We start from the raw sequence: 55,448 nt of genomic DNA on the forward strand, positions 1-55,448 counted from the left end.
CCGTTAATTTTTTCAGCTTTAGCTATATCATGATCAAAAAAATCTCTTTGACTAATGATACCGTGCTCAGCCGAATTGGTAAATGTCTCTGTGATATAATTTTGCACATTCTTCTCATTTACCTTATCGGCAATTTGAGCGAGCTCAATCGTTGACCACTTTTCATCAAATCCTTTAAAACGAATCTCCGGCACAGCTGCGCCATCTTTCGGAAACATTTTTTCCAGCATCGAAGTTTTGAGCGTCTGAAGTTTTTTCAGTCTGGATTCACATTGTAAGACAATATTCTTAATATGCGTAAAAGAGTCCGAAATAGCTTTTTGTTCAGCATAGTCTGGAAAGACAACCATTCCTAAAAGCGCATTATCAGACGATACCTTCATGTCATTTTTCGCCCCCTTGTTTACCAGAGGGTTTAGATAGTGATTCAGCCTATCGTTATTTTCAAAATACCATTGTACAAACTCGGGATAGGTGACTTCTCTTGGATGATATACTGCATATAATGTTGAAACAACACCAGCTTTCCCAGTGTTTGTCTTTATAATTCCATAAGGATTTTCCTTCAACGGAGATTTGGTATATACTACATCACCGGTGTGTACAACACCATAATTTAAAACAGAAGCCCCCGCAAAACTCCGGCCTTGAAATTCTATTTGATTAACAATTCCATAATCACCAGAAACGGACAAAACGTCTTCCCTTTGATATAGTCCATCAAAATTTTTTTCTTGGGAAGTTTCAAGATAATAATTAAGCAAGTGCTTAGTCCATTCTTGTGTGAAACCTTTGACTCGGATTTGAGGAATTTGGGGCAGTTTCTTCATCTCATTCACCCTTTAGCAGCGATTGGAACTCGCTAAGCCCTTTCATATCAAATTCGCTGCCGGTGAGCTCATCCAGCATATCAGCAAGCGTCGTTTCTGATGTCTTGATCTGCTCGTCTAGCTCCACATAGGTCACGGCATACTTATCCGTAAGCACCTGCACGGCTTTTTCCAGCCCGTCAATGATAATTTCCGGCATAGCCCGCAGAGAAACACATAGGGGCGCAATCCATTTCAGACGCAACAAATCCAGGACTTGCTCATCGCTCAATCCTTCAATGGTCTCTTTGGTTTTCAGGTGCAGGGCTTCCTCGTTTTTCTTTCCCTCGCTCTTAACCGTTTTTTCCTCTACCATTAGCTTGTCAGCCTGTACCATTTTCGCCTCAAAGGAATCCTCCGGGAAGATATACGCCGCCCGCAGTGCCTTGACATACGCCGAAACTTTCACCTTAGTATAGGGAGAATTTCCCTCCACATCGGCCCAGCTGACTTCCGGATGGGTATTGATATAGTGAAGTTTTTCCGCTTTTCCGGCCTTCGCATCCAACAACTCCAGATACCCCTGCAAGCCGTCCAGCTCCGGGGACGAAACATCCCCATAAATCTCTGCCAGCTTTGCTACAAACTCCTTGGAAACAAAGGCGGTGTTGTCCTCGTTGAGGAAGTCGCCGCGGTCGCCCTCGTCAATGGAGTCGATAATCTCAGTTAGTTCTGCCGCAATTTCATCCAGTCGAGCTTCCTTGGTTTTGAGTGCGTCGTAATCTTCTCTCAGTAGTGTAGTCTGCACCAATTCAAAGGGGATCACATGACCCACCCAGCCGTTCTGCACCTCTTCTTCCTTGTCACCTTTCTTTTTGATGACCATGTTGGGGTCAACTTGCTTCGCAGCTGCAAATCCTTCGGTTTGGACAATTTCGAGATCGGTGGCGATACCTGCCCATTGATTGTCCAGCAGCTGATACGCCTGGTATTTGTCCAGCAGGGGCAGCGGCGTGATGCGGCCAAAAATATTTTGTGTGATGGCGTCCTCTGTCTGAGAGATATTCAGCTCCATCATTTTTTCAATCAGTTCTCCGTTCAGATATGCGTCAAAATCAGCGAACGCAGCCTGGTGAGCGGCAACAAATGCCTGCACATCATTGTTTCCTTCGATCGCCTCCTTGACATTTTGGACAGCTAATTGAGAATAGGGCGTTTCATCCGATGTGAACAGGCTTTCCCGCAACTGAGGAAACGCGGACCAATAGGAAGCTAGAAAGTCAATTTCGTGGTTGGGGATACCGCCGAACATGGTGGCGTAGATATCCCATGTTTCTGGGGCTTCAGAGGAATCAATATAGCGGGGAATATTTAAGTTATAGCCATTGCGCCGGATCTCCTCTTTGGAAACCAGCCGGGCAAACTTTTCGATCTTCTCGGGACGAGCTGCAACAGCATCCACAATTCGCTTGATATCGGACGCCATCAGCTTATTGGTCTTGCCAACCTTGGTAAAACCCTTGGAAGCGTCAATAAACAGAACATCAGATTCTTCGCGCTTCTGGCGCAGCACCATAATGATAGTAGGAATACCTGTGCCAAAGAAAATGTTGGCAGGCAGGCCAATAATCGCCTCAATGTTGTTGTTCTCAATCAGATTTCGGCGAATCTTTCCTTCGCCTTCGCCCTGGCCATCCGGCCCCCCCAGTGCATCACCACGGAACAGAACACCATGAGGCAGAACAATGGTCATAATTCCCTCTGGCTTCAGGTGGTATAGGTCATGGAGCAGAAACGCATAGTCCGCCTTGCCTTTAGGCGCAATGCCATAACGATAACGGGGATCTGTGTCTTTATGCTTCGGGTCCCAGCGCTGGGAGTAGGGCGGATTGGAGACAACCGCATCCAGATACAGGGGATTATATTCCCGGGTCACATCGTCATACATGGGCCAGTCCTGTTCCAGGGTATCACCGCAGCGGGTGAAGATGTTATCCGGCTTGATGCCACGCATGACAAGGTTCATACGTGTTAGATTATAGGTGTTTTCCTTCAACTCCTGCGCATAGTACATGATATCATCTTTGCTCTTAGTGTACTTTGCAACGCTTTTACCGATGGTAATAAGCAGGGAACCGGAACCGCTGGTAGGATCGTAGATTTCAATTTTCTCCCGGTCTCTTAGATGGTGAGCAACGATTTCAGACATAAGCTGAGATACTTCGTGAGGGGTATAAAACTCACCGGCCTTTTTGCCAGCATTGGCCGCAAAGTTACTGATCAGGTATTCATAAATAAATCCCAGGACATCATAGTCCTGTTTGCCATCGGTAGGGATATCTTTGATCAGCTGAATCAGTTCGCTGATTGACTTGGTCTGGCTGCTGGTGCTGTCGCCCAGTTTGCTCAGGCCGGTTTCCAGCGTGTTAAAGATTTTGCTGAATACTTTCTTTTGTGTTTCGCTGATCAGGCGATTAAAGGCAGAAAGCGCGGTTCTCACATTGTCCACGGTGAAACTGCCGCCCTTTGCCAGCCAGGTAGAAAAGAGGTTATCGTAGGCGATAAAATACCCGAGATGCTGCTGACAATAGTCCACAAGAGGCTCATTATTTTCATGGGCATTCTCTTTGATATCATCATCTTCATAACCGTCTTTTTTCAGAAATTCAACTTCTTTGTCGGACAGGAATTTATAAAAGATAAATCCCAAAATATAGTCCTTATATTCATTTGCTTCAATCTTGGAACGCATTCTGTTGGCGGATTCCCAGATTTTATTTGCCAGCTGTTGTTTATTCATAAAGGTGTTCTCCGATCTATTGTTATTAGTGCCCTATCCGGTGTTTCAGTATATCATTACTGCCTATCTTTTGCTTTCTGTACATGTGTTTGATAGAGCTGTTTCGGCAATTCACGCAGATAGGTATTCAAGATGCCTATAGCGTTTTCCATGTGGACCTGTGAAATCAGATCATACTCCACTGAACAATAACCGCACGCATCCAAAACCTTCTGAGCTTCTTCCATCTTTTGAATGCTTTCTTTCCGTATTTGTGCAGAGATGCCGTCCTGGGACAACTGGTACATGTAATATGCAAAAAGGCTTTGCTTAATTTTTTCCATCACACGCCTAAATTCTGCGCTAATTAGAAAATCATTAAGAATGGCCGTATCTTGAGAAACATATAGTTGTTGCCCTTCCTCACTGCTGGAGTTTTCTTTACACTGAATAAGCTCGTCAATCGCCTCATCGCACAGACCTAACTGTTCAGAAATATCGTGGTATTCCTTTTTGCGGGAGTTAGACAGCCCCAGTAGATACTCCACCGACACATCGTAAAAATCCGCAAAAGCAGTCAGATACTCAATGCTCATACTACGGGTGCGGCCATACAGAGGATGGACTGGATCGTTGATTTCATAATTTTTGAGATTTGTATGGCTGATGTTGACACCACGCTCCGCAAGCTGCTTGGAAAGCTGTTCAAAGGACAGCTTTTTTTCTTTGCGCAGATCTTCCAGCCGCTCTTTGGTCAACGCCATCCTTGCTTCGTCATACAGCATGAGTTGATCCTCCCGTCCATTTATAAACTACAATTTATAAGTAAATCGTTTTTGAAACTGAAATAATTTATGGTTGATATACCGATTCAAGCACTTTCCTACGGTATAATTCAATTAGAGTTTACGGTTTACATTTATTATAAACCATAAATCTCACAAAATCAATTCTCTACATGAAATGGAGGAAAGCGCATGGAAAAATATCTGCACAAGCTGCAACCACAAAGCTGAGAGGAAAAACAATTTGTCGATTCAAATGACACCCAAGCAAAAGAGAAAAGCCAATGCGCTGATTCGAAAATCTTGCTGCAATTATGACGGCGGCAATTGTATTGCGCTGGATGATGGCGAGCCTTGTGTCTGTGTACAGAGCATCTCTTATTCTCTGTGCTGCACCTGGTTCCGGGATTGGGTTCTGCCGGGCGCTCCAGCCTTACAAGCTGAAATCACCAAACCCAAGGGAGTGAAGCGATGCGCAGAATGTGGTGCGCCGTTTCTGGCAAAGTCTAACCGAGCCAAGTATTGTCCCGATTGTGCCCGCAAGGTGCACCGCCGTCAGAAAACAGCAAGTGACAGGAAACGGAGGTCGAATACGGACAAATAGAGCTTCCAAAAGCCGGATATATGCTCACTTTCCAGCCTGGCAATCGTGGAGGTGAATAGCAATACCCCTTATCGCTCAGAAATCACGTTCTAATTGTCCGCATGGAGGTACCTGTCATGGCTACTAAACCCTTTTACATTCATCAGAAGCCACCGGCCCAAAGTTTTATACGACTGCCCAATTTTCTGTTTGAGGCACCAAGTTTTTGCTCCTTGTCAAGCGAAGCCAAACTGTTGTATGCGATGATACTGCGTCGAACAGATTTGTCCCGCAAAAACGGATGGGCCGACGATTATGGCAAAATTTATCTGTACTACCCCATCAACGAGGTGTGCGAGCTGCTGCACTGTGGCCGTCAAAAAGCGGTGGACACACTGCGGGAACTGCAATATGCAGATCTTGTATCCATCAAAAAGCAGGGTTGTGGAAAACCCAACCGTATCTACCCAAAATACTATGAAGCGGTTTCGAACACCGACTTCAAGAAATCCGGTTGCGGAACGCCGGAAGTCTGAATAATGGATTCGACAAGTACGGTAATCCGCTTTCTTGAAGTGCGAAAACCAGACGGTAGATAAAAAGAAAAAGATAAATATACCCAGTTTAATTCGATTCATTCCCTTCCGATCCAAGCTATTTTATGCGGGATTTTCCGGTGAAAACCCCGGATGGGAAGAGATAGGAAAGGAGCTCTATGAGAATTTTCTCAGGTTTTGAAATTATCTGTTTCCCCTCTGTGTATGGGAACAATCTTTGGCAGCTGTGTATCGCCGGGAAGGAGTGTGAGATGGACTGAGTTGAGCCGGAAAGGTTTTGCTGTTGGGGCAATACACTATGGCCAGCCAGGAAAAACGTCAAAATCTATACGAGATCGAACTGCCACAGTCCATCATTGATTCCTTTGCCCGATTTCTTGTGCCTGAAATTCAGAAATTCTATGCCAGTGACCAGGGGCAAAAAGAGCTTGAGGCATGGGAAAAGAAGTATTCTGATCAAAGTAAGGAGTGACGTAAAATTCAAAGATGATATAAGAAAGGATGACTCATTTCGGAGTGTCCACTTATGGATTATTGAACACAACAATAACTTTTAAGTGATGTTCTCGCAGTTCTAAACATAAAGGCCACACAACAGGTTTCTATGTCTGCTGTGTGGCCTTTTTTGTTAGTATTGTAAGCATTAGTTATCCAGCGACTTGGAATGCACAGATGAAAATCTATATTAAAAGTTCAGACAACAAGGCATGAATAGATACAATACCAATATCAAAAACCCGATAAGATGTTAGAAACAATTAAACAACTCCAAGACTTTTGCAAATTCAGGATCACTCTCACCTATTACTTTATCCGTGCCTTTAAGGATTTCTCTTTTAACCATAGCTGCCAAACGAACTTTCCATCCTTTTCCAAGGTCAATTCCTTGGGCTTTAGCAAACTCCTCAATCTGATTACAAATCGGCTTGTCTACTACAACGACATCATCAAATTCTTCGTCAGCCTCTTCTGGTCTGGGTAGGAATCGTGCAACAATCTTAGCCAGTTTGCTTTTCGGGAAAAGATCCTCCACTTCAGCTTCCACTACAGTCGAAAAATCGGCAATAGAAATCAGCTTCTCGGTTTCTGCTGCATAAAAATCCGCTTTGAGCTCATTAGCCATTTTAGTACCGGGCTTGTCCCCATCAATAACAACTAACGGTTTAATATCATTTACCCCAGAGAGGATTGCTGAAGTAGCTTTAATTCCTTTGACGCCCCCAGTAGGGATAAAAACAATCTCTTTCAAAGGTGCAATTTTGCCTTTGGAAATTAAAAGATTTTTCAATGCGGATAAGTATAGTTGATCCGATTCCCCTTCAACGAGTACAGGGTTGCAGTTTATCAATAATGTATCAGAGACAGAAAGCCCCAAGGCAGCATGAGCTGGATATATAGATTGTGGTTGGTTTTTTCCTTTAAGCCGCTCGGCTGCACGCAAATCGGCACTGACAGTTGTTTTTCCTAGAGTATCAATATAAACAGAGCGGACTCGTTCCAAATGGTTTGAATCGACCATAAATGGTGAATGAGTCGTATATATTATTTGATTGTTTAAAGATAGGTTTTCAAAGAACGTGAATAAGTCCTTTTGTGCCAAAGGGTGCAGAGTCACTCCTGGTTCATCCAATAAAAGAATTGCATTACGGTGATGTAATTCGCTTTCAACCAAAAAGACCAGATAGAAGCTAAAGAACCATTGCAATCCAGTGCTGCGGGCCTCCAGCTCGATTGGTTCAGGCCGAATAGAGTCAGATACCCAAATTCTAAAATAGTTGCCGTCTGCTTTAAACTCAAATATATAGTTTCCTTGTTTCCACCACTCATTAAATGACTTGGTAAATCCAGCAGCCGCAGAGGATAACAAAATCTCCCTTTCTTTTTTCTTGTTCGCAGTGGCTTCAATTTGTGTAGCGTTGGGAGTTCCGCTGCTCTCTGCCCCCATATCAGTTATTTCCTTAGGGTCAAGGTTGACATATTTGAACAACGTACTTAGTGTGCGAGCCTTTGCAGCTTCTTTTATGCCGAGGTCAGTTCGGTTCATATTTTGTAGCACAGCGGGAAGATAAATCTGCGAATCTAAATTTCCATAATTGGAGTAATATACGTACTTCGGCATATGTGAAGCTATATATTCAGTTACACCATCAATATCGACAAAGGAATCTTCTTCATTTTTGTGTTCCGGTTCATTTGGGAAAATATATGAATAATTTCCATCAAAGTCCCTTTCAACGATTACAGCAGAAAGTACCGTTGGATCACACCGAATAATCTTAGCCAATTCCGCTTGTTCATCACCATTCAAAGAATACTGTGCCCTTATAAAAATCGGCTTCTGCTCCGCGTTGCGATATACATGGTATTTATCACGAGGTAAGTCATCCTGTAAGTTGATTTCTCCATCCGCAGCAGGATTAAGTTTCCAAAGTGGAAGCATAACATTGGTTTTACCCGATTCGTTTGTGCCGATCAATGCGGTTATCTGTTCAGCATCAATCCAGCCACTATCTTGGACAGAGCGAAATTCCGTTACACGAAATCTACTCAACAACATTGTTCATCTCTCCTTTATTTGTAACTGTTGGATATTTACTTTTCTTGAAAACGCATTGCCAACTGCATAAAACTCGAGTTCGACAGCATCTGCTTAGATGGAATAAACATGTACTTCCAACGCTTTCAGCGCTAACAGGTTGTCACCGTGAATCAGCATGATCTCAGTGTCTGGGTCGGCAGCAGTGTTAGATGAAGTGGCATTTTCAATCAGCAGCCGTGGTTCTATACGGATTGGCTCATCCTTCCCGTACTAAGTCAGTTCCAGCTTATTTGCCATAACCTTGTTCCTCCATTTCTTTCCCCGCTAAGAATGCCAGCTGACATTGCAGGATATACCGATTATCTACTTCCGTGACTTGACTTTGCGGTTTAGCGATGGTAGTTGGAAGGGCATTCACCTTTACCGCTATGTCCGGATGGCTGATTTTATTAGAGAGAATTTGCTTGTTTGCAGAATCCATATCAAACGGATTTTTCTGCAACTCATTCCATGTATCTAAAATATCTTTCTCTAAGGAAGTAATTTCATGTTTTAATCTTAAAAAATCGATTAAGAAGCTATAATCCATTAGTTTTCCTCCTTGTCTGGTATAAATTCGAGAATGTCATCTACGCTACAGTTCATCGTGCGGCAAATACATTCAATGGTATCCAAAGAAACGGCTCCATTCCGCTTGAGACGGGCAATGATATTCGCAGAGAAGCCCGCTTGTTTTTGGAGTTGAGAAGTTGTCATGTCACGCTCTATTAATAGGTGAAACAGTCTTTTATAACTAACAGCCATAATACCCCTCCATATGTGATAACCATCATCTTAAAAGTAATTATATCATGTACGCGTGAATTTTCCAATCTTTTGGATAATAATTTTTGACCCAACCGCATCAAAGATGGGGTGGTATTTTGCCACCCCATCTTCCAGGTGCTGCCTTGTTTCACAGTAGCACCAAAAGTCATAGAGATACACGCTTTGAAAGGGAACGTCATTTTGGCATCCCCTTTCAAAGCGTTCGCAGTACGGGTAGGCACAGAATGAAATTCTGTGTTCCGTGTGGGTGGGGCATAATCCCCAACAAGCAGAAAGGGGGAGTGTGTACTAACACTCGCATTGCTTGCGGTGATCTGCCTATTATGATTGGACACCGAATCCAAATAAGGCACAAGCATATAAAAAACGAGGTTCAGGGCACATCGTGCCTTAAACCTCGTTTTGTGTTTTATGACATCACAGCCACACCCTTACGGCAAAGCCGCCTTTGAAAAAGTAGGTGTTCGTGTAATGTCCATCTGGTGGAGGCGGGGGGAGTCGAACCCCCGTCCGAAAACGCTTCAACGGGAACTTCTCCGGGCGCAGACGGTCATTTACATTCCCGCACCCTGACGTAGGCCGTCAAACTTCAGGGCTTGGTAGCTTCATTGTTCATGGTGCGCTCAAAGCTTTGCGCACACACGTGCACCACTAAACGACGCCCCGTTCCGGCTCGTGGTCCTTCCGGACGGGACGGTCACGGCTTAAGCCGCGACAAGCTCAACGTTATCGTTGTTCTTTAATTTATAAGTTGCCCGTTTTAAGGATGTCAGGCACATCCGCCCGCTATTCCCGCCTCTACGTCCCCGTCGAAACCAGTACGCCCCCATGGAGCGGCGCGGTCAAGCCGCGCCGCGACAGGTAACACTTTACTGGCAGCCGGTCAGACTTAGCACTTCTCCGGCGCGGGATAGTCCACACCGAAGGTCTCCACGGTGACGGACTTCATCCGCTGATCCTCGTAGGGGCGGTCCATCCGGTCCCGCTTCACATTGACAATGGCATCGGCCACGTCCATGCCCTCGATCACCTTGCCGAAGGCGGCGTACTCGCCGTCCAGGTGGGGAGCCTTCTCCACCATAATGAAGAACTGGCTGCCGGCGGAATTGGGATGCATGGCACGGGCCATGGACAGCACACCCCGGTCATGCTTCAGGTCGTTCTTCACGCCGTTGTGGGCAAACTCACCCTTAATGGAGTAGCCGGGGCCACCCATACCGGTGCCCTGGGGGCAGCCGCCCTGGATCATGAAGCCGGGGATCACACGGTGGAAGATCAGGCCGTTATAGAAGCCGGACTTCACCAGGCTGATAAAGTTGTTGACGGAGTTGGGAGCCACATCGGGGTAGAGCTCGGCCACCATCTTGCCGCCGTTTTCCATTTCAAAGGTCACAATGGGATTCTGAGCCATTTGGTTTTCCTTCCTTTCTTCGGGGGCTGTGCCCCCCTTGTCAATAACCGCCGCGGCGGTGTGATTTCATGGTGCGGTCCATCTCCCGCTTGGCGTCCCTGGCAGCGGCGGAATCCCGCTTGTCATAGAGCTTTTTGCCCTTGGCCAGGCCCACTTCCAGCTTGACCCGGGGGCCTCGGAAATAGATGGACAGGGGAACCAGCGCGTATCCGTCCTGCTTGACCTTGGCAAAGAGCCGCAAGATCTCCCGCTTGTGCATCAGCAGACGGCGGGGCCGCAACGGGTCCTTGTTGAAGATGTTGCCCTTCTCATAGGGACTGATGTGCATCCCATGGACGTGCATCTCGCCATCCTTGACAATGCAGAAGGAGTCCTTCAGGTTGACGTGGCCCTGGCGGATGGACTTGACTTCGGTGCCCGCCAGCTCAATGCCGGCCTCGTACTTATCCTCGATAAAATAGTCGTGGTAGGCCTTGCTGTTCTTGGCCACGATTTTGACGCCCTTGCTCTCCATTCCGCCACCTCCCGTCCAGGCAAATTCTCTGGAAATTTATTATACCACAGCTGTCAATAGCTCAGACGGGAAAGTAGGTCAGCACCCCGGCCAGAGCATCGGCAGGAAAGACCATACGCCCGTGCTCTGCCAGACTGGCTTCCAGATGGGGCCGCCCGGCCTCGCTGCGGCCGAACTCAGAAAGCCGTACGGCAGTCTGCTCCGCCCCGGCGGGCAGAGAAAGCCACCACCGCCCCTCCCACCACAGCAGGGCGGCATCCGGCCTGGGCTGATCCAGGACCCGGGCGGCGGCAGCCAAGTCCTCCAGGCAGGCAAAGGAGAACCACCGCTGTTCCGGCGGACGCACGTGGGCAAACACCAGCACGCCGCAGGACTCCGGGTAGGCCTCGATCTCAATGGAGCCCTCCAGATCCATACCCGCCTGCCGGAAGGCGGTACGGGTCAGCTCCAGGGCCTGCTCCAGAGTGAGCCCCGCCGGTGTCAGGCCGTGCTCCTTCAGGTCGGCGGGGGTGATGTACAGGGCAACGCTGGCGCTGCCGATGGGCTGGATGGTCATAGTCTGCCTCCTCTCAAATGCAGGAACGATTATACCCGTTCCGGCCCCTTCCGTACAGCTGTAATGATTGGCTTGATTGGAAAAGCTGAGGGTGGCACGGAACCTGGAAGTATGATATAATGCATCTAACCGATGTAAGAAAAGGGGATATGCCGGATGGAACTGTGGGAAAAGACTGTAGAGAGCGAAACGCTCTTTGAAGGTAAAATTGTCACCCTGAAGCTGGACAAGGCCCAGCTGGTCAATGGCCGGATCACCCGGCGGGAGGTGGTGGAGCACCCCGGCGGGGTGGCTGTGCTGCCCCTGTTTGACGACGGTACCGTCAGCATTGTACGGCAGTTCCGCTATCCCTTCCAGGCCGTGGTCACCGAGCTGCCCGCCGGCAAGCTGGAGAAGGGAGAGGACCACCGCCCCGCCGCTCTGCGTGAGCTGGAGGAAGAAGTGGGCGTCACCTGCGGCAAGCTGACCTATCTGGGCTGCCTGTACCTCTCCCCCGGCTTCTCCTCCGAGGTACTCCATATGTATCTGGCTCAGGATCTGAAGCAGGGCGCCTGCCACCCGGATGACGACGAATTTCTGGAGGTGGAGCGGGTGCCCTTTGCCCAGCTGGCCCAGCAGGTCATGGACGGGGAGATCGTGGACGCCAAGACGGTGGCCCTGGTGCTGAAGGTCAAGCAGCTGCTGGGTCTGTAAAGACAGGAGGTTGGCATGAGCAAGCGCATTCTGATCGTGGAGGATGAGAAGAATATTGTGGACATCCTCAGCTTCAACCTGACCAAGGAAGGCTATGAGACCCTGGAGGCCTACGATGGTCAGGCGGGACTCCAGCTGGCGCTGGAACAGAATCCCGACCTGATCCTGCTGGACCTGATGCTGCCCAAAATGGACGGCTTCGACGTGTGCCGCAATCTCCGCAAGGAGAACCGCTCCACCCCGGTCATCATGCTCACCGCCCGGGAGGAGGAGACCGATAAGGTGCTGGGCCTGGAGCTGGGCGCCGACGACTATATCACCAAACCCTTCTCCATGCGGGAACTGCTGGCCCGGGTAAAGGCCAACATCCGCCGCAATGAGATGGTGGCCGGAGCTCCCGCAGCCGCACCCTCCGGCAGCCGGATGGAGCTGGGCCGTATTTCCATCGATCCCGATCAGATGGTGGTCTGTAAGGATGGGCGGCCCCTGGATCTGACCCAGCGGGAGTACGAGCTGATCAAATTCCTGGCCTCCCAGCCAGGCAAGGTGTTCTCCCGGGAGGCCCTCATGGAGCACGTCTGGAACTACGAGGGCTATGTGGGTGACGTGCGGGCTGTGGACGTGGCCGTCCGCCGCCTCCGTGAAAAAGTGGAGGACGATCCGGCTTCTCCTCAGTTTGTAGTGACCCGGAGAGGCCTGGGATACTATTTTAATGCGTAACCCTGCGCCAACTGTCCGGATCGTCCTCCACGGGCCCCCGCACAGCGGGGCGGCGCCTGCGCCGTACAAGCGATTTGCCCAGCGGGCAAATCCTTGATGGCCGGGAAAATTCACTTTTCCGGCCAGATGCAATGATCTCCAGGGCTCCCGGCGGCTCTGCCGCCGGGAATCGGACGATCCGACTTCTCCCCAGTTCGTAGTGACCCGGAGAGGTCTGGGCTATTATTTTAACGCCTGATAGAAGCAATCTTGGCGGGCCGGGGCGGCCGTCCCTGCCCGCCCTGTCTTTATTTTTTGCAAGAGAGGAGTGGTCCACAGTATGTTCCGCAGCCTGCACATGAAGCTCATGCTCATCATGACGCTGCTCATCATTCTGCTGATGACCGTTGTGGGCGCGTTCCTCATCAACTCTGTGGCCAATTACTACACCCAGGACTTCTATACCCAGATGTCGGAGGCCTTTGCCGACGAGGTGTTCTGGGCCGACCTGAACACCCCAACCCCCGGCGAGCAGGACGGTGCTGCCAGCATTGCCGAGATCCTCAACGCCTACAACGGCACCCTGGGCGTGGACAACCGCAGCCGGAAATACTATGTGCTGGACGGTAAGGACGGCCACTGGCTGGCGGGCTCTGACGAGCAGGACGCCGACCAGCCTCTGGACATGGACTCCCGCAATCTGATGCGGGTGCTGGCCGGAGAGGAAAAGAGCGACGACAGCACCCCCTCCGCATCTTACATGGATGTGGCGGTGGCCGTTCAGCGGGGGGACCAGCGCTATATCATTTATGTCCGGGACGACGGCACCAATGCCGCCGCCCTGAACAGCGAACTGATCACCCTCATCGTGGAGGCCCTGGTCTTTGGTCTGGTGATCTCAGTGCTCCTCTCCTTCCTGCTGTCCAAAACCCTTATCACCCCCATTGAGCGGCTTACCGAGGGTGCGGAACGGGTGGCCAACGGTGACTTTTCTCAGAAGCTGGAGGTAGCCTCCCGGGATGAGATCGGCATCCTCACCGGCACCTTCAACGACATGGCCCGCCAGCTCCACCACACCCTGGAGGAGGTGGAGAACGAGCGCAACAAGCTGGGCACCCTGTTCCTCCACATGACCGACGGCGTGGTGGCCTTTGCCCGGGACGGCGCTGTGATCCAGTCCAACCCTGCCGCCGAGGAACTGCTGGGGACGGCCATTCCCATTGGCGGCAGCGTCAACTATGATACCCTGTTCTCCGACATTGCACCCCTCCAGGGGGTGCTGGCGGTCCAATCCCCCGGCTACCTGGACGGGACCCGTACCGTGGGCGGCAAGAGCCTGGAGCTGCTGCTCACCCCCTTTGACCAGGAGCGGCTGGGCGGCGTGCTGGTGATGATCCATGACGTCACGGAGCAGCACAAGACCGAGGAGATGCGCCGGGAGTTTGTGGCCAACGTGTCCCACGAGCTGCGCACCCCCCTGACCAACATCCGCTCCTACGCAGAAACTCTGGTAGACAACGCCGGAGATCTGCCCCCTGACACAGAAAAGAATTTCCTGGGGGTCATTCTCAATGAGTCCGACCGGATGACCCACATCGTGCAGGACCTGCTCACCCTCTCCCGGTTCGACTCCGGTCGGTCGGAGCTGAAGCTGGCCCCCTTCTCCTTCGGACAGGCGGTGCAGGATGTATACAACGCCATTCTGATGGAGGCCCAGCGCCACGGCCATCAGGTGGAACTGAGGCTCCCCCCTACCCTGCCCGAAATCGTGGGCGACCGGGAACGTATTTTGCAGGTGATGATGAACGTCGTCTCCAACTCCATCAAGTACACCCCCGATGGCGGCCACATCCGCATCTCCGCCGGCCAGTGGCCGGGCAAGGTGTGGATGGAGGTGGCCGATAACGGCATCGGCATTCCCGAAGCCGACCGGGGCCGCATCTTTGAGCGGTTCTACCGGGTGGACAAGGCCCGCTCCCGGGAGTCCGGCGGCACCGGACTTGGCCTCTCCATCGCCAAGGAGATCATCGACCGGCACGAGGGCACCATCGAACTGCTGGACCGGCCCGGTCCCGGCCTGACGGTGCGCATCACCCTGCTGACGGAGGGGCCTCGCCATGGAAAGGAGTAAACCGAGACGCCGCCGGAACCGGGGACTGGAGCGACTCAAGACCCTGCTCATCGTACTGCTCTCCCTGTCCGCCATCTATCTGACCGGCCTTGCCCTGGTACAAAACCGGGTCTCCGGCTCCCAGGGACTGCTGAGCGGGCTGATCTCCCTCTTCCGCCCTCAGAGCACTGTGGAGACCTCCGACCTCGGCAACACCGTGCAGCTCACCGCCGCCGCCCGCCCGGTCCGTATCGCGGTATGCGACGGGGTGAACCGCTATGCGGTCCAGTACAACACCACCCAGACCGACAAACTGTATGACAGCGTGGGCATTCTGTTGGGCGAAGCCCTGTCCAGCGCGGACTCCCCCACGGTGGTCACCGAATCGGTATGGCAGGCCGCTTTGAGTGCACCCGGTGTCTGGTTTGATTTTCTGGGCAAAATCCCTCTGGAGACCCTCAGCGCCTGGACCGGCGAGGGGGGCATCAATACCGCCCTCACCGGCTCCGCCCGGCGGATCGCCGTGGCTCTGGCGGACGACGGGGTGCGGCTGTACTATCATAATGAGAGTGACGGCCTGTATTATACCTGTAAAACGGCAGTGACCTATCAGGGGCACATGGACGAGCTGATTGCCGGCTACGGCGGCAACGGCGTTCCCTTTGCCTTTGAGCTGGGCACGGACAGCGGCTACGCCGGGCTGGACCCCTATGTGCTCATCTCCGCTTCCGCACCCACCCCCAACATTTACCGCGCCTCCAATCCCCTGGCCAACCTGGACGACACGCTGATCAGCAGTCTGCAGCAGGCTCTCTCCTTCCAGACCTCCTACTATGCCATTCCCAACGGTATCCGTATCCGGGAAGGCCAGGAGACCCTGGAGATCAGCAACACCGGCACCATCTCCTATACCACGGCAGAGGGCACCAGTTCCCGCTACCCCGTGGGGAGTGAGTATGGCTACGACATCACCGAGGTGGTGGAGACCACCCGGCGGATGGCCGCCGATACGGTGAGCCGCTACTGCGGCGCCGCCCGCATCTATCTGATGGATGTAACCGAAACCGACACCGGTCTGTCCGTCCGCTACGGCTATAGCCTGAACGGCGCGGAGGTCAGCCTCTCCGGCGGCGACAGCGCCGCCCTCTTCACCATCCAGGATGGACAGATTACCGCCTTTACCCTCCGGTTCCGGCGGTACGAGGATGCTGGCCAAACCAGTCTGGTGCTAAACGAGCGGATGGCCGCCGCAGCTCTGGAGGCCCTGGACCCGGAGGGCCGGGAGCTGGTCCTGTGCTACAGCGACAGCGGCGGCGACACCGTCCAGGCCGGATGGGTGGCCAAATGACGAGATCGCGAGGTTCCTATGGAATGGTCTAAACTGAAAAATGTGATCCTGCTGATGCTGCTGTGCGTCAACATCATCCTGCTCCTGCTTGTGGGCAGTCAGGCCAGCCAGGACAAGCGCTACCAGGCGGAAACCAGGCAGGCCGCCCAGGCCGTGCTGGAACAGGGCGGCATCGACTTTACCCTGGATGAATTCCCCGACGATCTGGCGCTGTCGGTGACCACCGTCACCCGTGACCGGACCGGCGAAGCCGGCATCGCCGCCGCCCTGCTGGGAGAGGTCACCCTGGAGGGGGAGAGCGAGGTACGTCCCCGCTACTCCGGCCCCGGCGGCGTGGCGGAATTTTCCATGAACGGCAGCTTTACCATTACCCTTACCCCCGGAACCTGGAGACTTGAAAGCGACCAGGACTATGAGTCCTCCAGCCAGGCCTGCCTGGAGGCCATAGGCTTTACCGGCACTCTGTCCGGCACGGACCGGACCGGCACGGAGACTGTGCTGACCTATTGCCAAAGCTGGGAGGGTTCCCCTCTCTTTTCCTGCACCATCCGTCTCCACTGGCAGGAAAATGACCTGGTCCAGGTGGAGGGACAGCGGCTGGACGGCGGCATTTCCGCCTCGGTCACCAAGTCTCTCCTCTCCACCCCCACTATTCTGGTCCGCTTTCTGGCCGGGATCAACGAGGGGGGCTATGTGTGCAGCCGCATCGATACCATGGACGGGGGCTACCTGCTCTCCAGCAACACCACCCGACAGGTCCAGCTGACACCGGTATGGCGGTTTGTCACCGACACCGGCACCTACTACGTCAACGCGGTCACCGGTGAGTTTTCACCTCTGGAATAATCAAAAAAAGGAGCGGCTTACGCCGCTCCCTTTTTTACGTCTGAATGATCAGTCCTCGTCCACGATGAGGCCGTAGCCGCCGTCATTGCGCTTATAGACCACGGCAAAGCGCCCGTCCTGATCCACATCCTTGAAGGCAAAGAAGGTGTGGTCCACCAGATTCATCTGGAGCACCGCCTCGTCCACCGTCATGGGCTTGATGGGGAAGCGCTTGGTACGGACGATCTTGAACTCCTCCTCGTCCACCTCGGGGGCAAAGGAGGAAATCTCCTCGGCGTCCACACTTCGGGAGAAGGCATCCTGACGCAGGCGCTTCTCCAGGCGGCTCTTATTCTTACGCAGCTGGCGCTCCACGGAGGAGACCGCCGCGTCGATGGTGGCAAACATATCGGAGGTACTCTCCGCCACGCGGATGATGGTACCGCCGGAGCGGATAGTCAGTTCCACATTGTTGCGGTCCTTTTCCACGCTGAAGACGATGGCGGCCTCCGCATCCGCCTTAAAATAACGGTCTAACTTGCCCACCTTTTTCTCAGCGTAGGCGTGGACCTTGTTGGGCAGGTTGATCTTCTTGTCTGTGAACACGAACTTCATCGTTTTCAACTCCTTCCGCCCTCCGAAGAGGGATTGGTTCGCCGGCCGGGGCCGGTTCCCTGATTTGATTATACCACGTCGTACGCAGATTGTCACAACTTATTTCAAAAGTTTTTGTGAATTTTGCCCATCACACTCCGGACCCTCCGGGTGGGAACACACCCCGCAGCCGCAGCGGCCTCCGCCGCAGTCCCGCCGCGCACAGTTCCGGCCCGGACATACTTCCCCCTGTGGACACAGGGCATAGTCGCCGCCGGTGATGGTCAGTCGCCGCCCCTCCACCAGGGCCAAAGCCAGCTTCTTGCGGGCGGTATCGTACACTTGCTGCACCGTGGAGCGGGCCACCCCCATCTGGGCGGCGCACTCCTCCTGGGTACAGCCCAGCAGATCCATCAGGCGGATGGCCTCGTATTCCTCCACCGCCATCTCCACCGTCCCGTCCCCGCCCCCGGTCAGCGGTCCAAAGGCGTTGTGCCGGGGCAGGGCACAGATGCGGCGGCATTTCTTCGGTCTTGCCATGGGCGCTCCCTCCTGTTCCTGCTCTCAGTGTAGCAGATTTCCGGTATATGTCAAGAACACGCAAAAACAAAGCCGCTGCCAAAGGCAGCGGCTTTGTAATTACAGTCCGGCGAATACCGCTTCCGCGGCGGCCAGAGTGGCCTGAAGTTCCTCCTCCCCATGGGCAGCGGAGACAAACATGGCCTCGAACTGGGCGGGGGCCAGAGCCACGCCCCGCTCCAGCATCCCCTGGAAGTACTGGGCGTACTTGCCCACGTCGCTGCCCTTGGCGTCCACGAAGGTGGACACGGCGGTGGGGGTGAAGAAGGGGGCCAGCAAAGAGCCGATCTGATTGACCACCACCGGCGCGCCGGCCTTGGCAATGGTTGCCCGCAGACCTGCCGCCAGCTTCTCGCCCTTGGAGGCGATGTGGGTATAGACCTCCGGGTGGTCCTTCAGGTAGTTCAGCTGGGCCAGACCGGCGGCCATGGCCACCGGATTGCCGCTGAGGGTACCCGCCTGGTACACCGGGCCGCAGGGGGCCACCTGCTCCATGAGGGCACGGCTGCCGCAGTAGGCGCCCACCGGCATACCGCCGCCGATGATCTTGCCGAAGGTCACCAGGTCGGCCTTCACGCCAAAGTATTCCTGGGCGCCGCCCAGGGCCAGCCGGAAGCCGGTGATAACCTCATCAAAGATCAAGAGGGCTCCGCTCTTGTCGCACAGGGCCCGCAGCCCCTCCAGGAATCCGGGAGCAGGATTGACCACGCCCATGTTGGCGGCCACCGGCTCCACAATGATGCAGGCGATCTGGCCGGGGTAAGCGTCCAGCAGGGCCTCCACGGAGGCCAGATCGTTGAACTGGGCGGTAAGGGTGTGCTTCACGATGTCCTCGGGCACACCGGCGGAGGAGGGATGTCCTCCCGCCAGGGCGGAGGAGCCGGCGTTCACCAGCAGGCAGTCGGAGTGGCCGTGGTAGCAGCCCTCAAACTTGATGATCTTGTCCCGGCCGGTGGCCCCCCGGGCCAGACGGACGGCGGACATCACCGCCTCGGTACCCGAGTTGACCATGCGCACCATCTCGATGTTGGGCACCAGGTCGATCATCAGCTGGGCGATCTCCACCTCCCGGCGGGTGGGAGCGCCGAAGGACAGGCCGTCCTTGACGGCCTTCTCCACCGCCTCCCGGATCACCGGGTGGTTGTGACCCAGGATCATGGGACCCCAGGAGCACACATAGTCGATATACTTCCGGCCGTCCTCGTCCCAGATGAAGGGGCCGTCGGCCCGGGTGATGAAGCGGGGAGCCATACCCACCGCCCGGTAGGCCCGCACCGGGGAGTTGACCCCGCCGGGCAGGACCTTCACGGCCTGCTCAAACAGTTCTTCCGAGCGTCCCATCAGCCGATGTCCCCTTTCTGAATGGCCTGAGCCAGTTCTTTGGCGTAGTAGGTAATGAGCATATTGGCACCCGCCCGGAACACGGACAGGGCGGACTCGCACATGATGCGGTACTCGTCAATGAGACCCGCGGCGGCAGCGGCCTTGATCATGGCGTACTCGCCGGACACGGAGTAGGCGCACATGGGCAGATCATAGGCGTCGGAGCACTCCCGGATCACGTCCAGATAGCTGAGGGCAGGCTTGACCATGATGATGTCGGCCCCCTCCTCAATGTCCAGGGCGCACTCCTTCAGGGCCTCCTTGCGGTTGTGGGGGTCCATCTGGTAGCCCTTCCGGTCCCCAAAGGAGGGGGCGGAGCCTGCCGCAGACCGGAAGGGTCCGTAGAAGGCGGAGGCATACTTGGCGGAGTAGGCCATGATGGGGGTGGTCTGATACCCGTGCTCATCCAGAATGGCCCGGATGGCGGCCACCCGGCCGTCCATCATGTCGGAGGGAGCCACCATGTCGGCCCCGGCCTGGACGTGGGACAGGGCGGTTTTGGCCAGCACCTCCAGGGTCTTGTCGTTGTCCACCTCATGGCCGCAGAGGATGCCGCAGTGGCCGTGGTCGGTGTACTCGCACATACATACGTCGGTGATGATATAAAAGTCGGGGTACTTGGCCTTGATGGCCCGAATGGCCTCCTGGACCACGCCGTGCTCATCCCAGGCGGAGGAGCCGATGGCGTCCTTGCGGGCGGGCAGGCCGAAGAGGATGCAGTGATTTACCCGGTTGGCCTGGCACTCCTCCACCGCCTGGCACACGCTGTCGATGCCATAGTGATTCTGGCCGGGCAGGGCCTCAATGGGCCGTACCCCCTGGAGGGTCTCGTCCACAAAGATGGGGTAGATCAGGCTGTCGGGGGACATCCGGGTCTCCCGGCACAGGCGGCGCACCGCGTCATTGCCCCGCAGGCGGCGGGGCCGTTGGATCAGTTCCATATCAAACACCTTCCAAAATGGTTTCCACCAGCGCGTCCATGGTGGCCTCACGGGCCACCCGCACAGGAATTCCGAATTTCTTTGCCTCCGCGGCAGTCTGCTGCCCGATGCACATCCCCACCATGCGCGAGAAATTGACATCCTCACCCACGGAGGAGACGAAGCCCTTCACGGTGGAAGCGGAGGTGAAGGTCACCAGCAGACCATCCGTCCCTTCCACCGCCGCCCGCAGCTCCTGAGAGCGGGGATTTTCATACACCGTGCGGTAGCTGGCCACATCGTCACAGGCAATGTTACGCCTTGCCAGCCCCTCTGTCAAGGCGGGGGAGCCCTCCTCCGCCCGAAGGGCTAGCACCTTGCCCGTAGCGGGCAGACCCTCTCCCAGATGGGCGGCGTCGTACACCTCCGGCACATAGTCGGCCTTTAAACCATGTTTTTTCAGCTCGCGGTCGGTACCGGGGCCGATAGCGGCCAGCTTCACGGCTCCAAGGGCGCGGGCATCCTTGCCGTGACTGTCCAGCCAGGCCCACAGGGCCTCCACCCCGGCGGGACTGGTGAGGGCCAGCCACTCATAGCCGTGAAGCTTCTCCATGGCCTTATCCACAGCGGGACAGGGGTCCAGAGGCACGGTGGCGATGCAGGGGTACTCCCACACGTCAGCCCCAAGAGCCCGCAGCCGGGCGGACAGGGTGCCCGAGCGCTCGCGAGGCCTTGTGACCACCACCCGTCTGCCCTTCAGGGGCAGCTTGTCAAACCAGTCAAAGTCCTCCGCCAGGGCGCACACCTTGCCCACCACGATGACGGCAGGGCTCTCCACCTTGGCCTCCTCCGCCGCCTGGGGCAGGGTGCCCAGGGTGGCGGAAATGCGCCGCTGGGCGGGGGTGGTGCCCCGCTCCACCACGGCGGCGGGCATGGCAGGCTCCATGCCCGCATCCAGCAGCCCCCGGCAAATCTGGGGCAGAGCGGACACGCCCATCAGAAAGACCAGGGTGCCCTTTGTGCGCACCAGAGCCTCAAAATCAATGTCCAGCTCCTTCCCCGCCCGCTGATGGCCGGTGACGATGTGGAGGGAGGAGCAGCAGTCCCGGTGGGTCACCGGGATACCCCCGTAGGCGGGGGCGGAAATGGCGGAGGTGATGCCGGGCACCTCCTCAAAGGAGACGCCGTGCTGGGCCAGCAGCTCCAGCTCCTCGCCGCCCCGGCCAAAGAGGAAGGGGTCGCCGCCCTTGAGGCGCACCACATTCTTGCCCTCCAGGGCCTTGTCCAGCAGGATCTGGTTGATCTGATCCTGGGGCACCGGGTGGCGGAAGGCCTGCTTACCCACGTCGATGTGCTCGGCTTTCTCGGGCATCATGGCCAGGATGGCGGGGCTCACCAGCCGGTCATACACCACCACCTCCGCCTTCTGGAGGACCTCCAGCCCCTTCCGGGTCAACAGGCCGGGATCGCCCGGCCCCGCCCCCACCAATGTTACTTTACCAGGCATGGATTTCCCTCCTTCATGGAATTGGCCAGCTGTTCCGCCAGCGCGGTTCCCTGTTCCTTGGGTCCGGAGATCTTGTCCCGGAACACCTGCCCGGCCTCATCCACATAGAGGCCGGTGAGGGTGATGGTTTCCCCCTCCAGCACAGCGTGGGCGGCAATGGGAGAGGAGCAGCCCCCGTCCAGCTTGCGGACAAAGGCCCGCTCGGCCCGGGCACACAGGGTGCCCGCTTCATCCACCACGCCGCTGAGATAGCTCAGGTCCTCTCCGGCCCGGGTCTGGAGGGCCATAATGCCCTGCCCCGCCGCCGGGATCATCTCCTCCACGGTGAAATACCGGGTGATGCGCCCCTCCAGCCCCAGCCGTTTCAGACCGGCGGCAGCCAGCACCAGGGCGGAGAACTGCCCCTCGTCCAGCTTGCGCAGCCGGGTGAGCACGTTGCCCCGCACCGGAGCCACCTCCATGTGGGGGAACAGGGCCTTCAGCTGCACCGCCCGCCGGGCGGAGGCACAGCCGATGGGCTTGGCGGGGTCCAGCTCGGTCACGCCCTCAGGGAGTACCAGCACATCCCGGGGGTCCTCCCGCTTGGAGAAGCCCGCCAGGGGAATGGCCGGGTCCTCCTCCATGGGCAGGTCCTTGCAGCTGTGTACCGTCAGATCCACCCGGCCGTCCAGCAGGGCGGCGTCCAGCTCCTTCACAAAAAGGCCCTTGCCGCCGATCTTGTCCAGGGTGCGGTCCAGGATCTTGTCGCCGGTGGTCTTCATGGTCACCAGCTCCAGGGTGATCTCCGAATGATGGGCGCGGATGGCCTCCATCACCAGCTCCGACTGAATGACAGCCAGCTTGCTCTCCCGGCTGCCCACCCGTATGGTCTTCATTCCAATCCCTCCAGTACGGCCCGGATGGCCTTGGCGGCTCGGGCGGTGCGGGCGTGGTCGTCTCCCCGCCCAGCCACTCCGGCCACAATGTTATCCCCAGTGCAGATGGCGGGGAAAAAGAAGGTGCATTCCTCCGGGGCGTCGGCCACGCTCACCGGGATACCCAGGGCGCGGGCCTCCTCCCCCACAGCGCGGTTGACGGAGCGATCGTCGGTGGCGGCCACCGCAATGGCGGCTCCCGCCAGATCGCCGGGGGTGTAGGGCCGTCCCTCCCACTGTATGCGCCCGTCCAGGGGTTTACACCTGGGGGCAATGACGGTAACTTCGGCGCCGAAGCGGGCCAATACCTCCGCCCGGCGGCAGGCCACCACGCCGCCGCCGATGACCACGGCAGTTTTCCCCACCAGGTCAATAAAAAGTGGAAAACGGAAGTGTTTTTCCTGAGGCAAGGTCCACCGGGGCTTGGCGGCAGTATGCACTTCAATCTTGGCAGCACACCGCTCCAGATCCTCCGGGGTCAGGTTGTCCTTCAGCCCGCCAGACAGCAGATCCACCGCCCGGCTCACCGCCAGCTCCACCAGCTCCCGGGCCTCCGGGCCCTCCAGGTCGGTGGACAGCACCCGGGCGGCCACCGCCTGCTTCACCCGCTCCAGGCCGGGCAGGCAGTTCTTATAGTTCTCCCACTGGTTCAGCCGGTCCAGATACTTTTCCACAATGGCCGCCGCCTCCGGTGGAAGTTCCCGGCTGGCATCCACCCCCAGGTCGTCCACATTGTAGAGGGTGAAGCCGGGCAGAGTGGCTACCTGGGGCTCGATATCCCGGGGGATAGCCAGGTCGGCCAGCACCCTGGGCGGGTGGGACAGCTCCGCCAGCTCCCAGGCCGTCACAGTGTAGTGGGGGCTGGTGGTGGCGGAGAGTACCAGATCCATGCCCTCCATGGCCTGATACCGCTCCTCATAGGGTGTGACGGCGCACCCGGCGGGCACCACGGTCTCTCCGTGGTGGTAGCTGCGCAGGGTGATGGTGACGGCGCACCCCGCCTCGTGGAGCAGGGAGGCGGCCAGCCGGCCCATCTCCCCGTTGCCGATGACCAGGGCCTTCCGGCCCTTCAGCCCCCCCAGGTGAGCGGACAGACGGTCCACAGCGGACCGGGCCGCCGACCGGGGCACCCCAATGAAACGAACCTTCGTCTTAATCTCCTTACCGGCGGCGGCGGCGTTGCGGAACAGGGTCTCCAGCACCCCGTCCGCCGTGCCCGCCTCACGGGCGGTCTGAACGGCGCCCTTCACCTGGGTGACGATCTGATCTTCCCCCCAGATCTGGGAGCGCAGGCCGCCAGCCACCTCCATCAGGTGGCGGGCCGCCTCCTCCCCCGTCCGGGTGACAAAAGCGGCCTCAAAGGGGCCGTACTCCACCCCCGCCTCGGCGCACAGCAGCCTTCCCGGGTCGGGCATGGGCCCCTCCCCGCAGGATAGGTAGAGCTCGGTGCGGTTGCAGGTGGACAGCAGCACGCAGCCCTCCACCCCTTCCCGGCGGTACAGACGGCGGTCCAGCTCCAGCACCTGGTTGCGGGTGAAAGACAACCCCTCCCGCAGGTCGATGGGGGCTTTATGCCAGTCCAGGCCGGTCATAATGAGCTTCACGCCTCTTCCCCCTTTTTCACCAGCACCACCGAGAAGTAGCCGCTGCCCTCCTCCAGGTCGGCAAAGCGGGGACACACCAGTTCCCCCTCCATGCCGCAGTTGGCCACCAGGGAGGCCCGGCCCAGCAAGCCGTGCTCCTCCAGGGTGTTTTTCAGGGCGCCAATCTCCTTGCCCGCCTTCATAAACACCAGGTTGGCGTCCAGGTCCAGGCAGTCGGACACATCCTTGTGGGAGGCGGGGACGATGAGCAGCCGCTCGCTCTTCTCGCACAGGGCCATGTTCAGCTTGGCGGCTACCGCGCAGAAGGAGGGCACGCCGGGGATGATCTGGGCGTCATACCCCCGGGCCGCCACTTTTTTGTGGAGGTAGAGGTAGGTGGAGTACACCGTGGGGTCCCCCAGGGTGATAAAGGCCACGTCCTTACCCCCGTCCAGGGCGGCGCACACCAAGTCGGCGTTGCGCTCATAGGCCCCGTCCAGGGCGGCATGGTCCCGCACCATAGGGGCCTCGCAGGTCAGCAGTTCCTTGCCGTCGGCCAGCTCCCCCACGATATTGAGGGCGGTCTTTTCCCCCCGGCCCGCGTCGGGCACGGCCAGCACCGCCGCCTGGCGGATAATGCGCTCAGCCTTTTTAGTGATGAGTTCGGGATCGCCGGGGCCAACCCCCACGCCGTACAACATTCCTCTCATTGGTTTTCCTCCTTGAGCATTCGCAGGATCTCCCGCCGGGCCGCCCCAATGGTGGCGGCGGACCGGTCGGCGTCCAGACCATCCACCTCCCGCAGCACCTCCATCAGGTGGGCGATGCGGGGCAAACGGAGATGATTGGCACGCAGGGCCGCCGGGTCGGCAAAGAGCTGCTCCGGCGTGCCCTCCAGCAGTACCTTGCCCCCTCCCAGCAGGTAGGCGTAGTCGCAGTACAGGGGCACGATGTCCATATCATGGGTGGCGATGAGTACCGTCATGCCCAGCTCGTCCCGCAGCCGGGCGAGCAGCTTCATGATGTCGCTGACCCCCTGGGGGTCCAGCCCGGCGGTAGGTTCATCCAGAATGAGCACCTCCGGCTCCATCACCAACACACCGGCGATGGCCACCCGCTTCTTCTGTCCGTAGGACAGGGCGTGGGTGGGTTTGTCCCGCAGATGGGACACTCCGGTGCGGTCCAGAGCCGCCTCCACCCGGCGGCGGACCTCCTCGGGCGGCAGGCCCAGATTCACCCCGCCGAAGGACACGTCCCGGTACACGTCGGCGGAGAAGAGCTGGTCGTCCGGGTCCTGGAACACGATACCCACCCGGCGGCGCAGCTCCAGCAGGCCCTTTTTATCGTAGCGCACCGGCTGGCCCCCCAGCACCACCTTGCCGCTCTTGGGGGTGAGCACCCCGTTGAGGCTGAGGAATAGGGTGGACTTGCCCGCCCCGTTGGCCCCCAGGATACCGGTGACCTTCCCTTTTTCTGCGGCAAAGGTGATATGGTCCAGGGCCACAGTGCCATCTTCATAGGTATAACACAGATCTTCTGCCTGGATGGCCTTCACGGCAGCAGCCTCCCTTCTACAAACCAAATGGCAATCTGCCCCGCCGCCGCAAATACGGTGAGGGGGAGCAGCCCCCACCCCGGACGATAGGCATCGTTCAGGGTGGTAAGGCTGCCGGTATAGCCCCGGGACTCCAGGGCGGTATAGATACGGTCGGCCTTCCGCCATGCCCGCAGGAACACCATGGATGCCAGCATCCCCAGGGAGGACACCGACCGGCGGAACCCCCGGTAGCCCAGCCGGGAATCCTGGGCGGTGCGGATGTGGTCAGCCGTCTCCGCCAGCACAAAGATGAAGCGGTAGATCAGCTCCATCAGCTCCACCAGCAGCTTGGGCACATGGAGCCGTCCCAGGGCCATGGTCAGGTCGGTAACGGGGGTATTGAGGGAGAGAAAATACATACACCCCACCGCCCCCAGGGCCTTACAGAAGATACGTCCGCCCAGCCACAGGCCATCCAGGGTAAAGCCCCACAAACTGCCTCCCACCGGGATGGCGGCCACCATCTCCGTCCCGGCGGGATAGGCTCCCCCCACGATGGTGAGGCAGCCGATGACCAGGAAGATCAAAGGCACCTTCAGAAAATGGAGGTACGCCCTGAGGGGCAGGCCCCCCAGGGCAGTAATCAGCACCCCCATCAGAAGCAGGGTAAACAGGCCCACCGCCACGCTGTCGCAGCACAGGCAGATCACCAGAGCGACTACCGTCAGCAGCAGCTTGGGCATGGGAGACACCCGCCGCAGGCGGGACTGATAGGCGTAGCGGTCGGTGCCCATGGTCAGTTCGTTCCTTTCTCTTTCCCGTCCGGCTTCTTGGTGATACGGCCCAGAATGAAGCCCACCACACCGGCGCCGATGGCGGCCTGGAGGGCGAAGAGCATGGACTCCACCTCGCCGCTGGCGGGCTCCAGAATGGGCTCAAACCAGGGCTCATAGTCGGGGTTAAGCTCCATAATGGCCTCCTCAGCCTGGCCGTCGGCTCCGCCGAACTCGGCATTGGGCAGCAGCCACAGGGGCACGGCGGCAATGACCACCACCAACAGGATTAAAATCAAATTTTTCTGCCAAACTTTCATATCCGTCCCCTCCTTACAGCACCTGCAGCTCATGCAGCTCGGTCTTGCTGTACTTCTCCAGCACGTTGAAGATCACCACGGTAAGCAGGCCCTCGGCAATGGCCAGAGGGATCTGGGTCACGGCAAAGATGGTGAGGAACTTCACCATGCCGCCGTTGATGACCCCCAGCTGCACCGAAGTGACCACATAAGTGAAGAGGTCACCCAGGGCTGCGGCGGCAAATACCGCCACAGCGGCAGGAGCCTTGGCCTTCCGCAGCAGCTTATAGACCAGCCAGGACACAATGGGCCCGGCAATGGCCATGGAGAATACGTTGGCGCCCAGGGTGGTGAGGCCGCCGTGGGCCAGCAGCAGGGCCTGGAAGAGGAGCACGATCAGTCCCAGCACCGTCATGACCAGGGGCCCGAACAGGATGGCGCCCAGGCCAACGCCGGTGGGGTGAGAGCAGGAGCCGGACACCGAGGGGATCTTCAGGGCGGACAACACGAAGGCGAAGGCGCCGCACATGGCCAGCAGGATCTTGGCCCGGGGGGCCTGGTCGATCTTCTTCTTGATGGAGAAGAAACCAGCCACCAGGAAGGGCACGCACACCGCGCCCCAGCCGATGGCCCAGTTCACCGGCAGCATACCCTCGGCGATGTGCATGGCGGAGGCGCTCATGGTCATCAGACCCAGCAGCCCCACCAGCACCGCCGCGGCGCGGACGGTTTTGTCGGCAGTCAGAGTTTTCATGGTTGTTTCATCCTTTCCTATCACTCGTAGGTGGGTGGTTTCCGGGCCGGGCAAGGTTTTCCGGCTTGAGCCTCTCTGCCGCCGCGCGTCTTCCCAGGTTTTCCCAGTGACATGGTGCCCGGCGGCTCTTCTCTTACGGCAGCGGGACTGCGCGGGAATTGCACCCGGCTTCCCTTTTCCCGGCCCTCTATGCAAACAGGCTTACGCCTGGAGTTGTTTGGCCTCTCCGGCGTGCTTGACGAAGAGGGCCTGGATACTGGGAAACTCTCCCAGGCCCTGGAGCACGCAGTTGACGGCGTAGCCCTCTTGTTCCAGCAGGGACTTCCAGGAGTCCTCCTCCTCCCCCGCCAGATCGTTTTTGGCATGGTCGCCCGCCACGATCATCAGGGGCCGCAGCTCCACTCGACTGGCTCCCAGTTCTTTAATACGGCGCACCGCCTCCCCAAAGCCGGGGTAGCCCTCCACCGTGCCGATGACCACATCCTTCCGGCCCATATCCCGGAACACATACTCCAGCAAGGCGTAGCAGGAGTTGGCAAAGTGCTCGGTGCCGTGGCCCATGTAGAGAATGGCCTTGCCCTCCTCCGCCTGGGGCAGGTCTTGGAGCAGGGCCCCCACCGCGTCCAGGTAGTCCCCCGTCTCGGTGAGCAGGGGACGCCCGAAGGTCAGTTTCTCAAACCGGCCCTCGAAGGGGACGGCCAGAGCCATCATCTTGTCGTACTCGTCGCCGTTCATGATGTGAGTGGGCTGGACCAGCACGTCGGTGTACCCCTCCGCCGCCAGCCTCTCCAGGGCGGCGGGCACGTCGTCGATGTGGGTGCCCTCCCGCTCCAGCTTTCTCAAAATCATACCGCTGGTGAAGGCCCGGCGCAGGGTGCGCTCCGGAAAGGCGGAAGCCAGAGCCTTCTCGATGGCGGCGATGGTCTTTTCCAGGGTGTCCCGGTGGCTGGTGCCGAAGGACACCGCCAGAAGGGCTTGTGTATTCATATCCTTCACTCCCGTGCGTTGTTGCTGGCCTGGTAGAGCAGGGCGTTGCAGATGGCAGCGGCTACGTTGCTGCCGCCCTTGCGGCCCCGGGCCACGATGTGGGGGGTGTCCATGGTGAGCAGCAGCTCCTTGCTCTCCACCACGTTGACAAAGCCCACCGGCACGCCGATCACCAGAGCGGGGGCCATCTTCCCCTCCTCGATGAGCTCACAGGCCCGCACCAGGGCGGTGGGGGCGTTGCCGATGGCCAGCACCAGGGGGCCCTCCAGCTGAGCGGCCCGCTCCATGGACACGGTGGCCCGGGTCTCCCCCCGCTCCTTGGCCTCAGCGGCCACGTCCGGGTCGGACATGAAGCACACCGCCTTGCCGCCGAACTTCTCCAGCACTCGCTTATTGATGCCGGAGAAGGCCATCTGGGTGTCGGTGACGATGGTGCAGCCCCCCTTGATGGCGGCAATGCCCGCCGCCACCGCATCCGGGGAGAACACCAGGTTGTCGGCATAGTCGAAGTCGGCGCTGGTGTGGATGGCCCGCTTGATGACGGGCAGCTGGTCGGCGGGAAATACCCGGTCCCCCAGCTCCTGGCCGATGATCTCCATGCTTCTGGCCTCAATGTCGGCGGGAGCCACCCGCTGCAGCTCGATTTTTTTCATGGGTCATTCCTCCCCGTTCAGGATGCGGTAGATCCGCTCCATATCCAGACTGGCCCGCAGGCCGTCCGCCAGCTTGTCATACTGCCGCTGGGCGTACTCCTGCCAGTCCACGCTGGCGGCCTGGCCCTCCAGGCCCTTGGCCTTCAGCAGGCAGTTCACCAGAGCGGAGGCCGCTCCAGCCTTGTCAAAAATACCGTGGACGTAGCAGCCCCACACGTTGCCCTTGCTGAGGCCGTCGGTGTGTTCCTCCCCGGTCTGGGTGGCAAACTGCACCAGCGGGGCGGCGGCACTCTCCGTCTTGCCCATATGAATCTCATAGCCCTCAAAGGCCACACCGGCCAGAGGAGCAAAGATGCCCTGGGCCTGGGCAAAGGTACCGGTCACCCGGGTGCGGGTCTTCTCCCCCTGGAACACAGTCTCAGAGGGCAGCAGGCCCAGCCCCGCCAGGGTGCCGCCGCCCTCCACCCCGTCGGGGTCGGAGACGGTGTTGCCCAGCATCTGATAGCCGCCGCAAATGCCAATGACCGCGCCGCCCCTGGCGGTATGCTTCAGAATGGCGCCCTCCAGGCCGCTCTGCCGCAGCCACCGCAGGTCGTCCATGGTGTTCTTGGTGCCGGGCAAAATGATGAGGTCGGGATGGCCCAGCTCCCCCACGCTCCCCACATAGCGGAGGGAAACCTCCTCCATCCGCTCCAGGGGGTTGAAGTCGGTGAAGTTGGAAAGCCGGGGCAGGCGGATCACCGCCACGTCCACCAGGCCCACTTTACCGGATTTGGACAGACGGGCGGACAGGGAGTCCTCATCGTCCACATCCACCTCCAGCATGGGCACCACGCCCAGCACCGGCTTGCCCGCCAGCTCCTCCAGCTGGGTGAGGCCGGGGCGGAGAATCTCCACATCCCCCCGAAACTTGTTGATAATCAAGCCCTTGATCATCTCCTGCTCGTCCGGGTCCAGCAGCTTTACCGTGCCGTAGAGGGAGGCGAACACGCCCCCCCGGTCGATGTCGCCGCACAGCAACACGGGGGCGTGGGCCATACGGGCCATGCCCATGTTGACCAGATCATCCTCTTTCAGGTTGATCTCCGCCGGGCTGCCCGCCCCCTCGATGACGATGATATCATACTCCGACCCCAGAGTGGAATAGGCCTCCATCACGTCGGGAATCAGGTTTTTCTTATACTTGAAGTAATCTCCCGCCTTCATAGTACCCTGGGGAATGCCGTTGACGATAACCTGAGAGCCCGCATCGCTGGTGGGCTTCAGGAGAATGGGGTTCATCCGCACGTCGGGGGCCACTCCCGCCGCCTCGGCCTGCATGACCTGGGCACGGCCCATCTCCAACCCGTCGGGGGTGATGGCGGAGTTGAGGGCCATGTTCTGGGACTTGAAGGGGGCCACCTTGTAGCCGTCCTGCTTGAAGATGCGGCACAGCCCTGCCGCCAGCAGAGACTTGCCGGCGTTGGAGGCGGTACCCTGGATCATAATTGCCTTTGCCATCACTGCACCTCGCTGAGGGCGGCCAGCAGCCGCCGGTTTTCTTCTTCGCCCCGGACGCACACCCGGTACCAGTCGGGGCCCAGGCCGTAGTAGTTGGCGCAGGAGCGGATGAGCACACCACGCTCCAGCAGTTTTTCTTTCAGATCGGCTACGCCGGGCAGCCGGAACAGGAGATAGTTGGCCTGCCCCGGTATCACGGTACACCCCGCCGCCGTCAGACCGGCGGCCAGACCGGGCCGGGCTTCCTCCACAAAGCGCCTGCCCTCCGCCGGCCAGTGGGGACAGCAGGTCAGGGCCGCCACGCCTGCCGCCTGAGCGGGGGTGGACACGCTCCAGGGCTGGGCGAATTTGCCCAGCTGCTCCCGCAGTCCCTCGTTGGCCGTCAGGCAGTAGCCCAGCCGCAGACCCGCCATGGCGTAGCTTTTGGTGAAGGCCCGCAGCAGCACCAGATTGGGGTGGTGGGCCAGCCAGGGGGCCAGCCCCGGCCCGCCGGTGGCCAGAGGCAGGAAGCACTCGTCCACCACCAGCACCGCGCCCACAGCACCACACCTTGTCACTACTGCTTTCAGCAGATCTTGATCGATCAGCCGCCCGGTGGGGTTGTTGGGGGTACACAGGAACACCAGGTCGGTGTCCGATTCGATGGCGTCCACGAAGCCAGCGTCCAGGTCGAAGTTTTTGTCCTGATCCAGAGTGTACCGGACCACCTGGCAGCCCACGCAGGTCACGGCCTCCTCATACTCGGAGAAGGCGGGGGCAGTGACCAGGGCCTTTTTTGGTTTCAGCGCAAACACCAATCGGAAGATCAGGTCGGCGGCACCGTTGCCGCACACCACCTGCTTCTCCCCCACTCCGTCATGGGCGGCAATGGCCCGCCGCAGGTCCCGGCACAGAGGGTCCGGGTAGCAGGCCGACTGGTCCGCCGCCTGCCGGACCGCCTCCGCCACCGGGGCGGGCATCCCCAGGGGGTTCAGGTTGGCGGAAAAGTCCAGGACCTCCCCGCCGTAGGCGGCCTGGGCGGTGAGGATATCCCCGCCGTGGGTGTAGACTGGCATAACAACGCTCCTTTTCGTGGACCATGTGGGCATTTGTCCTCAGGGGAACAATAAAATCAGCAGGGGCACCCCGCAGAAAAGCAGCAGGGCAAAGAAGGCGGTGGCGTACAGGATCCGGCCCGCCCGCAGAATATCCAGAGGCTCGGGAGGCCGCTGATCGTCCCCGATGTAGGGCTTCTCCACCAGCTTGCCGAAGTACCAGCTGGGCCCCACCAGCCGAAGCTGGAGGGCGCCGGCACAGACCGCCTCGGTGTGGGCGGCGTTGGGGGACTTGTGCTTTTTCCGGTCCCGCTTGAAGATGCGCCAGGCATTCTTCCCATCGTACCCCGCCGCCACAGCCCCCAGGCACATGAGCACACCGGAGATGCGGGCGGGAATGAAGTTCAGAATATCGTCCCACCTGGCCGCCGCCCGGCCAAAGTAGAGATATTTGTCATTTTTATAGCCCACCATGGAGTCCATGGTGTTGGCCGCCTTATAGAACATCCCCAGGGGCGCGCCGCCGATGGCCAGGAAGATGAGGGGGGCGATTACCCCGTCGGAGGCGTTTTCCGCCACCGTCTCTACCGCCGCCTTGGTTACCCCGGCCTCGTCCAGCCGGTCGGTGTCCCGGCCCACGATCATGGAGACGGCGTACCGGGCCTTGTCCATGTCTCCGGTTTTCAGAGCATCGTATACCTTTCGGCTCTCAACGGCCAGGGACTTGGTGGCCAGCAGCTGGTAGCTGATCACACTCTCCACCGCCAGGGACAGCCAGGGGCTGACCAGCCAGCACCCCCACAGCAGCAATACCGTCAGGCCGGTGGGGATCGCCAGGGTAAGGAGCACCAGCACCACGCCCCCTACCAGCTCACCACCGTGGGACTTGGGGAAGAGCTTCCGCAGCACCTTTTCCAACCCGGAGATCAGGGCACCGATGGCCCGCACCGGGTGGGGAGCCCAGTGGGGGTCCCCCAGCAATAGGTCCAGGCAGAAGCCAATGAGCAGCGCCGTCAGATGACTGATCCACCAACTCATCCCTTGTACTCCTCCAGCACCGTCAGTTCCAGGGTGTCCGGGTCCAGGGCCATGCGGAAGCCGCCGCAGTTGGGGCACATCCAGCCGTAATACTCCCGCTCCGGGCGGCCATACTTGGAAAGCAGGCCCATCAGCGCCCCGCCGTGGGACACCACGCCCACCCGCTCAAAGCCGCGGGCAGCGGCATCCTTGGCCAGCTTCCCGAGGCCGATGGATACCCGCTCCACCACCTGCTCGGCGGTCTCCCCTACCGGCATAGCAGCAAAGTTCAAACGGTCGCCCTGGCCGATCCAGGCCTGATACAGGGGATCGTCCTTCAGCTCCTCGTGGTTTTTCCCCTCAAAGGGGCCGAAGTCGGTCTCCCGCAGCTCTTCGATCACGGTGGTCTCCACCCCCGGCCACAGCAGCTCTGCCGTCTGGCGGCACCGCATCAGGGGGGAGCGGTAGATGTGCTCCACCTTGGGCAGGGTGGGCCCCACTTTACGGGCCAGCTCCTCCCCCTGGGGGGTGAGCGGTACATCCAAAGTGCCCACAAAGCGCTTCTCCAGGTTGCCCTGGGTGGTTCCGTGCCGAATGAGGATCAGTTCCATGGTTTGTCTCCTTTCAGGGTCATGGGCAGGCCGCAGAAAATGCGCTCCACACGCTCCGCCCGCTTAGCCAGACGGCAGCACAGCCGACCCACATCCTCTCGCCAGGCCCGCTGGGCCGGGTCGATGGGTACCACGCCGCAGCCCACCTCGTCGCAGATGAGGATCAGGTCGGGATTGGCGGTCAGCAGCTCCTCCTCGTCCAGGTGGGGCCACTGCTCCAGGCCGTCAAAGATCGGCTTGGTTTTGGCTTCTTCGGGAGAATGGGCCACCTGGTCGGGAGTATATCCCGTTTTTTGCAGCACATAGTCCAACTTGCCCTGGCCAGCGCCGCCAATGATGAGTATCATACCAACACCTCGATTTTCTGGACCACAGCCACCATCAGCACCATGCCCAGCTCGCAGATCTGGAGGAAGAAGCCAGCCAGATCGCCGGTGACGCCCCCAAACTGCCGCTGGCTCATGACCCGATAATACAGGCAGGCCAGTCCCGCCCCCAGCAGGGCAGCGCCGCCGGTCCACAGGTCCAGCCACAGCATGGCGGCCACGCAGGCCACCACCCAGATCACCATGACGCCACGGGCCTTAGCGGTGTCCATAGGCCCGGTGAAGGTGGCCAGCAGGCCGGTGCCCCGGGCGTTGGGCAGGGTAACGGCAAAGAGGCCGGACAGGCTGCGGGAGAGCACCGGCCCCAACGCCAGCACCAATGCGGCCCGCCCCGCTGCCGCCACCTCACTCCAGCAGGCGAAAAATACCAGCAGGTAGAGCCCGCAGCAGATGATGGCAAAGGCCCCGGTGTGGGAGTCCTTCAAAATCTCCAGCTTGCGCTCCCGGCTCTGGTGGGAGGACAGGGCGTCGCAGGTGTCGCAGAAGCCGTCCAGATGGATGCCTCCGCTAAGGGCGATGGGGATGAGCAGGGCGAAGGCGGCGAAGAAGAGGGGCCCGAAGCCCAGGTACCGGGCCAGAGCCATCCAGCCGTACAGCACCGCACCAATGACCGCTCCCACCATGGGGAAGAAGCACAGGGCCCAGGACAGGGCCTTCTTCTCCCAGTCCACCCTTGGCATGGGGATTTTGGAGTACATGGCAAAGGCAATGATGAGACTTTTCACGCACGTTCTCCTTTCCACGCCACAGGGATGCCGCACACCACTTCGTAGACCTGTCCCGCCAGGGCGGCCACCCGGCAGTTCAGTTCTCCCAGCACCGACAGATAGTCCAGGGTGACGGGATCGTAATCCATGCCGTCGGAGAAGAGCTCGTTGGTGACCACCACCAGCAGCTCCGCCTGCTCCGCTGCCCGGCGGATGCCGGAGAGCACCCGGTCCAGAGTGCCGTCCTTTCCGTCGGGGGAAAAGTACTCGTTGGCGCACAGGTTGGACAGGTCCTCCAGCAGCACGGCGCAGCCGGGGGGCAATACGATGTCCGCCAAACCGGTGGGGCACTCCACCGTCTCAAACCCCTTGCCGGCGCGCATCTGCCGGTGGCGCTCCACCCGACGGACGCTCTCCTGGTCCCACACCTGCATGGTGGCCAGGTAGATCCGCTTTTCCAAACCGGAGGAGGTCACCAGACCCTCGGCAAATTCCGACTTCCCGCTGGCCGAGCCGCCGGAGACTAAGATCAGCATAACGCATTCTCCATTTCGTAGGGGCGACCTTTATGGTCGCCCGCCTCAAGTCAAGGGCTGGTATGCCTCAATATCTGTGGCCTCAAAGGTGGTCATCTCCCGGTACACCGCCAGGCCCATATCCAGCAGGGGCATCACTGCCACCGCGCCGGTGCCCTCTCCCAGCCGCATACCGGCATAGAGGAAGGGCTCCAGACCCAGCTCGCCCAGCACCAGCTTGCTGGCCGGCTCGTCGGAGGCGTGGGAACCCAGCATATAGTCCTTGCAGATGGGACAGATCCTCGCGGCGATGAGGGCGGCCACCGAGGAGATAAAGCCGTCCACCAGCACCGGCACATGGCACATGGCGCCGCCCAGGAACACACCCGCCAGGCCCGCCAGATCCAGGCCTCCCACCTTGTGAAGCACGTCCAGAGGATCACTGGGGTCGGGCCGGTTGACGGCGATGCCCTGCTCAATGGCGTGGATCTTCCGCACCAGGCCCTCGCTGGACAGGCCGGCGCCCCGGCCGGTCATGACCTCCGGCTCTTTATTCAAAAATACAGCGGCCACGGCGGAGGATGTGGTGGTGTTGCCAATGCCCATCTCGCCGGTGCCCAGCAGTTTGACGCCGCCGTCACACAGCTCTCGGGCCACTTCCACACCCACCAGCACGGCCCGCTCGGCCTCCTCCCGGGTCATGGCGGGACCCTGGGACAGGTTGGCGGTGCCCCGGCGGATGTTTCTCTGCAAGATCCTCTCTCCATGGAGGGGGGTGGCCACGCCGATATCCACCGGCACGATCTCCACCCCGGCGGCCCGGCCCATGGCGCACACACTGGTGTCACCGGTGGACATATTCTCCGCCACAATGGCGGTGACCTCCTGCCCGGTCTGAGTGACTCCGTCGGCCACCACGCCGTTGTCGGCACACATGACCACCACCGCCCGGCGGGAGATATCCACGTTGGGGGTGCCGGTGATGGCCGCCATGCGGATCACCGCGCTCTCCAGCGCACCCAGGCTGCCCAGGGGCTTAGCGATGGAGTCCCAGCGGGCCTTGGCCTGGGCCGCCGCGTTCTGGTCGGCGGGGATAATGGAACGGACCACTTCTTCCAGTGTCATAGCAATGCCTCCTGTCGGCGGCGGGCTGCCGCCACGAAATTGCGGGCCATCTCAGGTCTGGCCCAGAAATGAAAGTGGGGAAAACCGGCGTACAGCGTAGGCGCATGAACACCGCAGTCCCACCCGCGATTGCTCAACGGCTTCTGGGCCCGGAAGCTGTCGCCGGGCTGCTGGCTGTCCCAGTAGTGGAACTCGTGGGCGGGCAGCTCTTCTCCCGCCTGACACAGCAGGCCGTGGGTACGGGCGGTGAGGGTCACATAGCCGAACCGGCCCAGCTTGCCGGTATTCCAGGCCCGGCCGGGGATCACCCCCGCCATGGGCCAGTCTTTTCCGCCCACATCCTCCAGTTTTTCATGGAGGTAGAGGAAGCCGCCGCACTCGGCCACGGTGGGCAGACCGCCCGCCACCCCGTTCCGGATGGCGGACAACATGGCGGTATTTTGGCTCAGCTGCTCCGCCAGCAGCTCCGGGTAGCCGCCCCCCAGGTAGAGGCCGCAAGTGCCTTCCGGCAGGGCCTGGTCCTCCAGAGGGGAGAACTCCACCAGCCTGGCTCCCAGCTTCTCCAGCAGCTCCAGGCCGTCGGCATAGTAGAAGCAGAATGCCTTGTCCCGGGCTACCGCGATGACCGGCGTACCCTCTACCGGCTCCGGCAGGTCCAGAGGCCCGGCGTCCAGGTCGGGGGCGGAGGCGGCCAGGGCCAGCAGGCCGTCCAGATCCATGGTTTGCTCCGCCTGGGCGGCCAGCTTGTGGAGCTTCTCCTTCAGGCCCGCCACCTCGTCGGCGGTGACCAGGCCCAGGTGGCGGCTCTCCAACGCGCAGTCAGGCAGGCTGGGCAGGAAGCCGTACACCGTGACGCCGGTCTCGGCCTCTATACATTCCTTTAGCCGGGGGTAGAGCATGGGGGACACCCGGTTCAAGATAACGCCCTGGATGCCGCTGTCCGGCCGGAAGGTTTTCAGGCCGTGGACCACGGCGGACAGGGTGAGAGCGCTCCCCCGGCCGTCCACCACCAGCACCGCCGGGGTGCGGGTGGCTTTGGCCAGATGGTAGGCGCTGGCCTCATGGCTCATGGCGATGCCGTCGTAGTAGCCCATGACTCCCTCAATGAGGGCCAGGCCGGACCCCACGCTGTTGTGCTCCAGCAGGGACCGGGTACGATCCTCCCCTAGGAAGAACAGATCCAGGTTGCGGCTCTTGGCCCCGATGACCTTGCTGTGGAACATGGGGTCGATGTAGTCGGGGCCGCACTTGAAGGCCACGGGATTGATTCTTCGATCCATCAGGGCCTGCAAAAGGGCGCAGGTAACCGTGGTCTTGCCCCCTCCGCTGGCGGGGGCGCACAGCAGCAACCGGGGGGTACTCATGGCCGTCCCTCCCCGGAGAAGATCCACACCGGATTTTGGGCGTCCATGAGGTGATATCGGCCCGCCTGCCGGGTGCGGGTGGCGGCCACCTGCACCATGTCAGCCCCCTCCAGAGGGGCGAAGAGCCGGGCGGCCTCGGCCACCGTCTCCAGAGTGACGGCGGTACATACCACCCGGGCGGCGGGATTTTTCCGGAAGATGATGTTCAGAATCTCCTCCAGCTCACCGGAGGTGCCCCCCAGAAAGACCCGGTCGGGTGCGGGCAGATCCTCCAAGGCCGCCGGGGCGGTACCGGACACCACCACCAGATTGCCGGTGTGGAACCGGGCCTTGTTCTCTTCCAGCAGGGCCACGGCCTCTTCCTTCTTCTCCACGGCATACACCTGCCCGGCAGGGCAGGCCAGGGCACACTCCACCGACACCGAGCCGGTACCGGCGCCCACGTCCCACACCACATGGTGCTCCTCCAGCCGCAGCTTGGAGATGGCCAGGGTACGCACCTCCTCCTTGGTCATGGGCACGTCCCCCCGGAGGAAGGCCCCGTCGGGCAGGCCGGGGGAGTTGAAGGGCCGCACCACCGGGTCGGGGTTCTCCGCCAGCACCACCGACAGATCGGCAAAGGTCTGCTCCGCCAGCTCTGCCGCGGTGCCGGTGACCACCCGCTCGTCGGGGTAGCTCAGCCGCTCCCCCACTGAGACAGTGACCCCACCCAGCCCCCGGCGGGTGAGCTCCTTGCAGATGTCCTCCGCCTTGGTGGCTCCGCCGGTGAGGGCGAAGGTACGGCTGTTGCGCTGGATCTCCCCCACCACGTTGTGGCTGCGGCCATGGGCGCTGACGATCTTTACGTCCTGCCAGCTGGTGTGCAGCTTGGCGCAGAAGTAGCTGAGGGAAGAGATGCCGGGGATGGTAATGACCTGATGGCCCCCCAGCAGGGTCCACAGCTTTTTGGCTCCGCTGTAGAAGCCGGTGTCCCCGGACAGGAGCACCCCGATGGGGCCCTCCTGCTGCTTTTCGATGTATTCGGCGATATCGCTCCCGGCGATGAGGGGAACGCAGGTGTGACTCTCCTGGAAGGGCTCCAGCAGCCGGGGAGCGCCCACCAGGGTGGAGCACTCCTTGACGGCCTCCAGCGCCCACACCGTCATGGTCTCCGGAGCGCCCATACCCATGCCGATGAGATAGACTTTCATGCTTCTCCCTCCCGCAGCAGTTTCTCCTTACATTCTTCCAGGGTCAGGCCGGTCTCAGCCCGGGGCCGCTCCACCACCAGCAGCGCGCACCCCGCCTCACGGGCGGCCTCCGCCTTCTCCCGGAACCCGCCGTAGCCTCCGGTGTCCTTGGTCACCAGGGTCTTGATGTGATATTGCTTCAGCAGGGCCACGTTCAGCTCCTTGGAAAAGGGACCCTGCATACAGATGATGTTTTTGGGCGGAAAGCCCAGCTTCAGGCAGCGGTCCAGGGAGTCCGCCATGGGCAGCACCCGGGTATAGCACCGCTCCACCAGGCCGGGCTTGGCAAAGGCGTCCAGCTCCTTGCTGCCGGTGGTGAGCAGCACGTTGCCCGGCAGCCGCTCCAGCATATACGCCGCCCCGGCCATGTCTCCCGCCTTGTGGCACAGGTCCTCCCCGTCGGACTGGCGCACCAGCCGCAGGAGGGGCAGTCCGGCTCCTTCCGCCGCCGCCTTGATGTTGGCGGTCACCTCCACGGCGTAGGGGTGGGTGGCGTCCACCACATGGGTGAAGGGGCGGGAGGCCATCAGCTTCTCCATCGCCTCCCGGTCCATGCGGCCCACATGGGCCTCCGCCCCAGAGGGAAGGAGGGTCTCGCCGTACTCAGTGGCCACGCACACCAGGGTGGGAATCTTCTGATCCAGCAGCCACTGGGCCAACTCTCTCCCCTCGCCGGTGCCGCCGAAGAGCAGGATGTTCATCTTATTCCCCCCGCTGGAGGTAGCCACGGGGGGTTATCATCTTACCGCCCAGCACCTTGGTCTGGCTATTGCCGATGAACACGGTGGTGAACATATCCACCTGGGTGTCCCGCAGCTGGGCCAGGGTGAGGAGCTTGCCCTCCTCACCCTCCCGGCCGATGTTGCGCACGGTGCCGCACACGGTCTCCGGGTCCTTATCCCGCAGCAGGATGTCGCAGGCTCGCTGCAAATAGTCGGGCCGGTTCCGGCTGGAGGGGTTGTAGAGGCAGATCACGAAGTCCGCCTGGGCGGCAGCACTCAAACGCTTCTCGATCTTCTCCCAGGGGGTGAGCAGATCGGACAGGGAGATCACCGCGAAGTCGTGGGTCAAAGGAGCGCCCAGCACGGCGGCGCCGCCGCAGGCGGCGGTGATGCCGGGCACCACTTCGATCTCGATGGGGTCATACTCCTGGGCCACCTCGTAGATGAGCCCCGCCATGCCATACACGCCGGAGTCGCCGGAGCACACCACCGCCACGTCCTTGCCGGTGAGAGCGGCCTCCACGGCAGCCCGGCAGCGGTCCACCTCCCGGCGCATCCCGGTGGACAGCACCTCTTTTTCAGGGAAATCCGGCTTGACCAGCTCGATATAGGCGGTATAGCCCACGATCAGGTCGCACCCTTCCAAAGCGGCCCGGGCACGGCCGGTGAGGTCGGCACCTCCGCCGGGGCCCAGTCCGATGACAGTTACTTTTTTCATAGGATCTTCCTTCCCGCCACCGCCACGGTGACGCCGTTTTTCGCCTGCTTGGGCACCAGAATGGTACCGCCGGCACACACTGCCGCCCGCTCGCACACGTTGTCCACCCCGGTGATATGGGCCACAAAGGCAGACGGGGTGAAGGCTCCCTCCGCCTGTTCCAGCTCCGCCGCCGAAAAGACGGCCAGGGGCAGGTTGTGGGCGGCACAGAAGGCCAGCAGGCCTGGTTCGTCCTGTTTCAAATCAATGGTGGCCACCTGGGTTACCGACTGGGCTTCATAGCCGGACAGGGCCTCCTCCACCGCCGCCCGGATGGTCTCCATAGGAGTTCCTCTCCGGCAGCCGATGCCCAGGATCAGTCCCTTGGGGGCCAGCCGCAGGGTGCGGAGAAAGGGCCCCTCTCCCCGCCGGTAGGTGACCCACACCCCCAGCTCCGCCAGGCCGCGAGTCAGTCCCGCCGGGCAGGGGTGGCCGAAGTCGCTGACAAAACCCACCGGCTTCCCCTCCAGCAGGGCGGCGGAGATCTCCTTGGCCAGCACCCGGTCGGTAATGACCATGTCCCGCTCCCTGGCCCACACGTCCACAGCAAAGAGGCCGTTGACGTCGGTGGCGGTGGACACCGCCGCCTGACCGCCGGTAAGGGCGGCCACCTTCAGGGCCAGCTCATTGGCCCCTCCCACATGACCGGACAGCAGGGGGATCACAAACCGCCCCGCCTCGTCCACGCTCACCACGGCGGGGTCGGTAAATTTATCCCTCACATGGGGGGCAATGGCCCGGACGGCGATGCCCGCCGCTCCCACAAAGAGGAGGGCGTCCGCCTCGGCCCAGGCTTTTTCCGTCCAGCCCTCCAGGCTGTCATAGGCCTCCGCCCCCACCTCAGGGGCGAACCGGGCAGGCACATGGAGGGTGGCCTCCAGCGCATCAGCCAGGGTACGGCCCAAAGCCGCCCCCCGCCGGGTAAAGGCAATGATGGCCGCCATCACTTGCTGGCCTCCCGGAATTCATGGGTAAAGGTGGGGTCGTACAGCTTGGACCGCTTGTAATCATCCCCCAGAAAATAACCGATAGTAATGAGGGCCGTCTTGGTTACATGGTTCTCCTTGGCGGTTTTCGCCAGGGTGGACACGGTGCAGCGGTACACCTTCTCCTCCGGCCAGGTGGCCTTGTACACGATGGCCGCCGGGGTATCGGGCGCATAGCCCCCCGCCATCAGCTCCTCCTCCACCTGCTCCAGCAGGCCGGTGGACAGGAAGAGCACCATGGTGCAGCCGTGGGAGGCCATCTTCCGCAGCTGCTCCCCCTCGGGCACCGGGGTACGGCCCGCCATGCGGGTAATGATAACCGACTGTGATACATCGGGCAGAGTATACTCCGCGCAGAGGGCAGCAGCCGCTCCCGAGAAGGAGGACACACCGGGGGTCACGTCGTAGGAGATACCCAGTTTGTCCAGCTCGTCCATCTGCTCCCGGTGGGCGCCGTACAGAGAGGGATCGCCGGTGTGGAGCCGGGCAGTGGTGCCCCCCCTGGCCTCGGTGTCCTTCATTACCTCAATGACCTCTTCCAGGGTCATCTTGGCGCTGTCATAGACCTGGCAGCCCTCCTTTTTATAATCCAGCAGGGCGGGGTTCACCAGGGAACCGGCATAGATGATGACATCCGCCTCCCCCAGCAGCTTAGCTCCCCGCACGGTGATGAGATCGGCCCCACCGGGGCCCGCGCCGATGAAATGTACCATAATCGAAACTCCTATCTGTATCGGCGGACGGCCGTAAAAGTCGCCCCTACGATTGATGTTGATGCAGAGCCAGCAAGTTTTCAGCCCCTGTTGTCTTTCCCAGCAGTCCGTACTGGTTGGAGAAGAACACCGCCTCAATGGCCAGGTCGGGCCCGGCCCGGTGGTGCAGCACCTCCTCCAGAGCCTGGGCGATGGAGGCCATCACCGGCTCCAGCAGCCCGTCCTCTTTCAGCAGCTCTACCCCGGCATCGGTGGTAGGGCAGGCAAAGAGGGCTTTCAGCAGCGCCGGGCTCCCGCCCGCCAGGGCAGCGTGGGCGGTGAGGGTCTCCCGCCGGCCATCGGCCACCTTGGAGTGGGTGTTCATGTTCCCCGCCGCCACTTTAATCAGCTTGCCCAGGTGGCCCACCAGCAGGAAGGATCGGAAGCCCAGCCCGGCAGCGTGGTCGATGGCGTGACCCAGATAGTTGCTGCAAGTGCAGCGATGGGTCAGGTCCAGGTCCAGAGTCCCCTCCGCGAAGGAATCCCCGTAGTTGCCGGGGGTGACCAGCAGATCGGTCACGCCTGCGGCTTTGGCTATATCCTGCTCCAGGTAGAGGGAGTCAATGAGGGCGGCCTCGCTCATGGGGCGGACGATGCCGCTGGTACCCAGGATGGAGATGCCCCCTTCAATACCCAGCCGGGGGTTGAAGGTGTGGGCGGCCAGCGTCTCTCCCTCCGGCACCGAAATGGTAATGGACAGTCCGCCGGTATAGCCCGCCCTGGCCATCTCCTCCTCCGCCTGGTGCCGGATCATCATCCGGGGGGTGGAGTTGATGGCAGCTGCGCCTACCGGCTGGTCCAGTCCGGGCCGGGTCACCCGGCCCACGCCGGTACCGCCGTCGATGGTGATGCCGGGGGTGTCGGTCTTTTCCGCCCGTGCGAAGATCAGGGTTCCGTTTGTCACATCCGGGTCGTCCCCGCCGTCCTTCCGGACGGCGCAGCTGGCCCAGCCGGTTCCGGCGGACTGTTCCAGCAGTTCAACCTCCACCGCGATCCCCGCAGGGGTATCCACCCGCACTGCGGGCAAAGCCTCCCCGGTAAGCAGCAACCGGACTGCCCCGGCTGTAGCGGCGGCGGCACAAGTGCCGGTGGTATAGCCGCAGCGCAGCTGCTTGTTCCCCACCGGGATATATAGTTCCAGCACCAGACCGCCTCCTTCGACACAAAAAGGCCCTCCCCAGCTTTGGGGAGGGCCTTTTTCAATGAAAAAATGCCGCACCTCTCCACCTCAGAGCTACGCAATACGGTATCCCTGCAGCGGGTCTCCTGGCTTGCGTTTCCTCCTCCGGCGCACCTTCTCAGCCCCACGGGCCAATGGTATTCGCGCCTTCGTCCACGCTTACAGTAGAGGTAAGACTGCGCCGGATTTGCACCGGCTTCCCCTTTCGCGGCACTGCCACAACTGCGGATACGATTCAATTCTCCGCTCATTATATCAGGACGCAGAGGAAAAGTAAAGGTAATTTCTTGTCATATGAGCGCACAGGGCGGTTCCCATACCATGACAAAATTGGTCAATTTGACCCCATGGCGTTCCACCTGCTGCTCCCGCTCCACCCGCCAGCCCCGGTGTTCAAAGAAGGGCCGGGCGGTAAGAGAAGCATGGGTCAGCCGGGCGCCGGGCAGGCCGTCGCACAGGGCGGTGGCAATCCCCCGGCCCTGGAGATCCTTATGGACATAGAGCCGGTCCAGGTAGCCGTCGTCGGCCAGATCGGCAAAGCCAGCCACCATCCCGTCCCACTCCGCCACCAAAGTAGTGTGGGCCTGAAAGGAGGCATCCCAGGCCGCCAGATCCACCTGTCCGTCGGCCCAGGCATCCAGCTGCTCCGGGGTGTAGTCCTGTCCGCACACTCCATGAACCGTCTGATAAAAGAGCTCCGCCAGAATGGGGCAGTCCGACGGACGGTAGGGCCGTACCGTCAGACTCATGTGCGGCGCCTCATATGTCTGGCCTTGTCCCACAGCAGGGCGCCGTACTGACATACCTTCAGCAGCACGTTCATCACCGGGTAGGACAGGCACAGGAACACCACCAGCACCAGGAAGGACTGAATCGTCAGCTGGCTCAGGCCAAAGCTGGCCCCGAACCAGATGATGGCCACCGCGGAGGAGGCGCTCATGGCGATCATCAGCACCCGCCGCTTCCAGTCGAAGGGCTTACATACCTGATAGAGCACCAGCAGGCCGATGACCACCAGCAGAATGGTGGACATGGTGGACAGCTCGTCGGTGGTGAAGCCGAACACCAGATAGAAGGCCTCCAGCCCCAGCACGATGATCAGGTCGGTAAGGCCGCCGGGCAGGGCTGCCCGGAACACGTTGGTAAGAAATTTTCCCTTTACCAGGGCGTGGTTGGGCTCCAGAGCCAGGAAGAGGGAGGGCACGCCGATGGTGACGGCGCTGAGGAAGGAGATCTGCAGCGGGGTCACCGGGTAGGGGAAGGTGGCGAACAGGGAGATGATGGACAGGAAGAAGGAGAAGATGTTTTTCACCAGATAGAGGGCGGCAGCCCGCTGGATGTTGTTGATGACCCGCCGGCCCTCGGCCACCACCTTGGGCATGGCGGCAAAGTCGGAGTTGAGGAGCACCAGCTGGGCGGCGTGGCAGGCGGCCTCCGCGCCGGAGGCCATGGCAATGCCGCAGTCGGCGTCCTTCAGGGCCAGCACGTCGTTGACGCCGTCGCCGGTCATGGCCACGGTGTGGCCCGCCCGCTGAAGGGCCTGGACCAGCTTGCGCTTCTGGTCGGGGGTGACCCGGCCGAACACGGTAAATTCCCGCACCGCCCGGTCCATGTCGGCATCGGAGTGGAGGGTGGCGGCGTCCACATAGCGGTCCGCCCCCTGGATGCCCGCCTGACGGGCCACCTCGGCCACCGTCACCGGGTTATCGCCGGAAATGACCTTAACGGCCACCTTCTGCTCGGCAAAGAACTGGAAGGTCTTGGGCGCCGATTCCCGCACCCGGTTGGACAGCAGCACCAGGGCCATGGGGCACACCCGCCGGGGGTCCAGCCCCTTCTGGTCGGGCATCCCCTGGTATTCTGCGGCCAACAGCACCCGGTAGCCCTTGGCGGACCAGGGGTCCACCTGCTCCTTCAGATCCCCGTACCGGGGCCCCAGGATGAACTCGGGAGCGCCCACCAGATAGGCGCCGTGGCCGGGAAAGACGGCGGCGCTCCACTTGGTGGCGGAGGTGAAGGGGATGGTCTTTTCCGCGTGCCAGGCCGACCGGCCGTGGAACTTCTTTTGCATGGCCCGGGCAGTATCGTTGTCCGCCTCGGAAACCTGATAAAAGGCGTTGAGGATCTCGGTGACCTCGGTCTCGGCGTACTTCTCCGGGTCCAGGTACACCACCTCCCCCACCTCCATCCGGGGTTCGGTGATGGTGCCTGTCTTGTCCACACACAGCACATCCACCCGTGCCAGGGTCTCGATGCAGTTCATATCCTGGGCCAGCACCTTGCCCTGGGCCAGCCGGATCATGCTCACTGCCAGGGCCACGCTGGTCAGCAGGTAGAGGCCCTCGGGGATCATGCCGATGAGGGCGGCCACCGTGGACACCACCGTCTCCTGGAAGGTGCGGCCCACGATGAAAAATTCCTTGGCAAAGAGGGCAATGCCGATGGGGATGAGCAGGATACCGATGACCCGGATCAGCTTGTCCAGAGAGGACATCATCTCGCTCTTGCCCACCGTGACGTCCTTTTTGGCCTCCAGGGTAAGGCGGGCGGCGTAGGAGTCGGCCCCCACCCGGTCCAGCCGGGCCCGGCAGCGTCCCGCCACCACAAAGGAACCGGAGAGCAGGGCGTCTCCCGGCCGCTTGATGATGGCATCGGCCTCGCCGGTAATGAGGGCCTCGTTGACCTGGATCTGACCGGCCAGCACCGTGGCGTCGGCGGGTATCTGGTCTCCGGAGGCCAGCTCAGCCACGTCGTCCCGCACCAGATGGGAGGCGGGCACCGAGCCCAGCTGCCCCTCCCGCACCACATTGGCCCGGGGCGCCGCCAGCAGGTTCAGCTTGTCAATGGTCTGCTTGGAGCGCAGCTGCTGCAAAATGCCAATGCCGGTATTGGCCATGGCGATGAGCAGGAACAGCAGGTCCTGTACCGACCCTACAAAGATCAGCAGAGCGGCCAGCACCACAAAGATGAAATTGAAGAAGGTAAAAACGTTGGCCCGCACGATCTGGCCCACGGTCATGGTGGGGGATTCCACCGGATCGTTGGCCCAGCCGTTCTGCTGGCGCTCCCGCACCTGGACCATGGTCAGGCCCAGATTGGGGTCGGCGCTCACCCGGGGCACATCCCGGCGAGGACGGGGGACGGGCTGGGGAGATGGATGCTGTTTCTGCTTGCCTTTCATGTAGTCGCCCTCAATACTGTAAATTCCGTCCTCAGGACGGACAATTTCCAAAATCTTGTCACATTATAGCCGATTTTTTCAGCGCATACAAGGCCGCCGGATAAATCTTAACCAATTCTCCACAATTTCTTAAGTCAGGGGCATGGAGCCCCTCCTTCTCCGCTATACTGGAATCAAAGGAGGGGTATCCATGGAGCCCATTTCAGACAAGATGCACGTCCTGCTCCGGCTGGCACTGTGCGGCGGCGGCGCGGCTCTGCTGTACGCGGGCGCCCTCAAGTTGCCTGCTCTGGAGGAGCGCCGTCCCTGGCTGGAGGAGCACCGGCTCCAGGTCATAGCCCTGGGAGCGGCGGGGCTGTTCGGCCTGTCCCTGCTGGCCTTTCCCCGTCCGGCGGTGGAAGAGGAGCAGGAGGCGCCCGACTGCTGCGACGGCTATGAGCCGGTGGAGTAAGCCGCCCCAAAAGCACAGGGCCCGCCGTCCGGCGGGCCCTGTTTGGGTTTATCGGAAAAGGGGCAGCAGGGCCGCGCCGATGATACCGGCGTCGTTGCCCAGAGCCGCCCGCACCAGCCGGGTACGGTGGACGCTGTTGCGGGCGTAGTCCTCCCGATTCAGGATGTAGCGCACGGGAGCCATCAGCGTCTCCCCCTGAGCGGAGGGTCCACCGCCGATGCAGAACACCTCCGGCTGGAAGATGTTCACCAGGCTGGCCACGCCGCAGCCCAGATAATCAACATACTCGTCAATGACCAGCCCGGCGGCGGCGTCCCCCAGGGCGGCGGCGTCAAAGGGCGTGCGGCCATTAACCGCCTCCAGGGCCCCGGCCACCTCCCACAGCTTGGAGCCGGGACAAGCCTCCATTACCTCACGGGTCCGTTTGATGAGGGCGGTGGCGGAGCAATAGGCCTCAAAGCAGCCCTTCCGGCCGCAGGTACACAGCCGGCCGTCGTGCTCAATGACAAAGTGGCCCACTTCCATGCCGGCGTAGTTGAAGCCGGTATACAGCTTGCCGTTGAGGACAGCGCCGCCGCCCACACCGGTACCCAGGGTAATGGCGATCATGGACTGGCTGCCCTTGCCGGCGCCGGCGGCAAATTCGCCCAGAGCGGCGGCATTGGCGTCGTTCTCCAGGTAGATCTTTTTATTCAGCCGCTCCTCCATCAGGGCGGTGAGGGGCACATTGGAAAAGTCCAGGTTGGACCAGAACCGGATCACGCCGGTATCAGGCTCAATGGTACCGGGGGAACCAATGCCCACCGACTCAATATCATCCATGGACAGGCCCACCTGCTCCACCGCCGCCCGGGAGGCTGCCGCCATCTGATCGGCTACCTGTTCCGCCGGCACACCCCGGGGGGTTGGCAGACTGACCTTGCCCAAAAGTTCACCGTTTTCAGTCACCACAGCGGCAGCCACGTTGGTGCCGCCCAGATCGATCCCCAAATAGTACATCATCCCGCCTCCTTTGTTCTTCTCCCTGATTATAATGCACCCGGCCCGGCGGCACAAGAGGAAAAAACGGCGTCCATAGGACGCCGTTTTTCAGGTCACGATAGGCCCCCGGGCCTGCTTAGGGTAAGGGGTGGAATCCTCCATTCTCCGCTGGCGGCGGGTCCGCAGATGGACCGCCAGCGCGACAATGGCGCTGATCACCAGGAAGGAGTAGAAGCTGATGCCCCGGGACACCAGCACGGCAGGCGTCACCAGGCTGGAACCGAAGAAGAGGGCCATGGCGGTCACAAAGCCGCCCTCGGAGGCGCCCACGGCGCCGGGCAGCGGCAGATTGGCCACTGCCAGGGTCACCAGCGCCTGGGTAGCGATGATCTCCATCGGACTGGCGCCCGACAGGCCGAATGCGTAGTATACCGCCACAGGAATGGAGAAGAGAGCGGTGAGCTGGATGATGGTGATGAGCACCAGGCCCACCATCATACCCGGATTCTGTTTGACGCACTGGGCACCCTTGTGGTACTCTTCCATCTGCTTCTCCAGCCGCTGGCGGGCCTTGTCCCCATTGCGGATAATACGCACCTTCACCAGCAGCTTGAGCACGCCGCCGGTAAGCTTGCGGGCAGCGTTGGGCAGGAACATGAGGGAGAGCATTCCCACCGTCAGGCTTCCGTTGACCACCACACCGTAGAGCAGCAGCAGTCCCAGACCGCTCCCCAGATTCTGCACCAGATAAAAGTGGGTCAGGGCCGCCGCCAGAGCATAGACGATGACCACCGCCTGATAACACACCGCGATGAGCATCATATTCAGCGCGCCGTGGGCCGCCGGGATATTGTCCTTGGACATATAGTAGACCTGAGCCGGCTGACCGCCGGTAGAGGAGGGGGTAATGGAACTGACATAAAAGCCCACAAAGGAATAACCCAGACAGCGGCGGTAGCGCACCTTATGGCCCAGACGCCCCAAAACAATCCTGGAACACAGGGCCTCGCTGCCCACAAACACGAACATCATGCCCAGCCCCATCAGCAGCCACAGGGGATTGAGCTGCCGCAGGGTGCTGGCCAACCGCGAGAAGGACATATCCCGGAGCAGCATATAGCCGGTAAAGGCCATGAGAGCCAGGATCAGCCCGATACCGACCAAGCTCTTCCGTTTGTCCATCAGGCACACACCCCTTTTCCCGCAGTCAGCCGGGCCAGGATATGGGTCAGGCTCTCCTGCTCCAGCTGTTCTTTCAATGCGTGCATTTTGGCCGACATATCGGCCAGCGTATAGTCGTCATAGATCAGTTCCCGAATGGCGGTCAGACACTCGTCGGGTTCCTTGGCCGCCACCCGGCCCATTCCCCGCTTCACCAGGAAACGGGCGTTGTTCTTTTCTTGCTCCAGGAAAGGCTCCCAGGCCAGAATGGGCAGTTCGGAGAAAATGCTCTCAAACATGGTGATGCCGCCGGGCTTGGTGAGCACCAGGTCGGCCCAGGCCATATATTCATAGACCCGGTCGGTAAAGCCGATCACCCGGATGTTCTCATATTTGTTGACCAGCCGGTCGTACAGCTTCTGGTTGCGGCCGGTAATGATGGTGGTATGTACGCCGGGCATGGTGTCCAGCGCCTCATAGAAGGAATCCTTCCGGGGCATCATGCCCAGGCCGCCGCCCATAATGAGCAGGTTGCGTTCCTTTCGGTCGCCCCGGTGGACGGGCAGCTTGAACTCCGCCCGGACGGGAATTCCGGTGACATAGATGATGTCCCGGCTGACCCCCTTGGCCGCCAGCCGCTCCCTGATCTCCTCGGTACCCACCAGATAGCAGTCGGTAACCCGGTGGATCCACTCGGAATGGCTGGTCAGGTCGGTGACGCAGGTCACCATGGGCAGGCTGCTCCCCGTCTCCTTCTTCCAGCGGGCCACAATGCGGGCACAGATGGGATGAGTGGCGATAATCACATCGGGCCGCTTGCGCTCGAAGAGCTCCTCCACCCGGTCGGGGCACTGCTCATCATTCAGGGGCCGTTCGTCGGAATCCTTGTTCTGGGTAAACTTATAATAAAGGTTGAACAGTCCGCTGCCCCGGGTCACCAGGACATTGAACCACTTGTACATGGACTCGGAGTTGTGGTTGGTATAGGCGATCAGGTCCATGACCTCCACCTGTGCTTCCGGGAAAGCCCGCAGCAGCTGCTGACGCAGGGACATGGAGGCCGACCAGTGGCCCATGCCGAACTTACCCGTTACGATCAGGATATTCACGCTGCTCCCTCCTCACGATACTCTTTCTCATGGTCAAGTATAGCGGGTGTTCTTTTAGAAAATCAGAGCCTGTTTCTTAAAAAGATATTAAGAAAAAGAAACAGATTGTCACTTTCCCGCCCAGACCTGCCGGGGCAGGGGCTCTTTTCCAGCGGTACACACCGCCGCCCGCCAGTCCGGACCGGCGTAGGCCCCAAAGCGCAGGCCCTCTTGTTCCCCCGTCTGTCCCGGCTCCAGCAGAGGCACGCCAATGGTCCGGGGGGCCTGACGCAGGCCGGTCCCCAGGCACTTGACCTTGGCCTCCTTCAGGGTCCACAGGGTATACAGGCTTCCCCAGTCTCCCCCCCGGTCCTGGAACCAGACAAATTCCTTCTCCGAGAGGACATAACGGGCCAATCCTGCCCGCCGGGGCCGCACCCGCTCCACATCCACCCCCAGCGGAGCCTCATCTGCCCCGCACAGGGCCAGGCCGCCGCTGTGGCTCAAGTTGAAGTGCAGGCCGGGCACATCCGGAAACCAGGGCTTCCCCGACTCCATGCGGGCCACCCGGGGCAGTTCCGTCCGGCCAAAGTTCTCCCTGATCAGACGGGCGAGCAGCGCCCAGGCGTCGCCATTCTCCATCCGGAGCACCATCGTTGCCCGCCTCCTTCCGCAGCCACAAAAAGACGGCGAGCCCCGCCGGCCGCTTCACGGCACAGCAGGGACGCCGCAATATGCGTTTATTCATCATTATATCCGTCCGTCTCCCAATCCGCAAGTCCTTTTTACGTCATGATACCATTTTTCACAGTTTTTTCCTCTTCATTGAAAGAGAAGAAGAGGCCATTTACCCCTGCATTTGCTTTTACCGGCGGTTGGAGGTACAATGAGATACAACACACATCAGACCGGACGCTCTTAAAGGCTTTTTAAACAAATTCCCGTTCCGCCCTTAAAAGACGTCTGCTATTCTTTACAGCATACGAGGTGAGCCTATGTATACCATTCTCGTCTGTGATGACGACCGCGACATTGTTTCTGCCCTGGATATCTATCTGACCAGTGAAGGTTACCGCACCGTCAAGGCCTACGACGGGCTGGAGGCCGTCAAGGCGGCGGAGGCCCAGCCGGTGGACCTGATCCTGATGGACATCATGATGCCCGGCCTGGACGGCATCCGGGCTACCGCCAAGCTGCGGGAAAAGTTTAACGTTCCCATTATCCTGCTCACCGCCAGGAGTGAGGACTCCGACAAGGTGCTGGGGCTGAACATCGGCGCCGACGACTACATCACAAAGCCCTTCAACCCCATTGAGGTCATCGCCCGGGTGAAGAGCCAGCTGCGGCGGTATACCAGCCTGGGCGGCAAAAGCGGCACCAGCGAAAACACTCAACTGCTCACCAACGGCGGCATTGCCCTGGACGACAGCGCCAAGTCGGTCACCGTGGATGGGGACCGGGTGAACCTGACCCCCTTGGAGTACAATATTCTCCTTCTGCTGCTGAAAAATCCCGGCCGGGTCTTTTCCACCAGCCAGATCTACGAACTGGTATGGAACGATCCCTCCCTGGGTTCGGAGAACACCGTGGCAGTCCATATCCGTCACCTGAGAGAAAAAATCGAGATCGATCCGGCCAACCCCAGATACATTAAAGTGGTGTGGGGGCTGGGCTACAAGATGGAAAAGCTTTGACCCATTCAAAAGGAGGGGGAAACACCATGAAAAAACTGGGGACCCGGCTGGCGGTGAAGGCGATCGCCTTCCTTCTGGCCCTGGGCACCGGCGTTGGGGGCTTCTGGGCCACCCTGTTTATCCTCTCCCAGTGGGACACCCTGTGGACCGGCGTAGGCTACTACTCCAGCAACTCCTGCGCCCAATACATGAGCAACCGCATGGTGCAGGTGGAAGAACTGGCCCGATTGCTCCAGTATCAGGCCTGGGAGGCTCCGCTGTCCTACCTGGACCAACAGCGCCTCAGCGACCTGGAATATGCGCTGGACAGCGAGCGCACCAATTTCTGCTTTACCATCCGGCGCAATGACACCGGCGCATTGGTCTACTCCAATCTGGAGGACGGAAAAACGGTGGAGAGCAGCGTCCATACCGTCCTGCGGGATTCCATTGACGTCACCTACAACGACGGCGGCGAGCGCCGGAAGGATTACTTTGTATGGAACGGAGAAAAGCAGTTTTATCTGCTCTATGTGGTGCTGGACAACGGCACCGAGCAGCTGCTCACCCCTACCGACGCCGCCCTGGCAGCTCAATACGGCTACACCTTTAACGGAAACTCCTGGGACTACAACCAGGCCCAGGACAGCCGCCTGCTCTATATGGATCTGGCCATTGAATACGGCGTGGCCTATCCCCTGTCGGTCCACGACGAGTTCTGGGACAGCTCTCAGGATTTCAGCGAATATGCCCGGTATCTGCCCGCTCTGGCGGTGCTCACCGTGGTGCTGGATGTATCCTGTGTGCTGACCTGTGTCTTTTTGTGCCGGGTGGTGGGACGCCGTCCCGGCAGAGAGGATATCGTCCCCAGCCGGTTTGACCGTATTCCTCTGGACCTGCTGGTGCTGCTGGAACTCTGGATCATCATCCTGCTGCTGACCGGCGGCGATCCCATGACAGTGGCCCTTAACTCCAACGGCCCGTCCACCGATGTGGTGGTGGGGCTGGCCCTCGTCTCCAGCGGGGTGGGTCTGTGTCTGCTCTCCTCCCTGCTCACCCTTATGACCCGCATCCGCACCAAAACCCTGTGGACCAACACCCTTGTTTGGCGGCTGATCCAGGTACTGGGCCGGGCGATCCGCAACGCCGCCCACAGCTGGCCCCTGACCGGGCGGGTCATCGTGCTCTTTCTGCTCTATCTGGTGGGTACCTACCTCACCGCCCTCACCATAGTGCTTGTTCCGGTCTACCAGGGCCTGGTGCTGTGGCTGCTGTGCCGGTGGGCCATCCAGTGGCACCGGGTCCGCCAGGGCACCGACCACATTCTGGGCGCAGATCCCAGCTTTAAGATCGACACCAGGGGCCTGTACCACGACCTGGCCCAGCACGCCAAGCAGCTCAACGACCTGGGCGGCACCATTAGCCAGGCAGTGGATGAGCGCATCCGCAGCGAACGTTTCCGGGCGGAGCTCATCACCAACGTATCCCACGACCTGAAAACCCCCCTGACCTCCATTATCAACTATGTGGATCTGCTGAAAAAGCAGCCCATTGACAACCCCCAGGTCCAGTCCTATATTGAGGTACTCACCCGGAAAAGCCAGCGGCTGAAAAAGCTGACCGAGGATCTGGTGGAGGCCTCCAAAGCCTCCACCGGCACCCTGCCCGTCCATCTGGAACGGCTGGGCATGGTGCAGCTGGTCCAGCAGGCCCTGGGAGAATTTGAGGAGCGATTTACCCAGAGTAATCTGGCGGTGGTCACCCTCTACCCGGAGGAAGAGGTGTGGATCATGGCGGACGGCCACCACCTGTGGCGGGTCATCGACAACCTGCTGTCCAACTGCAACAAGTACGCCCTGGAGGGCACCCGGGTCTATCTGGAGATCACCCGCCGGGATAACAGCGCCGTATTCTCGGTGAAAAACATCTCCCGGCAGCAGCTCAACATCCCCCCAGAGCAGCTGATGGAGCGTTTCGTCCGGGGAGACACCTCCCGCACCACCGACGGCTCCGGCCTGGGGCTGTCCATTGCCCGCAGCCTTACCGAGCTGCAGCACGGACAGTTCGATCTGAGCATCGACGGCGACCTGTTCAAGGCCACCGTCACCTTCCAGCTGGCTCCCCCGCCCAAGGCGGAGACGGAGCCCCAGCTTCCCCCGCCCGCATAAAAGAAGTCCTGCCGTTTTCACGGCAGGACTTCTTCGTTATCCGCAGGAGGAGCAGCAGTGCCCCTCCTCACAGTCGCAGGGCAGTTTAAGGGACTCGGGCACCGGCTCTCCCTTCTTCTGATAGTAGTCGGCCAGCGCCGCCTTGATGGCCTCCTCCGCCAGCACGGAACAGTGCATCTTGTGGGCGGGCAGCCCGTCCAGAGCCTCTGCCACGGCGGCATTGGTAAGGGTCATGGCCTCGGCAATGGTCTTGCCCTTGATCATCTCGGTGGCCATGGAGGAGGTAGCGATGGCGGAACCACAGCCAAAGGTCTTAAACTTCACGTCGGTAATGATGTCGCCGTCCATCTTCAGGTACATCTTCATGATGTCGCCGCACTTGGGGTTGCCCACCTGGCCTACCCCATCGGCGTTCTCGATCTCTCCCACGTTGCGGGGATGCTCAAAATGGTCCATCACTTTATCTGAATACAGCATTGTAGTTGCTCCTTTCCAATTACAGTTCCCAGGTGGGTTTCTGGGCTTCCTTGTCCCACACCGGGGACATCTCCCGCAGGTAGGCTACCACGGCGGGTACTTCTTTCAGGATATAGTCCACGTCCTCCTCCGTATTCTCCGCTCCCAGGGAGAGCCGCAGGGACCCGTGGGCAATGGCGTGAGGTAGCCCGATGGACAGCAGCACATGGGAGGGGTCCAGAGAGGCGGAGGAACAGGCCGAACCGGAGGAGGCACAGATCCCCTTGGCGTCCAGATGGAGCAACAGGGCCTCACCCTCCACACCTTCAAAGACAAAAGAGGCGGTACCGGGCAGCCGCTTCACCGGATGGCCGGTGAGGCGGGTATAGGGCAGTACGGACAGGCCGGCGATGAGCTTGTCCCGCAGGGCGGACAGCCGAGCCGACTCCTGGGCCAGGTGGTCCACCGCCTCCTTCAAAGCGGCAGCCATACCGACGGCGCCGGGCACATTCTCAGTGCCGGAGCGGCGGCCCTTCTCCTGTCCGCCGCCCTGGATAAGGGCGGGCAGCCGGAGGGGCTTTTTCATATACAGGGCCCCGATCCCCTTGGGTCCGCCGAACTTATGGCCGGACAGGGAGAGCAGGTCCACATTCCACGCCTCCACATCCACCGGGATGTGGCCCACCGCCTGGACGGCGTCGGTGTGGAACAGCACCTTATGGGCTCTGGCAATGGCGCCGATCTCCGCAATGGGCTGGATGGTGCCGATCTCGTTGTTGGCGGCCATGACGGAGATCAGGATGGTGTCCGGCCGGATGGCCTGTTCCAGGTTGGCGGGGTCCACCAGACCGTCCCCGTCCACCGGCAGGTAGGTCACCTCATAGC

The 55,448-nt window shown here is 60.3% G+C and carries 57 protein-coding genes, 1 other RNA gene and 2 riboswitches (2 of these 60 running past the window's edge); of the genes, 11 read left to right on the forward strand and 47 right to left on the reverse strand.

Annotated elements, in window-relative coordinates; genetic code table 11:
* The 3 genes in view from B5G40_RS17150 to B5G40_RS03510 are tightly spaced (at most 56 nt apart) and all read right to left on the reverse strand, a layout consistent with a single transcriptional unit that may run on beyond the window.
* Positions 1 to 830, reverse strand: the 5' portion of a protein-coding gene (locus tag B5G40_RS17150; RefSeq protein ID WP_242959200.1) for a restriction endonuclease subunit S. 409 nt of this gene lie to the left of the window's left edge; the window shows 830 of its 1,239 coding nt (coding positions 1–830); it begins with the start codon at positions 828 to 830; its stop codon lies beyond the left edge, outside the window.
* A 1-nt stretch (position 831) separates the two neighbouring features.
* Complete coding sequence (locus tag B5G40_RS03505; RefSeq protein WP_087398786.1) at positions 832 to 3,609, reverse strand: type I restriction-modification system subunit M; 2,778 nt, start codon at positions 3,607 to 3,609, stop codon at positions 832 to 834.
* A 56-nt stretch (positions 3,610 to 3,665) separates the two neighbouring features.
* A complete protein-coding gene (locus B5G40_RS03510; RefSeq protein ID WP_087398787.1) occupies positions 3,666 to 4,373 on the reverse strand; it encodes a helix-turn-helix domain-containing protein in 708 nt (235 codons plus the stop codon).
* A 256-nt stretch (positions 4,374 to 4,629) separates the two neighbouring features.
* On the opposite strand from B5G40_RS03510, the gene B5G40_RS03515 reads away from it, so the two are divergent.
* From B5G40_RS03515 to B5G40_RS17080, 3 genes are all read left to right on the forward strand, one after another.
* A complete protein-coding gene (locus tag B5G40_RS03515; RefSeq protein ID WP_242959203.1) occupies positions 4,630 to 4,977 on the forward strand; it encodes a cysteine-rich VLP domain-containing protein in 348 nt (115 codons plus the stop codon).
* Between the two features lie 116 nt (positions 4,978 to 5,093).
* Positions 5,094 to 5,492: a replication initiator protein A gene (locus B5G40_RS03520; RefSeq protein ID WP_087398789.1), complete on the forward strand. Its 399-nt coding sequence runs from the start codon at positions 5,094 to 5,096 to the stop codon at positions 5,490 to 5,492.
* A 319-nt stretch (positions 5,493 to 5,811) separates the two neighbouring features.
* Positions 5,812 to 5,985, forward strand: a complete 174-nt coding sequence (locus B5G40_RS17080) for a hypothetical protein (RefSeq protein ID WP_164496940.1) — start codon at positions 5,812 to 5,814, stop codon at positions 5,983 to 5,985.
* 276 nt (positions 5,986 to 6,261) lie between these two features.
* Here B5G40_RS17080 and B5G40_RS03535 read toward each other — a convergent pair whose 3' ends face one another.
* From B5G40_RS03535 to B5G40_RS03570, 7 genes are all read right to left on the reverse strand, one after another.
* Positions 6,262 to 8,070, reverse strand: coding sequence for an ATP-dependent nuclease (locus B5G40_RS03535; protein WP_087398791.1), 1,809 nt, complete (start codon positions 8,068 to 8,070; stop codon positions 6,262 to 6,264).
* Between the two features lie 268 nt (positions 8,071 to 8,338).
* Entirely contained in the window at positions 8,339 to 8,641 is a 303-nt protein-coding gene (locus B5G40_RS03545; protein WP_087398792.1) for a hypothetical protein, read from the reverse strand.
* Complete coding sequence (locus tag B5G40_RS03550; RefSeq protein WP_087398793.1) at positions 8,641 to 8,856, reverse strand: helix-turn-helix domain-containing protein; 216 nt, start codon at positions 8,854 to 8,856, stop codon at positions 8,641 to 8,643. The genes B5G40_RS03545 and B5G40_RS03550 overlap by 1 nt, the downstream gene beginning before the upstream one ends.
* 504 nt (positions 8,857 to 9,360) lie before the next feature.
* Positions 9,361 to 9,708, reverse strand: a transfer-messenger RNA (tmRNA) gene (gene ssrA, locus B5G40_RS03555).
* 61 nt (positions 9,709 to 9,769) lie between these two features.
* Complete coding sequence (locus tag B5G40_RS03560; RefSeq protein WP_087187644.1) at positions 9,770 to 10,291, reverse strand: peptidylprolyl isomerase; 522 nt, start codon at positions 10,289 to 10,291, stop codon at positions 9,770 to 9,772.
* 40 nt (positions 10,292 to 10,331) lie between these two features.
* Positions 10,332 to 10,805 carry an SsrA-binding protein SmpB gene (smpB, locus tag B5G40_RS03565; protein WP_087331174.1) on the reverse strand — a complete coding sequence of 158 codons (474 nt, stop codon included), beginning with the start codon at positions 10,803 to 10,805 and terminating at the stop codon, positions 10,332 to 10,334.
* A gap of 61 nt (positions 10,806 to 10,866) precedes the next feature.
* Complete coding sequence (locus tag B5G40_RS03570) at positions 10,867 to 11,361, reverse strand: hypothetical protein (protein ID WP_087331172.1); 495 nt, start codon at positions 11,359 to 11,361, stop codon at positions 10,867 to 10,869.
* A 156-nt stretch (positions 11,362 to 11,517) separates the two neighbouring features.
* Between B5G40_RS03570 and B5G40_RS03575 the strand changes: the two genes are divergently transcribed.
* From B5G40_RS03575 to B5G40_RS03595, 5 genes are all read left to right on the forward strand, one after another.
* Positions 11,518 to 12,054: an NUDIX hydrolase gene (locus tag B5G40_RS03575; RefSeq protein ID WP_087398794.1), complete on the forward strand. Its 537-nt coding sequence runs from the start codon at positions 11,518 to 11,520 to the stop codon at positions 12,052 to 12,054.
* A 15-nt stretch (positions 12,055 to 12,069) separates the two neighbouring features.
* Positions 12,070 to 12,774 carry a response regulator gene (locus tag B5G40_RS03580; RefSeq protein ID WP_087331168.1) on the forward strand — a complete coding sequence of 235 codons (705 nt, stop codon included), beginning with the start codon at positions 12,070 to 12,072 and terminating at the stop codon, positions 12,772 to 12,774.
* A 319-nt stretch (positions 12,775 to 13,093) separates the two neighbouring features.
* The gene (locus B5G40_RS03585) at positions 13,094 to 14,884 is read left to right on the forward strand and encodes an ATP-binding protein (RefSeq protein ID WP_087398795.1); all 1,791 of its coding nucleotides are present in this window, start codon (positions 13,094 to 13,096) and stop codon (positions 14,882 to 14,884) included.
* Complete coding sequence (locus B5G40_RS03590; protein ID WP_087398796.1) at positions 14,871 to 16,211, forward strand: hypothetical protein; 1,341 nt, start codon at positions 14,871 to 14,873, stop codon at positions 16,209 to 16,211. The genes B5G40_RS03585 and B5G40_RS03590 overlap by 14 nt, the downstream gene beginning before the upstream one ends.
* 18 nt (positions 16,212 to 16,229) lie before the next feature.
* Entirely contained in the window at positions 16,230 to 17,057 is an 828-nt protein-coding gene (locus tag B5G40_RS03595) for a hypothetical protein (RefSeq protein ID WP_087398797.1), read from the forward strand.
* A gap of 48 nt (positions 17,058 to 17,105) precedes the next feature.
* On the opposite strand, the gene raiA is transcribed toward B5G40_RS03595, so the two are convergent.
* The 31 genes from raiA to B5G40_RS03750 all read right to left on the reverse strand — a co-directional run bounded on the left by raiA (position 17,106) and on the right by B5G40_RS03750 (position 46,636).
* Positions 17,106 to 17,651, reverse strand: a complete 546-nt coding sequence (raiA, locus tag B5G40_RS03600; RefSeq protein ID WP_087187636.1) for a ribosome hibernation-promoting factor, HPF/YfiA family — start codon at positions 17,649 to 17,651, stop codon at positions 17,106 to 17,108.
* A 99-nt stretch (positions 17,652 to 17,750) separates the two neighbouring features.
* Positions 17,751 to 18,170 carry a DUF134 domain-containing protein gene (locus tag B5G40_RS03605; protein WP_087398798.1) on the reverse strand — a complete coding sequence of 140 codons (420 nt, stop codon included), beginning with the start codon at positions 18,168 to 18,170 and terminating at the stop codon, positions 17,751 to 17,753.
* A gap of 99 nt (positions 18,171 to 18,269) precedes the next feature.
* On the reverse strand, positions 18,270 to 19,550 hold the full coding sequence (gene hemL, locus B5G40_RS03610; RefSeq protein ID WP_087398799.1) for a glutamate-1-semialdehyde 2,1-aminomutase: 1,281 nt from the start codon (positions 19,548 to 19,550) through the stop codon (positions 18,270 to 18,272).
* Positions 19,550 to 20,533: a porphobilinogen synthase gene (gene hemB, locus B5G40_RS03615; protein WP_087398800.1), complete on the reverse strand. Its 984-nt coding sequence runs from the start codon at positions 20,531 to 20,533 to the stop codon at positions 19,550 to 19,552. Before hemB ends, hemL begins: the two co-directional genes overlap by 1 nt.
* A gap of 1 nt (position 20,534) precedes the next feature.
* Positions 20,535 to 22,019 (reverse strand): uroporphyrinogen-III C-methyltransferase, encoded by a 1,485-nt coding sequence (cobA, locus tag B5G40_RS03620; RefSeq protein ID WP_087398801.1) that lies wholly within the window; start codon positions 22,017 to 22,019, stop codon positions 20,535 to 20,537.
* Positions 22,004 to 22,894: a hydroxymethylbilane synthase gene (gene hemC / locus B5G40_RS03625; RefSeq protein ID WP_087398802.1), complete on the reverse strand. Its 891-nt coding sequence runs from the start codon at positions 22,892 to 22,894 to the stop codon at positions 22,004 to 22,006. The genes cobA and hemC overlap by 16 nt, the downstream gene beginning before the upstream one ends.
* Positions 22,891 to 24,537, reverse strand: coding sequence for an NAD(P)-dependent oxidoreductase (locus B5G40_RS03630; RefSeq protein WP_242959178.1), 1,647 nt, complete (start codon positions 24,535 to 24,537; stop codon positions 22,891 to 22,893). Before B5G40_RS03630 ends, hemC begins: the two co-directional genes overlap by 4 nt.
* Positions 24,534 to 25,226 (reverse strand): precorrin-2 C(20)-methyltransferase, encoded by a 693-nt coding sequence (gene cobI / locus B5G40_RS03635; RefSeq protein ID WP_087398803.1) that lies wholly within the window; start codon positions 25,224 to 25,226, stop codon positions 24,534 to 24,536. The genes B5G40_RS03630 and cobI overlap by 4 nt, the downstream gene beginning before the upstream one ends.
* Positions 25,223 to 26,071: an ATP-binding cassette domain-containing protein gene (locus B5G40_RS03640; protein WP_087398804.1), complete on the reverse strand. Its 849-nt coding sequence runs from the start codon at positions 26,069 to 26,071 to the stop codon at positions 25,223 to 25,225. Before B5G40_RS03640 ends, cobI begins: the two co-directional genes overlap by 4 nt.
* Entirely contained in the window at positions 26,068 to 26,847 is a 780-nt protein-coding gene (gene cbiQ / locus B5G40_RS03645; RefSeq protein ID WP_087398805.1) for a cobalt ECF transporter T component CbiQ, read from the reverse strand. Before cbiQ ends, B5G40_RS03640 begins: the two co-directional genes overlap by 4 nt.
* A 2-nt stretch (positions 26,848 to 26,849) precedes the next feature.
* Complete coding sequence (locus B5G40_RS03650) at positions 26,850 to 27,146, reverse strand: energy-coupling factor ABC transporter substrate-binding protein (protein ID WP_087270639.1); 297 nt, start codon at positions 27,144 to 27,146, stop codon at positions 26,850 to 26,852.
* A 13-nt stretch (positions 27,147 to 27,159) separates the two neighbouring features.
* Positions 27,160 to 27,879, reverse strand: coding sequence for an energy-coupling factor ABC transporter permease (locus tag B5G40_RS03655; protein WP_087398806.1), 720 nt, complete (start codon positions 27,877 to 27,879; stop codon positions 27,160 to 27,162).
* 32 nt (positions 27,880 to 27,911) lie between these two features.
* A riboswitch (cobalamin riboswitch) is annotated at positions 27,912 to 28,098 on the reverse strand.
* Entirely contained in the window at positions 28,081 to 28,866 is a 786-nt protein-coding gene (locus tag B5G40_RS03660; protein WP_158099479.1) for a sirohydrochlorin cobaltochelatase, read from the reverse strand. It overlaps the preceding riboswitch by 18 nt.
* A gap of 5 nt (positions 28,867 to 28,871) precedes the next feature.
* The gene (locus B5G40_RS03665; protein WP_087398807.1) at positions 28,872 to 29,519 is read right to left on the reverse strand and encodes a precorrin-8X methylmutase; all 648 of its coding nucleotides are present in this window, start codon (positions 29,517 to 29,519) and stop codon (positions 28,872 to 28,874) included.
* Between the two features lie 3 nt (positions 29,520 to 29,522).
* The gene (locus B5G40_RS03670) at positions 29,523 to 31,019 is read right to left on the reverse strand and encodes a cobyric acid synthase (protein WP_087398808.1); all 1,497 of its coding nucleotides are present in this window, start codon (positions 31,017 to 31,019) and stop codon (positions 29,523 to 29,525) included.
* Entirely contained in the window at positions 31,019 to 32,074 is a 1,056-nt protein-coding gene (gene cobD / locus B5G40_RS03675) for a threonine-phosphate decarboxylase CobD (RefSeq protein ID WP_087398809.1), read from the reverse strand. The genes B5G40_RS03670 and cobD overlap by 1 nt, the downstream gene beginning before the upstream one ends.
* A 39-nt stretch (positions 32,075 to 32,113) precedes the next feature.
* A complete protein-coding gene (gene cbiB, locus B5G40_RS03680) occupies positions 32,114 to 33,091 on the reverse strand; it encodes an adenosylcobinamide-phosphate synthase CbiB (RefSeq protein ID WP_087398810.1) in 978 nt (325 codons plus the stop codon).
* Entirely contained in the window at positions 33,088 to 33,681 is a 594-nt protein-coding gene (locus tag B5G40_RS03685) for a histidine phosphatase family protein (RefSeq protein WP_087329389.1), read from the reverse strand. The genes cbiB and B5G40_RS03685 overlap by 4 nt, the downstream gene beginning before the upstream one ends.
* On the reverse strand, positions 33,672 to 34,028 hold the full coding sequence (locus tag B5G40_RS03690; protein ID WP_087398811.1) for a bifunctional adenosylcobinamide kinase/adenosylcobinamide-phosphate guanylyltransferase: 357 nt from the start codon (positions 34,026 to 34,028) through the stop codon (positions 33,672 to 33,674). The genes B5G40_RS03685 and B5G40_RS03690 overlap by 10 nt, the downstream gene beginning before the upstream one ends.
* Positions 34,025 to 34,792: an adenosylcobinamide-GDP ribazoletransferase gene (locus tag B5G40_RS03695; RefSeq protein WP_087398812.1), complete on the reverse strand. Its 768-nt coding sequence runs from the start codon at positions 34,790 to 34,792 to the stop codon at positions 34,025 to 34,027. Before B5G40_RS03695 ends, B5G40_RS03690 begins: the two co-directional genes overlap by 4 nt.
* Positions 34,789 to 35,310 (reverse strand): bifunctional adenosylcobinamide kinase/adenosylcobinamide-phosphate guanylyltransferase, encoded by a 522-nt coding sequence (locus B5G40_RS03700; protein ID WP_087398813.1) that lies wholly within the window; start codon positions 35,308 to 35,310, stop codon positions 34,789 to 34,791. The genes B5G40_RS03695 and B5G40_RS03700 overlap by 4 nt, the downstream gene beginning before the upstream one ends.
* Positions 35,311 to 35,355: 45 nt before the next feature.
* Complete coding sequence (cobT, locus tag B5G40_RS03705; protein WP_087398814.1) at positions 35,356 to 36,414, reverse strand: nicotinate-nucleotide--dimethylbenzimidazole phosphoribosyltransferase; 1,059 nt, start codon at positions 36,412 to 36,414, stop codon at positions 35,356 to 35,358.
* Positions 36,411 to 37,778: a cobyrinate a,c-diamide synthase gene (locus tag B5G40_RS03710; protein ID WP_087398815.1), complete on the reverse strand. Its 1,368-nt coding sequence runs from the start codon at positions 37,776 to 37,778 to the stop codon at positions 36,411 to 36,413. Before B5G40_RS03710 ends, cobT begins: the two co-directional genes overlap by 4 nt.
* Complete coding sequence (cbiE, locus tag B5G40_RS03715; protein ID WP_087398816.1) at positions 37,775 to 38,968, reverse strand: precorrin-6y C5,15-methyltransferase (decarboxylating) subunit CbiE; 1,194 nt, start codon at positions 38,966 to 38,968, stop codon at positions 37,775 to 37,777. Before cbiE ends, B5G40_RS03710 begins: the two co-directional genes overlap by 4 nt.
* Entirely contained in the window at positions 38,965 to 39,708 is a 744-nt protein-coding gene (gene cobK / locus B5G40_RS03720; RefSeq protein ID WP_087398817.1) for a precorrin-6A reductase, read from the reverse strand. Before cobK ends, cbiE begins: the two co-directional genes overlap by 4 nt.
* A gap of 1 nt (position 39,709) precedes the next feature.
* The gene (gene cobJ, locus B5G40_RS03725) at positions 39,710 to 40,447 is read right to left on the reverse strand and encodes a precorrin-3B C(17)-methyltransferase (protein ID WP_087398818.1); all 738 of its coding nucleotides are present in this window, start codon (positions 40,445 to 40,447) and stop codon (positions 39,710 to 39,712) included.
* On the reverse strand, positions 40,444 to 41,430 hold the full coding sequence (locus B5G40_RS03730) for a cobalt-precorrin 5A hydrolase (RefSeq protein WP_242959180.1): 987 nt from the start codon (positions 41,428 to 41,430) through the stop codon (positions 40,444 to 40,446). Before B5G40_RS03730 ends, cobJ begins: the two co-directional genes overlap by 4 nt.
* Complete coding sequence (cobM, locus tag B5G40_RS03735) at positions 41,430 to 42,185, reverse strand: precorrin-4 C(11)-methyltransferase (RefSeq protein ID WP_087270596.1); 756 nt, start codon at positions 42,183 to 42,185, stop codon at positions 41,430 to 41,432. Before cobM ends, B5G40_RS03730 begins: the two co-directional genes overlap by 1 nt.
* Before the next feature lie 46 nt (positions 42,186 to 42,231).
* Positions 42,232 to 43,368, reverse strand: coding sequence for a cobalt-precorrin-5B (C(1))-methyltransferase CbiD (cbiD, locus tag B5G40_RS03740; RefSeq protein WP_343286700.1), 1,137 nt, complete (start codon positions 43,366 to 43,368; stop codon positions 42,232 to 42,234).
* Between the two features lie 94 nt (positions 43,369 to 43,462).
* Positions 43,463 to 43,646, reverse strand: a riboswitch (cobalamin riboswitch).
* 48 nt (positions 43,647 to 43,694) lie between these two features.
* Entirely contained in the window at positions 43,695 to 44,147 is a 453-nt protein-coding gene (locus B5G40_RS03745; RefSeq protein ID WP_087398847.1) for a GNAT family N-acetyltransferase, read from the reverse strand.
* A 2-nt stretch (positions 44,148 to 44,149) separates the two neighbouring features.
* Positions 44,150 to 46,636 carry a cation-translocating P-type ATPase gene (locus B5G40_RS03750; protein WP_242959182.1) on the reverse strand — a complete coding sequence of 829 codons (2,487 nt, stop codon included), beginning with the start codon at positions 46,634 to 46,636 and terminating at the stop codon, positions 44,150 to 44,152.
* 139 nt (positions 46,637 to 46,775) lie between these two features.
* On the opposite strand from B5G40_RS03750, the gene B5G40_RS03755 reads away from it, so the two are divergent.
* Positions 46,776 to 47,036 (forward strand): hypothetical protein, encoded by a 261-nt coding sequence (locus tag B5G40_RS03755; protein WP_087398820.1) that lies wholly within the window; start codon positions 46,776 to 46,778, stop codon positions 47,034 to 47,036.
* A gap of 48 nt (positions 47,037 to 47,084) precedes the next feature.
* Here the strand turns inward: B5G40_RS03755 and B5G40_RS03760 are convergent, their stop codons facing one another.
* From B5G40_RS03760 to B5G40_RS03775, 4 genes are all read right to left on the reverse strand, one after another.
* The gene (locus tag B5G40_RS03760) at positions 47,085 to 48,035 is read right to left on the reverse strand and encodes an ROK family protein (protein WP_087398821.1); all 951 of its coding nucleotides are present in this window, start codon (positions 48,033 to 48,035) and stop codon (positions 47,085 to 47,087) included.
* Between the two features lie 90 nt (positions 48,036 to 48,125).
* Positions 48,126 to 49,199: a lysylphosphatidylglycerol synthase transmembrane domain-containing protein gene (locus B5G40_RS03765; RefSeq protein ID WP_087398822.1), complete on the reverse strand. Its 1,074-nt coding sequence runs from the start codon at positions 49,197 to 49,199 to the stop codon at positions 48,126 to 48,128.
* Positions 49,199 to 50,287: an MGDG synthase family glycosyltransferase gene (locus B5G40_RS03770; protein ID WP_087398823.1), complete on the reverse strand. Its 1,089-nt coding sequence runs from the start codon at positions 50,285 to 50,287 to the stop codon at positions 49,199 to 49,201. The genes B5G40_RS03765 and B5G40_RS03770 overlap by 1 nt, the downstream gene beginning before the upstream one ends.
* A gap of 108 nt (positions 50,288 to 50,395) precedes the next feature.
* The gene (locus B5G40_RS03775) at positions 50,396 to 50,920 is read right to left on the reverse strand and encodes a 4'-phosphopantetheinyl transferase family protein (RefSeq protein ID WP_242959189.1); all 525 of its coding nucleotides are present in this window, start codon (positions 50,918 to 50,920) and stop codon (positions 50,396 to 50,398) included.
* 341 nt (positions 50,921 to 51,261) lie between these two features.
* Here B5G40_RS03775 and B5G40_RS03785 point away from each other — a divergent pair, with 341 nt between their 5' ends.
* Together B5G40_RS03785 and B5G40_RS03790 are read left to right on the forward strand one after the other, a co-directional pair.
* Positions 51,262 to 51,960, forward strand: a complete 699-nt coding sequence (locus tag B5G40_RS03785) for a response regulator transcription factor (RefSeq protein WP_087398825.1) — start codon at positions 51,262 to 51,264, stop codon at positions 51,958 to 51,960.
* A 26-nt stretch (positions 51,961 to 51,986) separates the two neighbouring features.
* The gene (locus tag B5G40_RS03790) at positions 51,987 to 54,107 is read left to right on the forward strand and encodes a sensor histidine kinase (RefSeq protein WP_087398826.1); all 2,121 of its coding nucleotides are present in this window, start codon (positions 51,987 to 51,989) and stop codon (positions 54,105 to 54,107) included.
* A gap of 36 nt (positions 54,108 to 54,143) precedes the next feature.
* Here B5G40_RS03790 and nifU read toward each other — a convergent pair whose 3' ends face one another.
* Both nifU and nifS read right to left on the reverse strand, forming a co-directional pair.
* Entirely contained in the window at positions 54,144 to 54,584 is a 441-nt protein-coding gene (nifU, locus tag B5G40_RS03795; RefSeq protein WP_087398827.1) for a Fe-S cluster assembly scaffold protein NifU, read from the reverse strand.
* Positions 54,585 to 54,603: 19 nt separating this feature from the next.
* A protein-coding gene (gene nifS / locus B5G40_RS03800; protein WP_087398828.1) for a cysteine desulfurase NifS crosses the window boundary here: on the reverse strand, positions 54,604 to 55,448 show its 3' portion. The gene runs 355 nt beyond the window's last position; only the last 845 of its 1,200 coding nucleotides appear in the window; its start codon lies off the right edge, out of view; its stop codon occupies positions 54,604 to 54,606.

Source organism: Flavonifractor sp. An9 (assembly GCF_002161245.1).
GTDB classification, from domain to species: domain Bacteria; phylum Bacillota; class Clostridia; order Oscillospirales; family Oscillospiraceae; genus Flavonifractor; species Flavonifractor avicola.

Bases quoted from the DNA above. Each gene is read 5' to 3' on its own strand.
- B5G40_RS03505 (WP_087398786.1), bottom strand. From the start codon at position 3,609: ATGAATAAACAACAGCTGGCAAATAAAATCTGGGAATCCGCCAACAGA.
- B5G40_RS03510 (WP_087398787.1), bottom strand. From the start codon at position 4,373: ATGCTGTATGACGAAGCAAGGATGGCGTTGACCAAAGAGCGGCTGGAA.
- B5G40_RS03515 (WP_242959203.1), top strand. From the start codon at position 4,630: ATGACACCCAAGCAAAAGAGAAAAGCCAATGCGCTGATTCGAAAATCT.
- B5G40_RS03520 (WP_087398789.1), top strand. From the start codon at position 5,094: ATGGCTACTAAACCCTTTTACATTCATCAGAAGCCACCGGCCCAAAGT.
- B5G40_RS17080 (WP_164496940.1), top strand. From the start codon at position 5,812: ATGGCCAGCCAGGAAAAACGTCAAAATCTATACGAGATCGAACTGCCA.
- B5G40_RS03535 (WP_087398791.1), bottom strand. From the start codon at position 8,070: ATGTTGTTGAGTAGATTTCGTGTAACGGAATTTCGCTCTGTCCAAGAT.
- B5G40_RS03545 (WP_087398792.1), bottom strand. From the start codon at position 8,641: ATGGATTATAGCTTCTTAATCGATTTTTTAAGATTAAAACATGAAATT.
- B5G40_RS03550 (WP_087398793.1), bottom strand. From the start codon at position 8,856: ATGGCTGTTAGTTATAAAAGACTGTTTCACCTATTAATAGAGCGTGAC.
- B5G40_RS03560 (WP_087187644.1), bottom strand. From the start codon at position 10,291: ATGGCTCAGAATCCCATTGTGACCTTTGAAATGGAAAACGGCGGCAAG.
- smpB (WP_087331174.1), bottom strand. From the start codon at position 10,805: ATGGAGAGCAAGGGCGTCAAAATCGTGGCCAAGAACAGCAAGGCCTAC.
- B5G40_RS03570 (WP_087331172.1), bottom strand. From the start codon at position 11,361: ATGACCATCCAGCCCATCGGCAGCGCCAGCGTTGCCCTGTACATCACC.
- B5G40_RS03575 (WP_087398794.1), top strand. From the start codon at position 11,518: ATGGAACTGTGGGAAAAGACTGTAGAGAGCGAAACGCTCTTTGAAGGT.
- B5G40_RS03580 (WP_087331168.1), top strand. From the start codon at position 12,070: ATGAGCAAGCGCATTCTGATCGTGGAGGATGAGAAGAATATTGTGGAC.
- B5G40_RS03585 (WP_087398795.1), top strand. From the start codon at position 13,094: ATGTTCCGCAGCCTGCACATGAAGCTCATGCTCATCATGACGCTGCTC.
- B5G40_RS03590 (WP_087398796.1), top strand. From the start codon at position 14,871: ATGGAAAGGAGTAAACCGAGACGCCGCCGGAACCGGGGACTGGAGCGA.
- B5G40_RS03595 (WP_087398797.1), top strand. From the start codon at position 16,230: ATGGAATGGTCTAAACTGAAAAATGTGATCCTGCTGATGCTGCTGTGC.
- raiA (WP_087187636.1), bottom strand. From the start codon at position 17,651: ATGAAGTTCGTGTTCACAGACAAGAAGATCAACCTGCCCAACAAGGTC.
- B5G40_RS03605 (WP_087398798.1), bottom strand. From the start codon at position 18,170: ATGGCAAGACCGAAGAAATGCCGCCGCATCTGTGCCCTGCCCCGGCAC.
- hemL (WP_087398799.1), bottom strand. From the start codon at position 19,550: ATGGGACGCTCGGAAGAACTGTTTGAGCAGGCCGTGAAGGTCCTGCCC.
- hemB (WP_087398800.1), bottom strand. From the start codon at position 20,533: ATGGAACTGATCCAACGGCCCCGCCGCCTGCGGGGCAATGACGCGGTG.
- cobA (WP_087398801.1), bottom strand. From the start codon at position 22,019: ATGCCTGGTAAAGTAACATTGGTGGGGGCGGGGCCGGGCGATCCCGGC.
- hemC (WP_087398802.1), bottom strand. From the start codon at position 22,894: ATGAAGACCATACGGGTGGGCAGCCGGGAGAGCAAGCTGGCTGTCATT.
- cobI (WP_087398803.1), bottom strand. From the start codon at position 25,226: ATGAGAGGAATGTTGTACGGCGTGGGGGTTGGCCCCGGCGATCCCGAA.
- cbiQ (WP_087398805.1), bottom strand. From the start codon at position 26,847: ATGGGCACCGACCGCTACGCCTATCAGTCCCGCCTGCGGCGGGTGTCT.
- B5G40_RS03650 (WP_087270639.1), bottom strand. From the start codon at position 27,146: ATGAAAGTTTGGCAGAAAAATTTGATTTTAATCCTGTTGGTGGTGGTC.
- B5G40_RS03655 (WP_087398806.1), bottom strand. From the start codon at position 27,879: ATGAAAACTCTGACTGCCGACAAAACCGTCCGCGCCGCGGCGGTGCTG.
- B5G40_RS03660 (WP_158099479.1), bottom strand. From the start codon at position 28,866: ATGAATACACAAGCCCTTCTGGCGGTGTCCTTCGGCACCAGCCACCGG.
- B5G40_RS03665 (WP_087398807.1), bottom strand. From the start codon at position 29,519: ATGAAAAAAATCGAGCTGCAGCGGGTGGCTCCCGCCGACATTGAGGCC.
- B5G40_RS03670 (WP_087398808.1), bottom strand. From the start codon at position 31,019: ATGGCAAAGGCAATTATGATCCAGGGTACCGCCTCCAACGCCGGCAAG.
- cobD (WP_087398809.1), bottom strand. From the start codon at position 32,074: ATGCCAGTCTACACCCACGGCGGGGATATCCTCACCGCCCAGGCCGCC.
- cbiB (WP_087398810.1), bottom strand. From the start codon at position 33,091: ATGAGTTGGTGGATCAGTCATCTGACGGCGCTGCTCATTGGCTTCTGC.
- B5G40_RS03685 (WP_087329389.1), bottom strand. From the start codon at position 33,681: ATGGAACTGATCCTCATTCGGCACGGAACCACCCAGGGCAACCTGGAG.
- B5G40_RS03690 (WP_087398811.1), bottom strand. From the start codon at position 34,028: ATGATACTCATCATTGGCGGCGCTGGCCAGGGCAAGTTGGACTATGTG.
- B5G40_RS03700 (WP_087398813.1), bottom strand. From the start codon at position 35,310: ATGCTGATCTTAGTCTCCGGCGGCTCGGCCAGCGGGAAGTCGGAATTT.
- cobT (WP_087398814.1), bottom strand. From the start codon at position 36,414: ATGACACTGGAAGAAGTGGTCCGTTCCATTATCCCCGCCGACCAGAAC.
- B5G40_RS03710 (WP_087398815.1), bottom strand. From the start codon at position 37,778: ATGAGTACCCCCCGGTTGCTGCTGTGCGCCCCCGCCAGCGGAGGGGGC.
- cbiE (WP_087398816.1), bottom strand. From the start codon at position 38,968: ATGAAAGTCTATCTCATCGGCATGGGTATGGGCGCTCCGGAGACCATG.
- cobK (WP_087398817.1), bottom strand. From the start codon at position 39,708: ATGAACATCCTGCTCTTCGGCGGCACCGGCGAGGGGAGAGAGTTGGCC.
- cobJ (WP_087398818.1), bottom strand. From the start codon at position 40,447: ATGAAAAAAGTAACTGTCATCGGACTGGGCCCCGGCGGAGGTGCCGAC.
- B5G40_RS03730 (WP_242959180.1), bottom strand. From the start codon at position 41,430: ATGGCGGCCATCATTGCCTTTACCCGGCGGGGGGCGGCTTTGGGCCGT.
- cobM (WP_087270596.1), bottom strand. From the start codon at position 42,185: ATGGTACATTTCATCGGCGCGGGCCCCGGTGGGGCCGATCTCATCACC.
- B5G40_RS03755 (WP_087398820.1), top strand. From the start codon at position 46,776: ATGGAGCCCATTTCAGACAAGATGCACGTCCTGCTCCGGCTGGCACTG.
- B5G40_RS03760 (WP_087398821.1), bottom strand. From the start codon at position 48,035: ATGTACTATTTGGGGATCGATCTGGGCGGCACCAACGTGGCTGCCGCT.
- B5G40_RS03765 (WP_087398822.1), bottom strand. From the start codon at position 49,199: ATGGACAAACGGAAGAGCTTGGTCGGTATCGGGCTGATCCTGGCTCTC.
- B5G40_RS03775 (WP_242959189.1), bottom strand. From the start codon at position 50,920: ATGGTGCTCCGGATGGAGAATGGCGACGCCTGGGCGCTGCTCGCCCGT.
- B5G40_RS03785 (WP_087398825.1), top strand. From the start codon at position 51,262: ATGTATACCATTCTCGTCTGTGATGACGACCGCGACATTGTTTCTGCC.
- B5G40_RS03790 (WP_087398826.1), top strand. From the start codon at position 51,987: ATGAAAAAACTGGGGACCCGGCTGGCGGTGAAGGCGATCGCCTTCCTT.
- nifU (WP_087398827.1), bottom strand. From the start codon at position 54,584: ATGCTGTATTCAGATAAAGTGATGGACCATTTTGAGCATCCCCGCAAC.